This is a genomic window from Arenibacter amylolyticus (assembly GCF_002150785.1).
In the GTDB taxonomy this organism is placed as follows: domain Bacteria; phylum Bacteroidota; class Bacteroidia; order Flavobacteriales; family Flavobacteriaceae; genus Arenibacter; species Arenibacter amylolyticus.
Map to the genome: position 1 here is coordinate 1 of NZ_MTAZ01000011.1, position 57,671 is coordinate 57,671.

A 57,671-nucleotide genomic window follows, 5' to 3' on the forward strand; every position below is an offset into this window, starting at 1 on the left:
AACGGTAGTTTTAGAACTTCCTGAAATCGTTTAGGACAGTATTGGTCATGAACAGTATATCAAGGAAGAAATTCTGATACCCCTTGGGCTAAATAACACCTACTTTTCCCTTGAGGAAGTAAATATAGACGATGTGATGAGCGGTTATTACGTGGGCATTGACAAAGATTTTAAGACAAACGAAAACGGAATGTTGGCCACAGCCGAAGACGTGGGCATATTTCTCAGGGCATTGAACGATGGTTCTGTATTTGAAGAAGGCGAACAGGAAATCTATTCCACTATTTATGAGTACGAGCATGGAGGCCTGGTCCCTGGGTATCAAAGTCTCGCAGAATATTATGAAGACATGGATACCGTGGTCGTTCAATTCATAAACACCACGGATTTTGCGGGATATGAATGGAATTTATCGGAAATCGTAATCAATCGTATTGTAAAAATTTTGCGTAAGCAAAATAATGCTTCATAACATAGGATTATTTTTAAATCTATTCCATGAGAATTTTAGTAGTAGGTGCAAGTGGTGCCACAGGAAGACAATTAGTGGAACAACTGCTAATGCAAGGAGAGGAGGTTAAGGTAGTAGTAAGGCCTCTTGAAAAACTGCCCGAATCTTGAAAGGGCAATCAGCGCTTACATATCATTTTAGCAAGCCTATTAGAGTTAAGCGATACTGAAATGACCGAACTTGTTGATGAATGCCATTCAATTGTAAGCTGCCTCGGACATAACATGACCTGGAAGGGTATCTATGGCCAGCCTAGAAAACTGGTGGCGGATGCCACCCATAGATTGTGCGATGCCATCACAGCGAACAGGCCAGAGCAAAAAATAAAGTATGTTCTAATGCAAAGAGCAAGAAATAAAATACCTTGTTGCTCCTTTATGCCGCTGCTGCAAATAAGGGCTGAGACGAAAATTTAGGACCTAGGCTAGTTTCTAGGGTGTTTGCAAATTTGTCCTAGTAATTGAGTTAAACTAATCAGAGGCTCCAGAAATAAAGGAGCCTTTGTTTTTTAACGCTTGCCAACTATGTTTCATCTAGCTTGTTCTTCCCTAATTATTAATATTGACTTCCCATTTTGACAATAAAAAGCGGAATTAAATAGAAGTGAATTTGCTACACCAAAACATTTTCCAAAGTAGAATCTACGCAGAAAATACCGGATACTCTAGACTCGTACACTATGGTAATCATATCGGCAGTGGACATGCCGACATCAACGCTAAATAGGTTTACATCGGCATTGCGGTATTTTTTAACGTTCTCCAGAAGATCCCCCTCCGCAAAATTAATAGTGGTCTTCTTAGGGAACCTAATCATGGATTTAAGGTCTTCTATATCTGTTTCCGAGAATTTTAAATTTGGATTATTATCCACCACAAAGGCATCAATTTCACCCTTCCAATTCTTGCAAATTAGAAGCGCAAGAAGAGTTGATAAATCATTGTTTCCGATGTTGAAAATCTCTTTCCAATTAGAGGGAACCTTGGTTAACCAGAGGTTGATGTTTTTCTCAATGGCTAAGCTAGCTGTGGAATACGGAATGTATATAATCATTCCAAAATTATTCTTTTTAACATCCGATATTAGCTTGTCGTAAAAATCTAGGTCAGCATGTCCGGTATCAACACTAACAAAAATAATATTGGGTTTAAAAAAAGCGGCATTCAAAGATTGCATGCTGATATTAATAGTGGTGTTGAGTTCTCTATTTTCAACAAATGCATAAGAAACAGAAATCCCATTTTCTTTGTATTTCTGTGAAGCATTTTTCAAAAACAACTCAATATTTCGCTGTTCTTCTGGATTCTCATTAAACAACGCCAGTATTTTTATGGAACCATTGGGATGAACAATGGAGTGAATTAGCTTGTACGAGCTTCTTATTTCCTTCGGCATGGTCATTGGAATTAAAAGATCGGGACGCCAAGATCTAACTTCCTTTTGAGGGCTCAGGTTACTCGACTTTTTTGTGGCCCACTCTGCAAGCGCTGTAAAAAGACCACTTCTGGAATCACCTGCTTCGGATTTCAATTTTAAATTTACCAGATAGAAATAAAAGATGAAAATTAATATGAGGGATGTTAAGGCGACAATAACATTAATTACAAACATAATCGCGATAGATCCAAAGGCACCTATTGCAGGTACAAATAGCGGTACTTTTAAGGTGGGCCTATAACTGGGTAAATTCAAGGATTGTTCTACAAGTACAACAATATTTACCATGGCATAGGTAATCATAAAAAACATAGTGAGAATAGGAGCAATCGTATTTAAATCGCGCAATGAAATTCCTATAAATACGATAACGGCAGTTATTAGCATAGAATTGATTGGCTCCCCTTTTTTGGACGTTTTTGCCAGTTCCCTGCTTTTAGGTAATATACCCTTTTCTGCCAATGCAAGTAAAATTCGCGGAGCACCTATAAATGACCCTAAAGCTGATGAAAGTGTAGCGCCCAATAAACCTGCTAGTACTATGGGGCTAAAAAGGGCTTTGTCTATAAACAAATTATAGTTGGAGGTTAATTCTTCGGGAGTTGCTAGGAGTGCTGCCACGAATATTAAACTTATATAAACAAATGTGGTTAAGATTACCGCCGAAATAGTGCCCTTAGGAATGCTTTTCCGTGGACTGGTGAGATCCCCAGACATATTAGCGCCAGCCATTACCCCTGTCACAGCAGGGAAAAACACCGCAAAAACAACCCAAAAGGAGGTTCCTTCAAAATTATTCTCTATAGATCCTGGATAGTTGCCAAACAACTCAAAATCGTAGTTTAAATCGCTCACAAAAAGGGCCCCATAGATGGAAATTAAAGACAGGACAATAATCCCAAGGATTACATACTGAATTTTAAAAGCAAAACTGGTACTTATAAATGCTATTGTCATTACCAGTGAAAAAATAACCACATCTAGTACCAATGGATTTAAATTAGGCAAAATGGAAACCAATCCTTCTCTAAACCCAAAAATATACATGGCCACAGCCAAAGCTTGGGCTATGTAAAATGGAATGCCTATAGCGCCCCCAATTTCTAATCCCAATGATTTTGAAATGATGCTAAAAGCACCACCAGCACCAATACGTACATTGGTAGTAATTGAAGATAAACTTAATGCTGTAGTTAATGTTATGGCCACAGAAATTAAAAGAATTGCTAACGCACCAACAATACCAGCATTTCCCACCACCCATGGTTGGCGGATGTACATTATTACCCCAAGTATGGTTAAGGTTGTGGGTGTAAAAACTCCGGCTAGCGTTCCAAATGTTTTCTTACTCATGTTTCTAACATTTTTTACAATTATGGAATTTTCGTTGGCTGTTTAAACAAATGCATACCGGTCCTATTTGTTTATTTAAAAAGGGATATATGCTATTCCTGCAATAAATGGGGTTAGATGAGTGCTGTCACAATCAATGTATTGGTTTGTTTCCTGTGTTTATACCATTAATATACGTCTAAAAATAGCGAGTCGCTAATCATCTGGGTAAATATTGTATGGTTTCCTTGCCATGGGCAAGTTTCAGGTATATCAATGGAATAGTCTAAAGTTGTGGGTATATTTGGCCAAAACCCTATATCCATGACAAGAATTATTTTTAATTGGTACTTTTTAGTACTTTTTTTATTTGTTAGTGTTTATCATTATTCCCTTTCCGCACAAGAATCCCTGCCTCCCAATTTTGAGGCGTGGGTAGCCGCTGCACAAAAAGAATGGAACATTCCAGGAATGGCCGTGGGGATTGTAAAGGATGGCGAAGTGGTCTTTGCAAAGGGCTTTGGTGAAAAACAACTAGGCAGCGGGGAAGCGGTAGATGCCAATACCATTTTTAGCATTGCCTCGGTAAGTAAAAATATGACCGCTGCGGCATTGGGAATTTTGGTAGATGAAGGAAAAATTGATTGGGATGATAAAATCACCAAACACATTCCGTGGTTTCAGCTCCAAGACCCATGGGTGACCCAAGAGCTCACCATTCGCGATGCGCTCACCCATAGGGTAGGATTGGGAAGAAAGTTGGGGAATAGGCTTCAATTTATGACGAACAGCCCCCGGGATAGCGTGCTGTATAGAATGCGGTATATGGACATGGAAAAACCGTTCCGATCCCAGTTTGTATACAATAACGTCCTCTATTCCTTGGCTGGACAGATTATTGAATATGTGGATGGGCGAACCTGGGACGAGTTTTTAAAGGACCGCCTTTTTGAACCCCTCGGTATGACTTCCAGTACTACAAGTATTACTCAATTGAGACCCAGCGATAATCAGGCCTACCCGCATCAGGAAATAGAAGGTAAGGTAGTCCCCATTAATAGACGAAATTGGGACAATGCAGGTCCTGCCGGTGGGGTGAATGCTTCCGTAAACGACTTAAATAAGTGGATGTTGATGCAATTGGGAGTGGCCGGGACCTATGAGGGGAAGGAGATAATTAGCCCAAAACAAATGAATGAAATTCACAAACCGCAAATGCTCCGTCCGCAGGCAAATGCCTTGGCGGCACAAGGTTCTTATGGCTTTGGATGGACCATCACAGACTATAAAGGAAAACGGGTTATTACCCATGGTGGAGCAACGGATGGGTTTAACAGTGCCATGTACCTGATGCCCGAGTTGAATCTGGGGATTATAGTTGTAGGAAATACTTTTAACCGCCTAGGGAATGCGGTTGCCTATCAGGTGATGGATGCCTACTTGGGAACCAATGCGTTAGACTGGAACCAGTATTATCTGCAAGGGTATCAGAAAACCTTTGAGCGGGCTTTGGAAGCGCGAAAAGAAATTGACCAAGCCAGAATAAAGAAAACGAAGCCTAGCCTAGGGCTAGATGCGTTTACGGGCGTATACAAATCCAAGGGATACGGAAAGGTGGAGGTTAAAAAAGATGGGAAGGATCTGGTAATACGCTTTTGGGATACAGACGATTTAGAGGCAAGGCTAGAACATTGGCATTATGATACCTTTAGGGCAATTTGGAAGAATCCTGCCCAACGGGAGGAGTTTATGCAATTCCACCTAAACAAATCAGGGAAGGTGGAGGCTTTGGATTTTGAATTTGCCCTTAGGCCTCAATTATTGCAGGTTGGAGCTTATCCTTCCAACTATACCCATACAGAGCGGTTTGTAAAACAATGATAATAGTTAGTGTTTGTACTCAGGGGAGTCGTATTTATACCCGTTAGTGGTTGTTTTTCCAATGGTTATAAGACGCTCCGGTCAACGATTGGAGGTATACGTGTCGCGGGGGATAAACTTTTTATTATCGCTTTTACTGCAGGTTTAAAAAGCGATTTTCCTCGCGACCATAACCAATAACTTTTATGTGCTCGTGGTAGAATTCCAAAACGGCGTACGCATTTGTTTCGGTATCTACCATGCCATGCATGTTTAGATAGTGAATCCCGTTTTTAACTCCATAGTTGCCTTTGTGATTATGTCCGTTTAGGTAGGCTTTTACATTTGGATAGTTTTCTAGTATCGTTATCACTTCTTCGGCATTCCAGAGATTATGGATATCCTCTGGGTATACGGGGAAATGGCAGAATACCATCACATTTTCTTGATCCTTTTCCGCTTGGTCTAGCACGGTCCTTAACCATTGTAACTGGGTGGGGCCAATGGCACCGTTCCAGTAGGGGGCATCAATTTGGTTTCTAATATAGTAATCCGCGGTAATTTGATAGCCTTCACTAATTTCGGGAAACGCATGGAAGCTGAGGTCGTTTCCATCCAATACTATAAACCGCCAGTTGGCAACCTTAAAGTCATAGTAGGGAAAAGGCATTTCCAGCTTTCTGAATACCGCAGCTTTCTCATCATCCTCTACCCAGAAATCATGGTTTCCCAATACTTGGTACGTCGGCATTTTTAAGGAATTGAAGATGGGCTGTACCACATCAAAATTTTTCCAGTCCCGATCTATAAGATCCCCTAGGTGAATGGTGAAAGCTAAATTCATGCTATTGAAATGTTCCACACATTTCTGTAATTTCTCCTTGGATTGAATATATTTTCTGGCTCCTGCATCTTCTAGGTCCGCATATTGGCAATCTGCCATTACCCCAATGGAAAACGGGGTCTTTTTGGTTGCTGACATGTAAGTTTGTTCTAGTTGTTTTTATTGGACATGGACCTCTAGGTAAGCATATAATGGATGCTCCTAAGAAGGTGCTTGCAAATATATAGGAATCAAGTTCCTTTAAAAGTTCTTGAAACCTATTTTCATGATCCCCTTAATAGGAGGGTGGCAGAAATATAATCATTCTTTTTTATAAAGGGATTGGGGAGGTCATTAGTATCCAGGGTGTAGTGGGGGTAAACATTTGAAAGTATCCAATTTCTGTTGCCAATTGCTTACTTCTGGTTCAATGCCAATCCACCTATTAGTTGTGGCACTCTATGGCACTGCTCACAGTTTCCGTAATAGGTGCAGGAGAAAGATAGGGGATTCCCAGTCCCAAGCCTCTTAGGATAAAAAGGAGGCCAATTAATACCACAAAAACTGGGATTAAGCGCTGAACCGTTTGCTTTGCCTTGCCTTTTAGCATGCTTCCAAAATATACTGCAGTGGTCATTAATGGGATGGTTCCCAATCCGAAGAACACCATAAAAAGGGCACCCCACCAAGGGTTGGCAGTGGCAATACTGGTAAATACGGCCATATATACCAAGCCACAGGGAAGAAAACCGTTTAGGAAGCCTATGGTGAGAAAGGTGTCCGGACTTTTCTTTTTCAGTTCCTTGCCCATTTGATTTTTTACCTTGGACAAAAGGCCGTAAATGGGTTTGGAAAAATTGTATTTACTAAAGGTTTGATAGGGGATTAGGACAATCACAATCATTACGACCCCTATGATTATAGAGAGCCTTTGCTGTAATCCAAATACATAGAGTCCCTTCCCCAAAAATCCAAATACCAATCCTATGATGCCATATGCAGTTAGTCTGCCAAAATGGTAAAGGGCTACCTGTAGTAGTTTTTTACCCGGTCTATGATGATCTACGGGCAACATAAAGGCGATGGGTCCGCACATGCCAATGCAGTGAAAGCTCCCCATTAATCCCAATAAAATGGCAGTGACCAACATGTCTGGTAAATTTTGTAGTGGATTCTGTATTGTTCTTTAATAAGTTATCTGGTCTCTGAACAAATAGGATTCGTCTTTGTTTTGCCAGGAGACTTTTACATTCCATCTGCCTTCTACTAATCGCTTCTCGGGTATAATAAAATAATGGTTCCTCAACCGAATGGGCAAATCAAAGTCCAATTGCTTGTTAGAGGGCCTATAAAAGGAGACGGTTCCTGTAATGCTGTTGGGATCCATTTCCTGTGGAAATTCTAACTTTAATCCTTCCGGACCGTGTACTAGTTTTAGGGCTGCATTTTTGTCTTGCGCGTTAATCTCCGCATCCAATTCCTCCTGAAATCCCATCTCTGCCTGGTAGTAATCCTCACGAACTAGGTCGTGATTGGTCCTGTCATCCATCAGCATACTTACTACAAAGAATAAGATAAAACTAATGAACCCTATAAATGCCAGTACAATGCCTGTTCCCCAATTAATTTTCATGTTGTTTATATTTTTTGCACCCATTTTATTAGGGTCGTTTTTATTTCAATTTTTAAAAGTCAGGGAGCTATAATGGTTTATTTATAACTACGTGGGGCCATAAACCTTGCAGAGGTCGTTTCAATTTTTTTATCTCCGCTATAGACACCAATTTTCACCGTATTCTTGTCGCCTTCCAAGGCAGCATTGTCAATTTCTATAAACAGTGTCCCTTCCGTCAATTCTTGGGCTGGAACTGTAAATTCTGTATTCCCCACAAGGGATATAGATCCCTTGTGCGATAGTAGCTTAAAGCTAACATCAGGAATGTCTCTTGTGGTTTTATTTACCAGTTTAAAGGTGTATACATTGCTAATAATATTACCTTCCTTGTGTTCGTACAATTGCCCTGGAAGTCGTAAAATATTTGCTTCCAGATCATTTCTTAGAAAGAGCATGCCTATCAAAATCCCTGTTAGAATAACAAGGACGGCACTGTATCCTTTGAGTCGGGGTGTAAATTTAAACTTGGCTTTTTTCTCAATATTATCCTCGCTGGCGTATCGTATAAGGCCTTTAGGGAGGTCTACCTTCTCCATAATAGCATCACAGGCATCTATACAGGCCGTACAATTAATACACTCTAGTTGGGTGCCGTTTCTAATATCGATACCGGTAGGGCATACATTAACGCATTGGAAACAGTCTATGCAGTCCCCGTGCCCCATGGCTTGGCGGTCTTCCCCTTTTCTAAACTTTTTTCTTCCTTTTTCGTTCTCACCACGCTTATGGTCATATGCTACTACTATGGATTTGTTATCTAGCAATACCCCTTGCATACGGCCATAGGGGCATGCAATAATGCAGACTTGTTCTCTAAACCAGGCGAAAACAAAATAAAATACCGCTGTAAAGATCAGTAGGGAGACCATGGTGCTTATATGTTGCATGGGGCCATCCGCTATATATTGGATAAGGCGATCGCTACCTATTAAATAAGCGAGGAAAACGTTGGCAATTATAAAGGAAATCACAAAAAATATCGTCCATTTAAGCCCTCGTTTTCTGATTTTCTCTGCATTCCAGGCTTGTTTGTCTAGCCGAATCTGGGCGCCACGGTCCCCATCTATCCAGTATTCTATCCTTCTAAACACCATTTCCATAAAAATGGTCTGCGGACAAAGCCAACCGCAAAAAATACGGCCAAAGGCAACGGTAAATAGGGCGATGAATACCACCCCTATGATCATGGAGATTACAAAAAGGTAGAAGTCTTGCGGCCAGAAAGGGAAACCAAAAATATTGAACCTGCGTTCCAGAATGTTGAACATCAAAAATTGGTTCCCATTTATTTTTACAAATGGCGCTAATAATAAGAATGCTAGGAGTACATAACTTACATATTTACGGTATTCATAGTATTGGCCCTGGGGTTTTTTGGGAAATACCCAAGCCCGTTTGCCCTCTTTATTAATAGTGCCTATGGAGTCCCTAAAATTATTTTGTTCCTGTGCCATTCTTAGCCTTATGGGTCAATTTAATTTGGTGATTTAAGTGCTAATCCTCTGTCCAAAGTTCCCCTTCTGCATCCTTTGGATTTGCAGGGGTGGTTCCCGTTAACTCCGTAAGGATATAACTGGAGACCTGGGCTATCTCGGCTGGTTTAAGTACTTGCTTCCAAGCTACCATTCCCTTTCCTGCACGTCCTCCTTCAGAAACCGTTTGGAAAACTTCTTTAATACCACCGCCAAGAATCCAATAGTCATCCGTTAAATTGGGGCCTATACCCCCGCCGCCATCTGCCATATGACAAGCAACGCAATTGGCAAGATATACCGCCTCCCCAGCTTTTAGGTCGGAGGCATCGGTCAATAGCTCCACGGTACTGGCATCTACTAAACCTTTTGCAGTTTTTTTGTACTCTTCTATTTCTACCTGGGCCTGTGCTACGGCTCTTTCATACTCCATATCTTGGTTGTCCCCGCCAAATATATGGTAGCGGGCCATGTAGACTATAGCGAAGAGGATGGAGGCATAAAATAGGTACACCCACCATGGTGGAAGATTGTTGTCCAGTTCTTGAATGCCGTCGTAGTTGTGATCCAATATAATCTCGTGCTCCTCTTCAATGGTTTTCTCTCCCACCATTTTTTGTCGGAGGCGCTCTATCCAATTCCAAGCACTTTTTTTAGTCTTGGTTTCCAAATAGCGCTCTTTGGCCTCTGGAGATAAGCTGTTGAATAGGACGTTTTCTATCGATTTAACGATTAGCTCTATGCCGATCAATAGAAATAAAACTACTCCCAAGAACAATAAGGCAAGAGGGTGTTCCAAAAAGGCTGGTTTACTGCCCGATTCTACAAAGTATTCCATCAATCCGAAGATTAGAAAGAAGAAGAGCGGAATTCTTATCCACCATGGTGTGGTATTTCTCATCGTATTTGTTTTAAGTGGTTTCCTTAGGTTGAATTTGTTTTATATACGTGTTAGAGTCCAATTACCTACCCGACAGGCAAGTAGGTAATTCAACCTTTTCGCTACTCATCCTCCTCCAAGGGGATTTCGCTAATTTCCTTGATATGTTCCTTGGATGCCGTAAATACCCACCAAAATAGGATGGTAAAAAAGGCAAAGAATATCAGGAGGGATATGATGGGGTAGGTGGCAATCCCATCGATGGTTTCCATATAACCTTTTACAAATTTTAACATAGACTTTTAGTTTTGGGAGATTTCCTCCTTAGTGTTCTTTATTTTGATATCGGTTCCGAGTCGTTGTAGGTAGGCGATCATTGCTACAATCTCCCGATCCTTCATTTCTATAAATTCCTCTCCGTTTTCCGCAGCATACTGTTTATCTGCTTCATAATTCGCCGCAAAGTCTGGATCGGTATATAGATTCTTTTCTATTTGGGAGGCCTGTTGATCCATATGCTCAAAGGCGTTGGCAACCTCCTCCTCAGTATACGGGACCCCCAAAGCGATCATTGCCTCCATTTTCTTTTGGATTTTACTTCTGTCGTGCTTGTCTCTTACCAACCATTGATATGCCGGCATAATAGATCCTGAAGAGGTACTTTGTGGATCGTACATATGGTTTAGGTGCCAACTGTCAGAATACTTTCCACCTATCCGTAGCAAGTCGGGCCCGGTACGTTTACTACCCCATAGGAAGGGATGGTCGTAGACAAATTCCCCTGCTTTGGAATATTCTCCATACCGCTCTACCTCACTACGGAACGGTCTTACCATTTGGGAGTGACAACCAACGCAGCCTTCTCTAATGTAAAGGTCTCGTCCTTCCAATTCTAATGGGGTGTAAGGTTTTACACTGGTAATCGTGGGAATGTTGGATTTTACCAATATGGTGGGTACTATTTGGATGATACCTCCTATAAGGATGGCCACTGTGGCCAAAATAGTCAACTGTATAGGCTTTCGCTCTAACCAGGTATGGAAGGTTTCTCCTGCAGTTCTTTTCTTGGAAACCCTGGTTAAGGCTGCGGCCTCTGCCAACTCGTCTTCTACCTTGCTGCCAGATTTAATGGTTTTAGCTAGGTTGTAGATCATTACTAGGGCACCTACGATAAACATACTGCCTCCTATAGCACGCATCCAATACATAGGGATAATCTGAGTAACGGTTTCTAGGAAGTTTCCGTAAACCAAGGTTCCGTCGGGATTAAATTCTTTCCACATTAAAGCTTGGGTAAAACCAGCAACATACATAGGTAGTGCATATAGAATAATACCTAAGGTGCCTATCCAAAAGTGGAAGTTGGCCAAGGGAACAGAATGTAACTTGGTTTTGAACATTCTCGGAATTAACCAATAGATCATTCCAAAGGTGAGGAATCCGTTCCAAGCCAAGGCGCCTACGTGGACGTGGGCTATAATCCAATCGCTAAAGTGTGCAATGGCATTTACATTTTTTAAAGATAGCATGGGGCCTTCAAAAGTGGCCATCCCGTATCCGGTTATAGCGACCACCATAAACTTTAAAACAGGATCTGTCCTTACCTTATCCCAAGCACCCCTAAGTGTTAGTAGACCGTTGATCATACCACCCCAAGAGGGGGCTAGCAGCATTATGGAAAAGGCCACCCCTAAATTTTGGGCCCAATCTGGTAACGAAGAATACAAAAGGTGGTGTGGCCCCGCCCAGATATAGATGAAAATTAAAGACCAAAAGTGAACAATAGAAAGTCTATAGGAATAAACAGGCCTATTGGCCGCCTTGGGAACAAAATAATACATTAGTCCCAAGAAGGGGGTGGTGAGAAAGAAGGCTACCGCATTGTGTCCGTACCACCACTGTACCAACGCATCCTGTACCCCGGCATAAACGGAGTAGCTCTTAAAAAGCCCTACTGGGATGGCCAGACTATTGAAAATATGAAGTACGGCAACGGTTACGAAAGTAGCCAGATAGAACCAGATAGCGACATATAAGTGACGCTGTCTCCTCCTTAACATGGTGCCGATGAGGTTCCAGCCAAAAGCTACCCAAACAATGGTTATGGCAATATCTATTGGCCACTCCAGTTCTGCATATTCCTTGGTAGAGGTGTATCCCAGCGGTAAGGTGATGGCGGCTGCCACAATAATGGCTTGCCAGCCCCAGAAATTTAAGTTACTTAGTTTGTCACTGTACATTCTGGCCTTTAGCAGTCGCTGTGTGGAATAATAGACCCCTGCAAAAATGGCGTTTCCTACAAAGGCAAAAATCACCGCATTGGTATGTAGGGGACGCAGGCGGCCAAAACTTAACCAGGGTATGCCATCGGTGATGTTGGGGAAGAGAAACATAAAGGCGAGCAATAGCCCCACGGACATGCCCACAATTCCCCAAAACATGGTAGCATAAATGAATTTTTTTACGATTTTATTATCGTAATAGAACTGCTGTACTTCCATAATTACAATTTTTGACTTTCACTTAATTGGTTAGATTTTTCTTTTGGATTTGTCTCGGAAGTGCCTTTTACCAGATCATCTTCAAAAAGCATGCGCACAGCAGGAGTATAAGAGTCGTCGTACTGACCCCTCCTAACAGATACTATGAATGCAATGAAAAAAACAAGGGCCACCAAAATACTCAGGGCCAATAATAAATAGATGACACTCATTCCAGATATAATTTCGGTGTAAAACTAAAAAGGGGGTAATTGGTATAACATGACATTAATCAGCTTTTGAAAAAAAACTTTTGGGAAATAACTTTTAAGAAAGAAAAGAGCTCAATTGTCATTCTAAACAAACTGGTTGACAAGGAGTTGGTTGGTAGGGTAAAGGGAAGAGGGCCTATACGTACTAAGACGGCTTCTCTTTAATGGATTATTCGTAACGATTTATGGACAATACGTTAGGAAATGAAGTATTATGTATGAATAGTTTCTTAAAATGAAACAATTTATGGGAAAGATTTTTAGTTTTGCGACTTTCAGATTAAAAACCAGCGATTTTTGTCGGGAATGTATATTAATTAAATGTTGATTTAATAGGTTAATAGCGTAAACTATGTTTAAGAAAATTGGATTTGTTTTATTATTGGGGCTGTTTGTGGTCAGCTGTGGGGAAGACAAGACTCCTTGTGACCCAAGTAGCGAGGTTATAGATTATTCCGAGGCCGATTCTTTGGCACAGGTCTATAATTGGCCCAAAGATTTAAAAATTACAAGATTTGCCGGACCCGATCTAACCCCTAGCCCAGCGTGTATGGCTGTGGCAGCTACAGGAGAAGTTTTTGTAGGGGTAGATATGATGGGTTCCCTAGGGAAGGATATGGGGAAAGGGTTTATCAAAAAATTGGTAGACTGTAATCATGATGGGGTGCTGGATTCCTATACTAAATTTGCGGAGGTAGATAACCCAAGGGGAATTTTACCTGTTGGAAATCAACTTTTTGTTTTACATACTACCTTTACCGAGGAAACGGGAAAGGCAGATAATATGGACCTAATCGTTTTTGAGGATTTAGATAATGATGGTGTGGCCGATGGTCCAGCCAAAGTATTGATCAAAAACCTGAGTAACTCCAAATACCTTCAGGAAAGAGGTACAGACCATGCTACCAACGGGATCCAAATGGGAATAGACGGGTGGATCTATATCGCAGTGGGCGATTTCGGATTCCATAACGCTACCGGTACTGATGGTACACAGTTGACCATGTTGGGCGGTGGAGTACTTCGTGTGCGCCCCGATGGTACCGAAATGGAAGAATATACTCATGGATTGCGTAACATCTATGATGTAGCTATTGATCCCTTCATGAATATCTTTACTAGAGGAAATACCAATGATGGTGGAGGATGGAATATTCGTTTTTCTCATCAGATGCAAACTGGGGAATATGGTTATCCCATGCTTTTTAAACATTTTACAGAAGAAATTATCCCGGCCTTGGTAGATGCAGGTGGTGGATCTGGTACAGGAGCGTTGTTTATGAATGACGACCGCTGGCCAGCGCATTACAACAATGTGCCCATGATGGCAGATTGGGGTAGAAGTTTCCTATACATGCATAGGGTTACAGAAGACAAGGCTAGTTTTACTCAAGAAGAAGAGGAGTTTATTAAACTACCACAGATAACGGATCTAGATGTAGATGCCTCTGGGGTAATGTACTTATCTGCTTGGGACGGAGCAGGATATTCTGGTAGTCCGGACAGAGGGTATATTGTAAGAGTAGTTCCAGAGAACTTGGAGCACGAGCCTTTTTCACCGGTAGAAGATATCTATTGGACTAAGAGTTTGGTGAACTTACTAAAAGCAGGGAATGCCAAAACAAGATTAAGTGCGCAGTACGAATTGATTAGGAGAGGAAAAGGAGCGAACTCCGTTTTAAAACTGGCGAAGGATAAGAACCTTTCACTGGAATCAAGAGTTGCAAGTATCTTCACCTATGCACAAATGACGGGTGAGGAAGGAATAGATAACCTAGTATCCCTTACGGAAGACCCAGCGGTGCAGGAGTTCGCTTTAAGAGCCCTGGCAGACCGATTGGGAATTGTAGCGAACGTTCCATCGGAGCCATTTGTGGAGGCATTAAAATCTGACTCGGACAGGGTAAAGGCCGCCGCTATTGTAGGCTTGGGCAGATTGGGTAGAGCAGAATTGGCAGAGCACCTATTGGAGGTGCCGGTTCCTAACTCCTTCCAAGCTCCATTATTGGGAAGTGAAGGTCCGCATGCCACACCTAATTCGGATATACTTTTGCCTCACTTGGCCGTAAAAGCCTTGGTAGCATTAAATGCCGAAGACGCAGTTGTAAACGCTTTACGTACTAAAAATCAGGATTTGGCACTATGGGCTATGCGTTACATGCATTCACCTAAGGTGGTAGAAGGATTGATTAAGGCCTATGATGAAACTGAAAACGCCGAATTTAAGGAGAAAGTAAGCAATACTTTGGCCCGACTCTATCATCAGGAAGCTCCGTACGACACCTCTTGGTGGTGGAGTACTAGACCAGATACCCATGGTCCTTATTATAAAACGGTAGAATGGGAGATGACCCCCATTATTGGTGAGTTCCTTACCCAAGAATGGAAGAAAACCCCAGAGGAGCGTAAAGATTTATATGCCGAACTTAACAGTAAATACCGATTAGGGATAGAGGAGTTTGGTATCTTGGAGAAAAGAGAGCCTAAAGAGGATATGCCTTTGGTAGACCTAGACAAAATCAAGAACAAGAAAGGTCAGGTAGGTGAAGCTTCCATCGAAGACGTAATGATCGCCATTAAGCAGATTAAAGGAGATCCGGTAAAAGGAAAGGAAATCTATGGGAATCAAGGTTGCTTTGCATGCCATAGTATTAGCACTAGTGAGGTAATGAAAGGACCCTTTATGGGGCAGATCGGTTCCATTATGAACAGGGAGCAGATTGCAGAATCTATTCTAAAACCTAACGCCTCCATTTCTCAAGGGTTCTCTACGGTAAAGATTGAGACCAATGATGGAAGTATTCATGTAGGGTTTGTAACCGCAGAATCGGCTACTGACCTTACCATACGGAATATTGCCGGGATTGCAACGGAGCTTAAAATAGCTGATATTGCAGAAAGAGAAGAATTGCCAACCTCTATGATGCCTGCAGGATTGGTGAATTCGCTCAGCTATGAGGAGTTTGCCTCCTTACTTGCATTCTTGGAAGAGCAGAAATAAGAGGGGTAGTCCCACTTTTTGAAAGTCGGGCCACTTAAATCTTAATATGATAAAGGGAAGCAGTCTCCAGGGATTGCTTCCTTTTTTTTTTTTTTGGAATGCTTATCGGAAAATCCAAGTGGCATATCAGTTGGGCGCTCCCCTATCGGGTCGCTCTTTCCACTGTACCTGCCTGCTGGCCGGCAGGTCTTTTTTGTATAATTCCCCGCAGGATTACTTTATGTATATGCGGACATTATACACAATGCCGACAAGGTTTTCAAAACTTTGCAGAATCAGGAGCGAAAAGAACAAAAAGCCAAAAAAGGATGCCGCTGCACTAGCTAAGGCGAAGATTAGAATTGATTACAAAGTATTGAGACCCTCCGCGGTCGGGCCCGAGAACAAGAACCTTATCTAATTTCAGGGCTTAATACGGGGACAGAGCGGAGCCTGCCTACCGACAGGTATGGCCGAAGTCACGAAATTAAACAGGTATAAATTTGTATGTTGTTATCCAAAATCGGGGATAATGCCATCATGAAAACAGCATCATTATTTCCTAAACAAGGCATTGGGTGGACCTTAGAGGATAGTCTCTGGGTATGGGGCCCTACAGCCCATAATTGAATACCTCGAGGAGAGTTAGTGGGGAGATTTGGATCAACTGAACCTTCTATTTCTTTCTTTATTGTTGAATGGACTTTGGCAGTCACTTCCACATAAGGTGCATTTTCAGCACCGATTGAGAGGTCGCACAAGTAGCTTTTAATATCATGGTAAATTTTCATTTATAGGGAATAGTCGCTCTCCATAGGCATAAAACAAATCTAAAATGGGATAATTCAGATGTGCTAGATTAGCGTAAAGTATACGTCCCCTAGTAGAGGTTGGCCAAAAATAAATGCAAAACTATTCTACAGTCCATACCCTGCTCAAAAGGGGGATGAAAATTGCCTACCGATCCAATTTTCTTCCCAATAAGTTAGTGGCAATAGTGGTAAATGCCACAATACTGATGGAGCTCAAAGGCATCAAGATAGCTGCAATAACAGGTTTTAACTGACCGGTAACCGCAAAATAAAGTCCTACTACATTATATAATAAGGAGAGCAGGAAGCTCAGTTTAATTATTTTAATAGCTTTCCTAGAGGCTAGGACGTATTGGTAGAGATGCTTAAAATGTTGGGCGTCCAGTATGCCGTCGCATGCAGGGGAAAATACGTTGATATTCTCAGAAATGGCAATTCCCACATCGCTTTGTGCCAAGGCTCCAGCATCATTTAGGCCATCGCCCACCATTAATACCTTTTTGTTTTGATGCTGTAATTGATTGATGAACGCTAGTTTATTGTCCGGTTTTTGATTAAAGTGCATGGTAGTCCCCCTTGGTAAAAGTTTGCCAAGAATGGCTCTTTCCCCATCGTTATCGCCAGATAGAATAGCCAATTCCATATCTGAAGACATCTCCTGGAACAGTTCACTTAGCCCCTCCCTATAGTGGTTTTCAAAAATATAACGGCCTTTATACTCATCGTTAGAACTGATGTGTACTGTGGTTTGGTCCGTGGAAACTGGTTGGGAGTGACCTACAAAGGATGCAGAACCCACTTTAATCTTGTTCTGCTGGGAAACCCCTACAATTCCATGGCCTAGCTGCTCCTCATATTCCGCTAAGGTAATTATGTCGTGATCTGCCAATAGTTTATATAGCTTTCTGCTTAAAGGGTGGTTAGAGGAACGCAAGGTGTTTTTTAACAGGGATTCCTCTTCCAAGCTTAAGTCCATTCCTTCGTAGTGTACTTCACTGTTGGCTGCGGTAGTGATGGTGCCTGTTTTATCGAATATGCCGGTATCTATCTGTGCTAGCTTCTCTATGGTTTTACTGTCTTTTAGGTAAAATTTATGTCGGCCAAATAAGCGCAGCATATTCCCTAAGGTAAAAGGCGCTGCCAAGGCAATGGCACAGGGGCAGGCAATAATAAGGACGGCAGTAAATACGTTTACCACCTTCCCTGGGTCTAAAAATAACCAGATGCCCGATGCTACAAATGCAATGGTCAGTACCGCAATGGTAAATCGCTTACCTATTCCATCTGTCATCGTTTTAAAACTACTGGAGGGGTCGTCCTTAAAAACAGCATTGCTCCAGAGTTGGGTGAGGTAGCTTTGCGATACAGATTTAACAGCTTCTACCTCAATGGCACTTGCCAATTGTTTTCCTCCGGCAAATACCTTGTCTCCAGATTTTTTCGGAACGGGCTGGGACTCGCCGGTAACAAAACTGTAATCAATTTTAGCCGCTTCACTCATCAGTATAGCATCAACAGGTATAATCTCCCCGTTGCGAATAAGGAGTCGGTCTCCCTTTTCCAGATCATAGATCTGTACGCTTTCTTCTTTGTTTTCCTTGTTGATTCTTGTAATTGCAATGGGGAAATAGGATTTATAGTCGCGCTCAAACGATAAATAAGAATAGGTTTTTTGCTGAAAGAACTTACCCAAGAGCAAGAAAAACACCAATCCCGTAAGGCTATCGAAAAATCCGGCACCCCAATCAAAAATAATCTCGGCGGTACTCCTAACAAACAATACTACAATACCTAAGGCTATGGGGACATCTAGATTTAGAAAGCGGGATCGTAACCCTTTGTAGGCCGCAATAAAGAAATCTTGAGCCGAGTAAAAAACTACGGGCAGGGAAAAAGCGAACATCAGCCATCTAAACACTATTTTAAACTGTTCTAACCAAAACTCCTCCACATCAAAATACTCTGGGAAGGATAGGAACATCACATTGCCAAAGGCAAAACCAGCAATACCCAATTTATAGATTAAGCTTCTGTCTTTGGTCTTTTTATTATTGTCAAAGTCTTTTAGGGATATATAGGGCTCATAGCCGATCCGTGCTAAAAGGATGGCAATTTCTTTGAGGGAGGTCTTTTCGGAATTGTAGTTGATCCGAACGGTTTTCTCGGGGAAATCTACCTGTGAACTAGTGATTCCTGGCGATAATTTATTTAAATTCTCTAAAATCCAAATACAGGAACTACAATGGATATGTGGTATCTGCAGGCTTACAATCTGAAGGCCGTTGTCACTGAACTCGATAAGTTTCTCCTGGATTTTCTCGGTTTCCAGAAAATCGAACTTGCCTTCAATCTCTGGAGGTGTACTACCCGCAGCAGCTTGCAGGTCGTAATAATAGGTAAGCTCGTTGCTGGAAAATATCTCATAGACCGTTTTACAGCCCGAGCAGCAGAAGCTTTTATCCTCAAAATTTACGGTTGTCTTCTCACAAAGATCGCCACAATGGAAACAAGTGGATTTGTCCATATCTAGTTAACTTTAAACACATCTGCAAAGTTGGTTGCCAAGTCTGGGTATAAACATGACAATTGTCAGTTTACCGAATTTTTATAGTGTTTAATTTTGCCCTGTCCAGTAAAACCAAGTGTATATGAGCAGATGTGAAAATTGTATAATTCGTCAATTTAATTCCTTACGAGCAATGACTAAGGAAGAGTTAAAAAAGGTCTCGGATACCAAAACCACCAAGATACTTAGGAAAGGGGAGATTATCTTTGATGAGGGAGAAAAGCTGAATGGCGTTTATTGTGTTCGTGGCGGGGTTTCCAAACTCTCCAAATTAAGTCCCAACGGAAAGGACCAAATTGTAAAGTTGGCTACTAAAGGGTCGGTATTGGGACAGCGCTCCGTGATTGCAGAGGAATCATCTAACCTTAAAGCTACGGCCGTAAATGATATGGAAGTCTGTTTTATTCCCAAAGATGCTATTGTAGATACCCTAAACCGAAATCCCAATTTTGCAGTGGAGGTACTGCGTCATATGGCGCACGATTTAAAGGAGGCCGATGATGTTATTGTAAATATGTCCCAGAAAACAGTTAAACAAAGGGTTGCCGAAGCCTTTATCTACCTAGAGGATAATTTTGGGGTGGATGATCAAGGGTATTTGCTTCTTACCCTTACTAGGGAAGATATTGCCAATGTAGTAGGAACGGCCACCGAATCTGCTATCAGGATCATATCCGAATTTAAGAAGTTGGGGCTCATTAAAGCTTCCGGTAAAAAAATTGCGATTGCCAACGCCAAAGGACTTGCCGATATGGCCGTGGGCATGTAAACAGTTCTCCTATTGCTAAGGATACAGTTATTCATTGGAAATATGGCCATAACCTTTTGTGTGATCATTTATTCTTGAAACGCAAAATTGGCAAGGCAGGTTAAAGGTATACAGCCCTGATTGTATCTCCATACTCCCTAGGAATATGACATAAATCATAGATTCAGCCAAGTGCTACCCTTAATTTTACCACCGAGTAAATGGCCCGATCAATGAACATTTAAAAATATAAAAGCTTGAAAAAGATATTGTTGCCAACAGATTTTTCGGAGAATTCCTGGAATGCTGCCAAGTATGCCATCTCGCTATATAAGGACGAAGCATGTATATTTTATGTGCTTAACACCTATACCCCAACCATTGCGCATAGCAGATTTATGGCTGCCTCGGTTACGGGGAAGGCCTGTGAGGATATGGAAAAATGTAACTCGGAGAAGGGACTAGCACACTTTTTGGAGCGAATGAAAAAAGAGAGCTCCAATCCCAAGCATAGGTTGGTGCCCATTTCCTCTTTTGGTTTATTGGTAAACGAGGTAAAGAATATTATCGCAGCCAAAGAAATAGATTTGGTAGTTACGGGCACTAAAGGAGCTTCAGGTTTAGAGGAGGTTTTTATGGGAAGCAATACCGTGCGAATGATTAAAGCCATAAAAAACTGTCCTGTTCTGGCAATCCCTCAGCATTTTAGTTTTAAAACTCCTTCCGAAATTGCCTTCGCTACGGATTTTAACAGATTCTATACCAGTTCGGAGCTACAGCCCCTAATAGAAATGGCACACTCCTTTAAAGCGGCCATTAGAATTGTTCACGTTCAATACCAAATAAAATCCTTGTCGGAAGTGCAGCAATTTAACCTCAATATGTTACGGAAATATTTTAGGGGAGTGGAGTATTACGTGCATACGGTTTCGGAATTGAATTCTGTATCCAAGACCTTGGAGGTTTTTACCAGTGAATTGGGCATCCATTTATTGGCCATGCTAAATTACCCCCATAGCCATATGGATGAGGTGACCCGTGAGCCGGTAGTAAAAAGAATGGTTTTTCATACCCAAATTCCGCTTTTGGTTATCCCAGAATTGGGCATGGGAGCCCCATCGCATAGATCAGCGGAAAATCAACAATCTCTTCCTAAATCCCCTATGAATCCATAGGGTGATCTTCATAAAAGTCGTCAAACGTTTTTTGGGTGCTATAGGGGTCTGTTAATACCCTGTAGACCATATATACTACCATAATCTGCCCCACTACCGTACCGTAAAAGACCCAGTTAAAGGGGAGGTTTAGGCCAGACATGATGGCCAAGCTGACCAACACCAAAGTGGTTGCCCAAACCCAAAATAGTGCCGTGGTTTTCATTTTTATTATTAATTTACGGAAAACATAACTACCTCCCTGTTAAGAGAGTAATAAAATAAAATTGTAAATTGCTGTAAGTTAATATTGTAATTAATTGATTTATTTGGCTTACTTGTAGCTTATAGATAGGTTGTTTTTGTAAGAGAAGGAGCCAATTAGTTAGCAATTACAGCATTTGACTGGCTTATCGCCAAAGAGATCCTTCCTTAAGGTAACACCTAGGGGGTATTGGTCTACCATGCCTACGAACGGTGTTTTAGGGTTGCCTATAATTATTAATAAATACCAACTTACCTATGAAAAATAGCTATTCTGTAGCCCCCAGCATTTTGGTTGCAACGGATTGTATTGTCTTTGGTTTTGACAAAGGGGTGCTAAAGCTTCTGGTTTTTAAAAGAAGAGTAGAGCCATTTAAGGATCAATGGTCGTTAATTGGGAGTTTTGTGAAGGAAGATGAGAGTGTAACTGAAGCAGGAAGGCGGGTATTGTACCAGTTTACCGGTTTGGAAGATGTTTTTCAGGAAAAACTTAGGGTGTACAGTGATGTAAATCGCGATCCGGGAGCCAGATGCATTTCTATAGCTCAGTATGCCTTAATCCGGATAAATGATTATGATAAGGGGCAGGTAGAAAAACACGGAGCCAAATGGTTTGCGATGGATCAATTACCGGATATGGTGCTAGATCACCAGGAAATGATTGCCGACGCCCTGGAAGGGCTAAGGCGTAAAGCGGCCCAAAAGCCCATTGGTTTTGAGTTGCTGCCTAAAAAGTTTACCCTCCCTAGACTTCAGGCTTTATACGAATCCATATACCAAAGAAAAATGGATGATCGGAATTTTAGGAAAAAAGTAATGTCCTTAGATCTGTTAATTAAGTTGGATGAGAAAGACAAGTCTACCTCCAGGAAAGGTGCCTTTCTTTACAAGTTTGATTATGATAAGTATAAGAAGTTGGAGAAATCGGGCTTTAATTTTGTGTTATAGTCCAAGAAGGGCATAGGAGCTTTGTGATAAAGAAATAACGGTAACAAAGAGTGTTTATAATAAAACCTTTGCTATATTTGCCTTGTTGTGTTGTGTCCCAGTGAAAATTGGGACGTAGGTTGAAATTGTTGAACGATGCCGGGTGTAGTTCCGGTACAACAATAACCGATGAAAGGCTTTCCATTTTGGAGGGCTTTTTTTATTTATAAACTGTTTTTACTCCTCTTGATTTAAACGGATTATATTTTTCGAAAGCTGTAAATTATTGTATTTTTAATACGGAATGCCTTAAATAGGTATTTATAAATATAAACCTACAGCGATGCCTTTATACCATAAGCTTGGGAAGATACCCCAGAAAAGACACACCATATTTAAGAAACCCGATGGTAGCCTACACTACGAGCAACTTTTTGGGACCATTGGTTTTGATGGGATGTCGTCCCTAATGTATCATTTACACCGTCCTACCATGGTAAAGGAAGTGGGAAAAACCTTGGATATTTCACCGGTTGCCGCGGTAGACCACAATATTAAATCGCGATTGTTAAAAGGTTTTGAACTGAGGTCCGTGGCCGATTTTCTAGATAGTAGAAAGGTGGTATTGTTCAATTCGGATGTGCATATAGCATTGGCTGCACCCAAAAAATCCATGACGGATTATTTTTATAAAAATGCGGATGCGGATGAATTGTTGTTTGTTCACAAGGGGAAGGGTACCTTAAAAACGATGCTGGGGGAGATTAATTTTGAATATGGGGATTACTTGTTAATTCCACGAGGGATGATTTATCAACTACATTTCGAGTCTGAGGATAATAGGCTATTCATCACAGAATCTTACCATCCAATTTATACTCCCAAACGATACCGGAACTGGTTTGGCCAGCATTTGGAGCATTCGCCTTTTTGTGAGCGCGACTTTAAGTTGCCTGATAATTTGCAGACGCACGATGAACAAGGGGATTTCCTGATAAAGGTGAAAAAGCAAGGCCAATTGCATCATTTGGTATATGCATCACACCCCTTTGATGTAGTAGGCTGGGATGGGTACAACTATCCCTACGGTTTTTCCATCCATAATTTTGAACCCATTACAGGGCGGGTACATCAACCGCCACCGGTACATCAAACATTTGAGACTTCGGCTTTTGTGGTCTGTTCATTTGTGCCTAGGTTGTACGATTATCACCCGCAATCCATTCCAGCACCCTACAATCATTCTAACATAGATTCTGATGAGGTTTTGTATTATGTGGATGGTGACTTTATGAGTAGAAAAAGTATAGATAAAGGATATATTTCCTTGCATCCAGCGGGTATTCCCCATGGGCCGCATCCAGGAACCTATGAGGCTAGTATAGGAAAATCCAAGACCGAAGAGTTGGCGGTTATGGTAGATACGTTTAAACCTTTGCAGCTTACTCAGGCTGCGTTGGATTTGGATGATGGGGTCTATTACCAATCTTGGTTGGAATAGGGAAGTAGCTGGCTGTTTATTGGTGTATTACAAAATGTATTAGGGAGGCAGCTAGCTTTGCCGTTTGATGGTCTATATCGTAGGTGGGGTTCATTTCTGCAATGTCCATACTTATTAATTTGTCAGAATCCTTAATGATTTCCAAACATTCCAACACTATTTCCGGGGAAAATCCCATGGGAGAGGCGGCACTGACCCCAGGGGCATAGGCAGAGGAAAAGCCGTCTAAATCTATGGTTAGGTATAGGTAATCTACCTCCTTTATAAAACGTTCTAACTTTATTTTAAGGTTGGCGAGATGGTGGAGGTTGAATTTTTTATTTTGTAGGACGGTAACGTTGAGGTTTTTGGCGGTGTTGAATAGGGTTTCGTTATTGGCATCCTCTCGGATACCTAGGCACATATACTTAAATTTTTTATTCTCCGTTTTTTGATCCTGTGCAATCTGATAAAAAGGTGTTCCAGAATTGTTCCCATGGCTATTGGAGCGTAAATCGAAATGCGCATCAAAATTGATGATACCAATGGTTCTGCTTTTGTCATGGGTAGCAAGGTGTCTCTTTATTCCCTGGAAATGTCCATAGGCAATATCGTGTCCGCCGCCAATTAGAATAGGAAAGGTGTTTAATTCTAGTAATCGTGAAACACCTGATGCCAGTGATTTCTGTGCTTCTTCCATATTGGAATTGATACATGGGATGGTTCCCGCATCCAAAAGGGAGGTATCCCCACCTAAATGGTTTGGCATTTTTGCCAGTTGTTTTCTAATGGCTTCTGGACCGTCTACGGCCCCTGGTCTCCCTAGATTTCTTTTTACCCCCTCATCACAAGCATATCCTAATAGCGCAAAGGCCATATCGGTATAGGGAGCAAGATTGGTTTCTTCCAAATTAATAGGGCGTATCTTTTCATGAAGATATTCCTGGTTTGCCGAGCTCCTTCCGGTCCAGTGATCGGGGTTTGAGGGGAGGTAGTTTTTCATTGAAATGTTAGGTGTTGCTGTTGGGGTAATTTAGGATTGATGAGATAATAACAGGAGTTCAATATAATCAATATTTTCTTGTAGCTATAATCACAATGTCCATATTTAAGGGGGTATGAATTACCTTCTTTAATCAAACAAGAGGTTATGATTATTTATCTATGTCTAAGGGTTTGGCTAAAGCCAAAACGCCCAATTTCCTTCTATCCACTAGCTGAAGCTAGTGGCAATTCATATTTTACCCTCGGAACCATTCTTCAAAATTTATAAATCAAAACAATCCTTCCAGCAAATCATCTGCTACCATATTAGGCAAGGTTACTTGTAGTTGCGGACTGCGTTGCATTTCCCTTTTTATGGCAAAAAGCGCCTCTTTGTTTCTTGCCCAACTCCTTCTAGATATGCCATTGTTAACATCATAAAACAACATGTTCTGCAGCCTTTTGGAAGCAACTTCCGAGCCATCCAGCACCATTCCAAATCCGCCATTGATAACCTCGCCCCAACCTACTCCGCCACCATTGTGGATAGAGACCCAGGTAGCGCCCCTAAAACTATCGCCAATAACATTATGGATGGCCATATCGGCGGTGAATTTGCTGCCGTCATAAATATTACTGGTCTCCCTAAATGGGGAATCGGTACCACTTACATCGTGATGATCTCTCCCTAGAACAACAGGGGCGGTGATTTCTTTGTTAGCAATGGCTTTGTTAAAGGCCTCGGCTATTTTGGCCCTTCCTTCGGCATCGGCATATAATATTCTTGCTTGGGAACCTACCACTAGCTTATTGCTTTCGGCTTCTTTGATCCACTTAATATTGTCTTGCATTTGCTGCCGTATCTCGGGCGGGGCAGTGGCTTCAATTTCCTGCATCACCCTAAGGGCTATCGCATCTGTTTTTTGCAGGTCTGTCTTCTTTCCCGAGGTACATACCCACCTAAACGGGCCAAATCCATAATCGAAACACATTGGTCCAAGAATATCTTGAACATAGGAGGGGTATTTAAAATCAATTTTATTATCGGCCATTATTGCTGCTCCGGCGCGAGAGGCCTCCAGTAAAAAGGCATTGCCATAATCAAAGAAATAGGTGCCTTTGGCGGTATGTTTGTTGATGGCGGCTACCTGTCTGCGTAAAGAGGCCTGTACCTTTTTCTTAAATGCTTCGGGTTCTGTGCTCATCATAGTATTTGCTTCCTCAAAAGTGAGTCCGGCCGGGTAGTACCCCCCAGACCAAGGGTTGTGTAGGGAAGTCTGGTCAGAACCTAGATGGACCATAATATTTTCATCGTAAAATTTCTCCCAAACTTCCACTATATTCCCTAGATAGGCTAAGGACACTACTTCTTTTTGGGCAATGGCTTGCTTTGCTCTTGTGGTTAATAGGTCTATATCCTTTATAAGTTCGTCTACCCATCCCTGTTGGTGTCTTTTTTCTGCTGCTGCTTTATTTACTTCGGCGCAAATGGTGATGCAGCCAGCAATATTGCCTGCTTTGGGTTGTGCCCCGCTCATACCGCCTAGTCCGGCAGTCAGGAATATTTTGCCTGCGGGCGTTTCTCCTTCCTTCAATACCTTTCTAAAAGCATTCATTACGGTAATGGCCGTTCCGTGAACAATTCCCTGCGGACCAATATACATATAGGAGCCTGCCGTCATCTGCCCGTATTGGGTAACGCCCAGGGCATTGTATTTCTCCCAGTCGTCCGGTTTGGAATAATTGGGAATCATCATCCCATTGGTGACCACTACCCTTGGAGCCTCCTTGGAGGAAGGGAATAATCCCAAGGGGTGTCCAGAATATATATGCAGGGTCTGTTCTTCGGTCATAGTACTTAAATACTGCATGCTTAGCAGGTATTGTGCCCAATTTTGAAAAACGGCCCCATTGCCTCCGTAGGTAATCAGTTCCTCGGGATGCTGTGCTACAGCAGGGTCTAAATTGTTTTGTATCATCAACATAATGCTGGCAGCCTGTGGAGTTTTAGCAGGATATTCACTTATAGGCCTAGCGTACATGGGGTAATTTGGTTTAAAGCGATGCATATAGATTCTGCCAAGGCGTTGCAGTTCTTCCGCAAATTCTATAGCGAGCTCCGGGTGCCAGGCTTCAGGAAAATAACGCAAGGCATTTCTGATGGCCAGTTTTTTCTCTTCCGAAGAAAGGATGTCCTTGCGTACAGGTGCCCGATTGGCATGGATAGGATATGGTCTTTTGGGAGGTAATTCCGCCGGAATCCCTTGTTGTATTAGAGTTTTAAAATTGTCTTCCATTGCGCGTGTTGGGTTTTTTAATTACTGAGCCAAAATCTGTTTTCCATTTTTCCAAACCATGCTAGGTTGTAGCATCCCTTGATGGTAGAGGACCTCCTTATAATCTTGGGTAGGAAAGGCTACCATATCTGCCAAAAATCCAGATTCAATTTTCCCTCGGTCTTTTAGGCCTAAGGCTGCCGCCGCTCTAAAGGTGATCCCAGAAAGCACCTCGGCATTGGTAAGTTTTTCAAAAGTCCCCAATACGGCGGCTTGTAAAAGCAAATTGCCCATGGGGGCAGAACCAGGATTCCAATCACTGGCAATGGCAACGCTGGCTCCGGCATCCAGAAATTTTCGGGCAGGGGTATAATTGCAGCCTAGTCCCATGGAAGCGCCAGGTAGGGCAGTAGCAATTACATTACTATTGGCCAATAGTTTAATCTCGGCATCCGTACTAGCTTCCAAATGATCGGCACTAACAGCTCCAAATTCTACAGCTACTGCACTTCCTCCTGTAGAAAATTGATCTGCATGGACCGTAATATCGAACCCCATCTCCTGCGCCTTTTTAAAATAGGGGGCAATAGTGGAGGGGGAATACGCTCCTTCCTCAATAAAGGCATCCATCCTATGGGCAAGATTTTCTTTTTTTAATATAGGAAAAAGGGTAGTGCTTATTTCCGTCAGGTATTCCTCTGGCGACCCCACGTAATCCTTGGGAACCATATGGGCTGCTAAACAGGTAGGGATTAGATCGGCTGCTAGTGCCTTGTTGGCAGTAGAAATGGCGATAAGCATCTTTAGTTCCTCTTCTACGGATAAACCGTAGCCGCTTTTCACCTCTATGGTGGTCACCCCTTGTTGTAAATGCCTATTGGCACGTTCTTTTATTCCTCTAACCAGTTGGGCGGAATTGGATTTCCTGGTCTGGGTAACGGTATCCCAGATTCCTCCCCCGGTTTGGGCAATTTCTAAATAAGTTTTCCCAGCATTCCTAAGCGCATAGTCGTTGGCTCTACTACCGCCAAAACAAATATGTGTGTGGGCATCTATAAATCCAGGGAAACAGACCATGTCCTCCTCTATTGGGAGGATCCTGGCGTTTAAATCTCTGGCTTCGATTTGTAGGTCCGAAAACGGTCCCACCGCGTAGATTTTCCCATCTTCGGTGAGTACCCCCGCATCTTGGATGAGTGGTAGTTGATGATCTTGTAAGGCACCCTTTAACGGTAATCCGGACATGGTTAATAGCTGCTTAAAGGGACCGATGAGTGAATAGTTGTTCATGTTGATGATTTAGTTTCTTATTCCAGCCATTTTTAATATTGTTCAAACTCCGCTTCAAATGGACTGTTTGGGGTAAGTTGTTGTTGTTTCATCACTTTTCTTACCGTGTGAATAAGGGTTTGATTTTGAATTAATTGAATTCCTTTCTCAATATCGTCTGAAAAGACCCGGTCCTTATCGGCGAAAGCGACCTTTTTACGGACTTCTTGGTGGACTTCATCCAGGATGATGCCCGATTTCATGGGCTTTCTAAATGTAAATGCCTGGGCTGCGGTAAGGAGTTCTATAGCTAATATTTTCTCTACATTTTCCAAAACCTGCAGGGCCTTTCTTCCACTGATAGATCCCATACTTACGTGGTCTTCCTGACCAAGGGAGGTGGGAATGCTATCTGCACTCGATGGAAAGCAAAGTCCCTTGTTCTCACTTGCCAAAGCGGCAGTAGTATACTGTAGAATCATATAGCCAGAATTGATCCCGGTATCCTTCATCAGTAATTTGGGGACTCCGGGGCTATTGCCTTCCAAAGCCAGGTATATTCTACGATCCGATATGTTACCCAGCTCCGAGGCGGCCAAACAAGCATAATCCAGTGCTAAGGCAAGGGGCTGACCGTGAAAGTTACCACCGCTGATAGTTAAGTCTTCATCAATGATAATGGGGTTATCCGTAACCGAATTGAGTTCAACTTCCAATAGCTCCTTTAAATGCAACCACGCATTCCTAGAGGCGCCGTGCACCTGTGGGATGCAGCGGAGGGAGTAGGGGTCCTGGACTTTCTCGCAATTGGCATGGGATTTCATAATTTCCGATCCCTTTAATAAAAACCGGATATTGGCAGCCACATGAATATTACCTTTAAAGGGGCGGATCGTGTGCAGCTCTTTATAAAATGGTTTAACACTCCCCTTTAAGCCTTCTATCATCATGGCGCCAATAATATCTGCCTGGGTAAGGCAAGATTGCATTTTTTGGACCACCATTACCGCATGGGCAGCAATAAATTGGGTGCCATTGATTAGGGCTAGTCCCTCTTTGGGACCCAACTCCAAGGGCTGGAGTCCCGCTTTCTTAAGTAGCGATTCCATTGGTAGTACTTCTCCCTGGTAGTGAACCTTTCCCAGTCCGATTAATGGGAGGAAGAGATGGGAAAGGGGAGCCAAATCTCCCGATGCGCCAACGGATCCTTGGGAAGGGACTATGGGGATTGCATTGTTGTCTATATGCCATATAATTCTGTCTAGGGTGGTTTCTGCAATACCAGAATATCCTGTTGCTAGTGAATGGACCTTTAGGACCATCATTAACTTGGCAATTTCCGAGGCTATGGGCGTACCCACCCCTACACTATGACTTTTTAAAATATTGCTTTGTAATATCTTGGTTTCCTCCTTAGATATCTTGGTGGTGCACAAGGGACCAAAACCGGTATTTATTCCATATACGGGCTCCCCCTTCTCCACAATATTGGCAACAACATTGCAGCTAGCCCGAATCTTTTCCCTGATGGTACTGGAGATAACACCCTTGGTTTTTCCTTTTGCAATGGATAGTGCTATTCCGGCAGTAAGATGATCCTCACCAAATTGGAATGATTTTGTTGAACTGGACATAGATGATTTTTTATGATTATAAATTTATTGATTAAGTTTGATAGTTGCCAATACCAATAAGTTGTGCAATTAATAACTATGAGTTATCAAATAGAAATTCGGCATTTTAAATATTTCCTAGCAGTTGCGGAGGAGTTGCATTATAGGAAAGCAGCAGAGAAATTGAATATATCCCAGCCAGGCCTAAGTAGACAGATAAAGCAGATGGAGGAGATTTTGGAGGTGGAGTTGTTTGTTAGAAGCAAAAAGAACGTGGCACTCACTGCTGCGGGTGAATATTTAAGAGGGGAGGTTGAGTTTATTTTAAATCACCTCGAGGTCGCTAAAAAACAATTAAAGTATGTAGATCAAGGAAAGTCTGGCGAGGTGCGGATTGGATTTTTGGGTTCGGCAATGCAGGAGGTTATTCCAAAATTGTTGCTTAAACTTAAGCATAGTTTTCCAGGGATACGTACTAGTTTGGAGGAGCTTTCCAACAATGCACAACTTAACGCTTTGCTCAAGGATAGGTTGGATATGGGTTTTGTACGCCTTTCCAGAGTCCCCGATGGATTTAATCTTAGACCTATCTATGAGGATACCTTTTCTGTGGTGCTTCCTGCAGCACACCCACTGTCGGTGCAAGATTTTAAGGGCATGGGGCAGTTATCCGAGGAGAATTTTATTCTTTTCTCCCAAGATTATAGCCCCTTGTACTACGATACCATTATGAGTATTTGTGAAGATGCGGGCTTCACCCCCAAAGTTTCGCATAAATCGGTACATGCCCAAACCATCTTTAAATTGGTGGAGAACAATTTAGGGGTGGCCATAGTTCCTACCTCCCTTCAATTTGGATTTAAGATGAAGGTTAAGTTTGTTGAGTTAGCAAGGATACCACAGAAAGCCGTATTATCGGTAGTTTGGAAAGAGGACAATAGGAATCCTGCTTTAAGGCATTGTGTTAATTTATTGTTGGAGGGGGAATGGAATGCCATTTGATCATGTAATTTTATTGTTTATTTTAATAGATAGGATACTTTTTAATAATTTGAAATATGATATTTGATGTAATTAAGGAAAGACGATCTGTTTTCCCAGCACAGTACACCGGTACTCCAATTGCCAAGGAAGACATTGAAAAAGTATTGGAAGCTGCCAATTGTGCGCCCACCCATAGAAAAACGGAACCATGGCGGTTTAAAGTATTGCAAGGAGAGGCCAAGGAAAAGTTGGGAATGTTCCTGTCTTTAAAATATATGGAAACAGACCCCAGTCCAAAGCAGTTTAAGGCGGGTAAATTGATTGAGAACCCTAAAAAAGCGGGCGCTATTATTGCTATTTGTATGCAGCGCGATCCCAATGAAAGTGTGCCAGAATGGGAGGAAATAGCGGCAACGGCTATGGCGGTACAAAATATGTGGCTGTGTTGTACCCAAATGGGAATCGGTTGCTACTGGAGTTCGCCAGGACTAATTAAATATATGGACGAGTTTTTTGAATTTAATGAAGGTGAAAAATGCCTCGGATTTTTCTATATGGGAAATTATGAGGGAGACCTCCCCGAAGTAGAAAGAGGCACTTGGGAAGAGAAAGTTACTTGGATGTAAATTTTTGTCCCTAGTAAAAAGTAAACAGGGCCGACTTATTTTCCCACGTCTTATAGATAAATAGGCCTAGAAATATTACGGTAACCATGAATTTTATAAAGGTGCCGGTAAGAAAGCCCAAAAAAGACCCGAAAGCAGCCTTCAAGGCTGTTTTTTGGTCTGCTTTATTAATCAATTCCCCTACCAATGCGCCCACAAAAGGCCAAATGATAATTCCGAAAAACCCAAGAATGGGAAAAATCAGTGCTATCAGCAATCCTAGGGTAGTGCCAATCATTCCCCACCTACTGCCTCCAAACTTTTTGGTACCCCATACCGGGATAATATAATCCAAGGTAAATACAATAATAGCAACAGCCAACGTAATACCTAAGAACACCCAATCATCCGGTACGGCCTTGGTGAGGTGGAGCAGAAACAATCCTACCCAACTTATTGGGGTTCCCGGTAAAACAGGAAGAAAGCTACCCAAGATCCCTACAAGCATTAGTATAAACCCAAGAAATAATAATAGGATGTCCATGTACCGCCTTTAAATACGTTAGAAATTGTTTTGTGTTGGACGAAGATAAGGGAGAATTGTTACAATAGCGTAAGGTATGACTGGATGAGTCACTTCAACAGAGTCCCTTTTTTCCAGACTCCCAATGCGTTCGGGAGAGAAGTCGCACACCTTGCTATTTTATGGGAGAGGAACTATATAAGAATTAGCATCCTATCTCTACCTAAAAAACACCTCAATACAAAATTTAACAACTAAAATATTAGTTTAAACTAATAATTTAGTTATATTTGATTTAAAGTTAAACTAAAAGCTTAGTTGTATGAGACAGTTGACCAAGGCAGAAGAAGAGGTAATGCACGTATTATGGCAATTGGAAAAATGTAATGTAGCGGCCATAATAGAGCAATTTCCAGAACCTAAACCAGCGTATAACACCGTGTCCACCATTGTCCGAATTCTAGAGAGCAAAGGCTTTGTAGATCACGAAAAGGAGGGAAGGGGACATTTATATTTTCCACTCGTGAAGAAATCGGACTACGGGAACCAATCCATTAATAAGTTGGTGGATGGTTATTTTCAAGGCTCTTTTAAAAGTATGGTTTCTTTCTTTATGAAGAAAAATGATATGAGTCTTTCGGAGTTAGAATCCATTATGAAGGAAATTAAAAAGGAAAAGGAATGATACAGTATATCCTAGAGTGCATGGCGTTTCAGCTGTTATTTTTAATAGTGTATGACCTGTTTTTGAAAAAGGAAACTTTTTTCCAATGGAACAGGGCATACCTTCTAAGCTCTTTTGTGCTTTCCATTGTACTTCCTTGGATAAAGATCGAAGCCCTAAAGACTACGGTGTCCCAAGAATCCTTTGTATATCCGGAATATCTGTGGGGCATGGACATGTCGGCTGGAGTGGTAGCGACCCCTGAACTTTCAGCCTCAATCCAACTTTCTACCACCGAAATGGTTCTTTATGGGGGAATGCTCTTAGCAGCAGTATTGTTTTGCTTTAAACTGTATCAAATAGTACAACTAAAAAGAAAGGGCGAGATCCGCTACTTTAAAAGTTTTACCAGAATAATGGTGCACAATAGTCAAATGGCCTTTTCATTTTTCAGGTCCATTTTCATAGGGGACAAAGTATTGGAAAAGGATCATGATAGTATCATTCAGCACGAGCTGGTGCATATAGAACAGCGCCATTCTTTGGATTTATTATTCTTTGAGCTCATGCGGATTATTGCTTGGTTTAATCCCCTAGTCTACGTCTATCAAAACCGAATTTCCGAATTGCACGAGTTCATCGCCGATGCAAAAGTGGCCAAAACACACAAAGCAGCTCAATACCAAATGTTGTTATCGCAGGTTTTTCAGACCCAAAATATTTCATTCATCAATCATTTTTATAAAAGTTCATTAATCAAAAAACGAATCGTCATGTTACAAAAAACAAAATCGAAACAAATCTGGAGGTTAAAGTATTTATTGATGTTGCCTTTGGTTATAGGAATGTTGGCGTATACCTCCATGGAGGGCAAGCCTTCCTCAACTTTTCATCCCGATATAGACCTTGAGAGTATTGGGGTGGACTATCAAGATCCAATGGACATGCCCTTTTCCGTGGTAGAAAAGGTCCCTGTTTTTCCAGGTTGTGAGGATGCGGATGATAAAAGGGCTTGTTTTAATGAGATGATGCAGAATCATATTATAGATAATTTTAGATATCCCGAAGAGGCGCAAGATAAAGCTATTCAAGGTCGTGTAATCACCATGTTTATTATTCAAGAGGATGGAAGCATAGGCGGTGTTAGAACGCGTGGTCCAGATAAAATTTTGGAGGAAGAGGCAGCACGTATAATTTCTCTATTACCTAGCATGACCCCAGGGGAGCATAACGGGGAGAAAGTACGGGTTCCTTTTTCCACTCCAATTAGCTTTATAATGGAGGGAAATAAGAAGGATGAAACTAAAGACATGGAAGTCGAAGACAGTGATGATATACCTGTTTTTCCTGGCTGTGAAGATGCAGAGGACAAAAGGGCATGTTTTGAGGAAATGATGAGAAAGCACATTTCCAACAACTTTGAGTTTAATAAAGAGCAGGCGAAGCAGTTTTTTGAAGAAAGAATGGTAGAATATATTAGCAAAAACGCAACAGCTTCAAAATACAACGAATTGGTAATGGAACGGGAGCAATTATTAAAGAATACTGATGAAAAGAATCCCATAATAATCAATTTAGACCAACAATTGAAGGCCCTTCGGAATAAAATAGATGCTAATGAAATAGATATTCCCTTTTCCGTTGTAGATGAGGTACCTGTTTTCCCTGGCTGTGAGAATGCGGAGGATAAAAGAGCGTGCTTTAATAAAATGATGCAGAATCATATCGCAGAAAATTTTAGATACCCCGAAGAGGCTCAAAAGAAAGGAATTGAAGGCCGTGTAAATACTATGCTTGTCATTCAAGAGGATGGGAGTATAGGGGGTGTAAGAACGCGGGGTCCAGATACCCTTTTGGAAGAGGAGGCGGCACGCATTATCTCCCTATTGCCGAGCATGACACCCGGGGAGCATAGGGGTAAAGCCGCTCGTGTGCCCTATTCCATTCCTATTACGTTTAAGCTTCATGGTCCTTCAAAGAATGAGGGATTACAATCGCCTGAGTTGAAGACATCTTCAAATATGATGTCTGTTGTAGCACTGGTAATAACTAAAAACGGTAAAAAATATCTTACGGGAACTCTGTCTGATGGGGCAAGGGGATTGCCAGGCGCAAATATTTCCATTCAAAATGGGAATAAAGCGGTCGTTTCCGACTTTGATGGTGTTTTTAGCATTGAGGTTGAAAAAGGGAATGTTATTGAATTTCAGTTTACCGGACTACCAACTGCACGGCTTACTATTACAGATGAAGCCGAATACAGAATAAAGAAAATAAAATAAATCGGGCTATAGCATCGTATAGATGGTAAAACTTATCGACCTAAATAATTGAAAACACAATGCTTAATTTTTTTATTGATTGGGTTGGTTGGCAATGGAAACTCCCAGATCAGCTCTACCGCGACTGCCGATAGTCTCTATGCCACTGGAAACTATTCTTTGGCCATTAATGAATATGCCAAACACGGGGCATCTTCCAAAGCGCAATTGCAAATTGCACGGGCCTATAATACCATAGGGAACTATGATAAAGCTGTAACTCAATACACAAGCTTGGTGCAAAACAACCAATCCTTGGTGCTAGCAAAATATGAGCTGGGCAGATTGTATCTGAAGCTCAAGAATTATGCCCTTGCACATACGGTGTTTTCTCAATTGACCGAGAAAAATCATCAGAACCCGGAATATTTCTACTATCTGGGGGAGTCCTTAAATGGGTTAGATCGCTCAGCGGAAAGTATATCCGCCTATAAGCAATCGGTGAAAATTGACAGTACCCACTTGCGAAGTCTGTTTCAATTGGGAAAGTATTATGTTTTTAAAAGGGAACGCGATTCCGTATTGAAATATGTGGATAAAGGACTTCAATTCTACAGGAACGATGTAGGTTTAATCCATCTAAAGGCACTGGCCTATTATAATGACCGCTATTTTAGTCGAGCTATTCCTTTATTTGAAAAATTAGTGGAATTAGGGGAGGATAAGGAATATATTCATGAAAGGATGGGGCAGGCATACCTAAGTATGCGGGAGTATGCCAAAGCAAAAGACGCCTATCTTAAATGGTTAGCGTTTAATATTGAAAATCCAAAAGCCCTATATTGGGTGGAAACTTCCCTTTGGAAATTGCAGGAATTGGACAGCGCAAAAATATATTTTCTAAAATCCATCGATGTGCAACAGGTTGCGCTGGATAAGGAATACAATGCTTTAGCCCGATTAGCAATGGAGCAGAATGATTTAAAATTGGCCATTGATCATTATAAAAAGGCATACTTGGAGAATCCCGAAGGCTACCTTTACAAGTATGAGATATGTTTATTATCCGAACAATACTTTAGAAACCCACAACAGGCTTTAAAATGTTATAGGGAATACCAACGGAAATTTGGACATCAAAACGACTATTTCTCAGAATTTGCTTCAAAACGAATATCCAAGATAAAGGAGGAAATTCATAGGAATGCCTACTAAATTGACCAAATTATCGTAATTTTCCCCCTAGAATATGGCATTCATGAGGAAAGTTGTGGTTTTGGCTTGTATTTGTCTTTTTACCTCTTGTGATTGGTTTACTTCCAAAGAAGAGAAAACCCAGGAATTGGTGCAGGAGGAAATGCAGAATATAAATTTTAACGAGGTAGACCGGTATCCGCTGTTCGCAGGTTGTGACGAAATGGTTTCTAAACCAGCGCAGAAATTATGCTTTGAGAAGACCCTGCTAATGCATTTTTCCAAGACCTTGCAAGATTTCGATTTCGTCATTGAAACCGAGGTCAATGATACCATTTATGTGGACTTTCTGATGGACAAAAACGGGGCGATCTCTGTTTTGGGGATAGAAAAGAACATGAGTATTGATGATGAAATGCCCGAGTTTAATGGGATTATTACCCAGAGCCTAAAGAGCATGCCCAAAATAGAACCCGCACTAAAAAGGGGGATTCCCGTAAATGCCAAATTCCGCATTCCTATAGTACTCAACAGTAATTAATACATAGTTTTTGAAACACGAAAAGATAATATTGGGAATAGATCCCGGAACCACCATCATGGGATTCGGTCTAATAAAGGTGGTGGACAAGAAAATGGAGTTCCTCCAAATGAACGAACTGCTTTTGCAAAAATATAGCGATCCCTATACCAAACTGAAACTTATTTTTGAACGCACCATAGAGCTGATAGATACCTATCACCCTGATGAGATTGCCATTGAGGCTCCCTTTTTTGGGAAGAACGTACAATCCATGCTAAAACTAGGTAGAGCCCAAGGGGTGGCCATGGCCGCAGGATTATCACGAGAAATTCCCATAACGGAATACCTACCTAAAAAAATAAAAATGTCCATAACCGGTAACGGAAATGCCAGTAAGGAGCAGGTGGCCAAAATGCTTCAGAGTGTCCTTAAACTAAAATCACTTCCCAAAAACCTGGACAGCACGGACGGACTCGCCGCAGCGGTATGCCATTTCTATAACGAAGGCCGTATAGAAGTCGGCAAAAACTACAGCGGATGGGAAGCCTTTGTAAAGCAAAATGAGAAACGGGTGAAGAAGTGATTAATTCAATAAGCAATAATTAATTAGCAGTTAACAATGCTTTAAAACGGTAATTATGGATAGTAAGAATAATCCTTTATCTATTAAGTCTTTTAATTTTGCACTGAAGGTAGTGACCCTTTACAAAGATGTAATAAAACTAGAAAAAGAGTATGTGCTATCTAAGCAATTCTTGAAGTCTGGCACCTCTATCGGGGCAAATATTGCAGAAGCTAACGGTGCCATTTCAAAATCTGATTTTTCCTCTAAAATTTCCATAGCGTATAAGGAAAGTCTTGAAACAAAATATTGGCTTAAATTATTAAGGGATTCAGACTATATCTCTAAATCAAAAGCTGAGGAATTAATTTCAGATGCTGATGAATTGTCAAAAATTATGTTCGCCATCCTTAAAACCACCAGAATTAATAATAGAATTTAATTGTTTATTGCTAACTGATAATTGTTAATTGTTCAAATGAGCTGGATCTAAATACATATAAACCATGTCTCTAAAATAACAGCAGGGGAATTAATTACGGATGCAGATGAATTGTCGAAAATTATGTTCACCATCCTAAAAACTACCAAGACTAAAATTGAATAATTGTTTATTGCTAATTGCTAACTGTTAATTGTAAAAATGAGCGGCATCTACATCCATATCCCTTTTTGCAAGCAGGCTTGCCACTATTGTAATTTCCACTTCTCCACCAATATGAAGAAAAAGGAGGAGATGATTGGTGCGCTGATCCGGGAATTGGAGTTGAGAAAAGGGGAATTCGCTGAGGATGAATTGTATACCATTTATTTTGGGGGAGGTACGCCCTCGGTCTTGAATGCATCGGAAATAGAACAGCTCCTGGACGCAGTATATCAAAACTATAGGGTGGCAGCAAATCCAGAAATCACGCTGGAAGCAAATCCCGATGACCTTTCTGAATATACGATCAAAGAACTGTCCAGTACCGCCATCAATAGGTTGAGCATAGGAGTGCAATCATTTTTTGAGGAAGACCTAAAGCTGATGAATAGGGCCCACAATGCCAAAGAGGCGGAAGACTGCATTAAACTGGCCTGTACCTATTTCAACAATATTTCCATCGATCTAATTTATGGCACACCAGGGATGAGCAATGAACGCTGGGCGGCCAATATTGAAAAAGCGCTATCGTTCCAGATTCCCCATATCTCTAGCTATGCGCTTACCGTTGAGCCCAAAACGGCCCTGAAAGCCTTTATAGAAAAGGGGGTTATAGCCCCGGTAGAAGATGAGTTGGCCGAAGGGCATTTTCAGATCCTAATTGAAAAACTCTCAGCTGCGGGCTTTATCCAATATGAGTTTTCAAATTTTGGGAAGCAGGATTATTTTTCCCAGAATAATACCGCCTACTGGAAAGGGAAAAAGTATTTGGGAATTGGACCTTCCGCTCATTCCTTTGACGGAATCCGAAGGGGTTGGAATGTAGAGAATAATACGAAATACATAAAAAGCATTGCCCAAGGCATCCTCCCAATGGAAACAGAGGTGCTTTCTACAACAGATCGCTTTAACGAATATATGATGACGGGAATGCGCACCATATGGGGGGTTTCCTTGCAGCGTATAAGGACCGAATTTGGAGAGGATTACTATTCACACCTGCTAAAAGAAGCTGCGGTTAAATTAGATAAAGGACTGTTGGTCGTAGATAATGAACACCTTTTGGTAACCCCAAAAGGAAAGTTTTTGTGCGATGGCATAGCTTCGGACCTTTTTATGGTCGGTTAATACTGCACCCTAATTTCTCTCGATTTTATGTCTTTTACCCAAAGTTTAGTCCGAAAAGTACTATTTGTGGGTGGTTTGTCCCAGCACAAGACCTCCCTTTTAAGGGGTGATCCAGTGCATATTGAAGGTTTTAGAAGTAATTTATTTAGGTTAAGCAACCATCTACGGGCCTTAATACATTTATTTTATGTAAATTTTAAAGCCTTCAAATAGCCTAGTGGCTCTAGAAGAGGAATCTCGATTATTATCCGATTACTAGAAGAACTAATACAAGAATTTTATACATGAAGACAATTATTAAACACAACACCATTAACTATACTATAGACCTTTCCGATCCCTTGGATATTTCCATCCCTATAAAAGGGGGAGATTCCAATGTGAATTCGTGGTACCTTCCCCCGCCAAAAATAGAGCCTCATAGTGAGGGCGAATTTGTAGGGAAGGTTACCGAAGGGGGGTCCACCAATTTTAATGATATCTACTTTAATCCTCATTCCCACGGGACGCATACAGAGTGTGTGGGGCATATTACGGAGGAATTTAGATCGGTTAACCAGAGTCTTTCCAAGTTTTTCTTTATGACTGAGGTGATAACGATAGCCCCTGAAAAAATGGGAGACGATTTTGTGATTTCCAAGAAGCAATTGCAATATGCCTTGGGAAATAAAAATAGGGAGGCGGTGGTTATTAGAACGCTTCCTAATTTATCGGAAAAAAAATCCAGACAATACTCCAATACCAATCCGCCCTATTTATTGGAGGATGCCGCCAAACTATTATTGGAGAAAGGGATATCGCATTTATTAATAGATCTGCCTAGCGTGGACAAGGAGAAAGATGGCGGACTCCTCTTGGCCCATAAAGCATTTTGGGATTACGATGGCAAAATTAGGCATGACGCCACCATAACCGAGCTGATCTTTGTGGCCAATAGTATTGAAGATGGAAAATACTTCCTAAACCTACAGTTGGCCCCTTTTGAAAACGATGCAAGTCCCAGCAGACCGGTACTATATAAAATTGAAGACTAAAAAATGCGTGGATGGCTACACTTTTAAAACTGGAAGAGTTGTTTATGTTCCTTCTGGGAATATACCTCTTTAGTCTTCTAGACTATAGTTGGTGGTGGTTTCTAGGACTAATTCTTACCCCAGACATTGGTATGTTGGGCTATTTGTGGGGAAAGAAGGTCGGAGCCATAGGGTACAACCTTTTTCATCACAAGGGATGGGCTATTGCAATTTATTTAATGGGTAGCTATCTTTCCTTACCTTTGTGTCAGCTGATTGGAATAATTGTATTCTCCCACGCCTCTTTGGATAGGATTTTTGGTTATGGCTTAAAGTTTGACAAGGGATTTAAATATACCCATTTAGGCGAAATAGGCAACGCAAATGAATGAAATAGTAGAACTTTTTTTAGGGCTTATTCTTGGAGCCATCGCCATGTATTGGGTATTTTCCCTATTCCGAAAAAAACGGAACAAGGAACTTACAGATCATCAGTCCACCATTTTGCTGGATAAGATCAAGAGCGTCTGTAAACTGATTACGGTAGAGGGCGATTTTGCCGAAATATATCGTTATGAGAATACCAGGGAGTCCTTTCTAAGTTTGGTTAGTAGTAAGAAAAAGGCCCTCATTGTCATAAATGCCAAAGTGCATATTGGGTTCGATCTAAAAAAGTTGCGGATGCATGCGGATAAGGAGCATAAAAAGATTGTTCTGACCAATTTCCCAGAACCCGAAATTTTGTCCATTTCACCAGATTTGCAATTTTACGATATTAAAAATGGGCTGTTCAATGTCTTCACCCCGTCGGATCTCACCTCCCTTAACCTAGAGGCCAAAAAACATATAGAGGATAAGATACCCGCCAGCGGATTAATGGATACGGCAAATAGGGAAGCCTTGGAAGCTGTGCTCCTAATAGAGAGTATTGTGGAGACCATTGGTTGGAAACTGGATTACTCTGCCTTGGAATTGGCCGATAAAAAGAAGCAATTATTAGATTAATTAATATTAAAATCCCCTTACGCATAGGAAGTTATGAGAACTATATTTTTTGGATTATTATTTTTAACAACCGTCATTGTCAACGCCCAAACCGAAGAAACCATGCAAGATTTTGATTCCAACTTTGTACATACCGTCTATTTTTGGTTAAAAAACCCTACCGATAAGGACGATAGAAAGGCATTTGAAACCTCGCTCAAAAAGTTTTTGGCAAACTCCCAATATGCCAAGACCAACTTTATTGGCGTGCCTCCCAAGGCATCCCGGGAGGTGGTAGACGGTTCGTTCACCTATTCCCTGGTGGTTACCTTTGATTCTGCCGAAGCCCAGGAAAAGTATCAGAACGAGGAGCCTCACTTATTGTTCGTTAAGGAGTCTAGCGATTTGTGGACCAAGGTAATTGTTTATGATTCCACCGGAATTTAGAGTCTCAGCATGATTACCTATAGACCGGCACAGTTGGAAGATTATAGAAGTATTGCCCACTTGCATACCCGTAGTTGGCAAGAGAACTATAGAGGGAACTTTAGTGATCGTTTTTTAGATGAGGAAGCGCTGGCAGACCGGATGAAGGTGTGGGAGGAAAGGTTAACACGGCCCGCTCCCAATCAGTTTCTATGGGTAGCTACACAAAATGGAGAAATATGCGGTTTTGCCTGTGCCTTTAAGGAGGAGGATAGTCAGTATGGAACCCTTTTAGATAATTTACATGTATCTAAAGCGTCCATAGGGCAGGGGATAGGGAAGCGCTTGATTAGCCTATTGGCGAATGAAATTAAGCAAACGCTGCCCAATGCCAAAATGTATCTGTGGGTGTTAGAAAACAATGTAAGTGCTATCAGGTTCTATGAACGCTTAGGAGGCGTTAATTATGAAACGGTAGTAGGTAACGACATCGGTGATAGGGAAATACGGAAATGCCGGATGGTTTGGAATTCCTTGGAGTCCTTGGAGATGAAGGATCACCCCCTAATTTAGGAAAGTTATGAATATTGAGGAATTTAGATGGTATTGCCTCGGTAAAAAGGGGGTTACGGAAGAGCTTCCTTTTGGTCCGGATACCTTGGTCTTTAAAGTAATGGGGAAAATGTTTGCCTTGGTAGCCTTGGAAAGGCACCCTTTTCAAGCAAACCTTAAATGCGATCCGGAAAAGGCGCTGGAGTTAAGAGAAGTCCACGAGGGAGTAATTATTCCCGGATACCATATGAGTAAGGTGCATTGGAATACCCTATATTTGGAGCGCTTGCCTCCCAACTTGGTACAGCAATTAATAGACCATTCCTATGCACTGGTGGTGGCTAAACTAAGCAAGAAATTACAAGCACAATTACAAGACAGCTAAGGTTGTGAACCCTAAGCTAATTTATCTTCCCCTATGGATCAATTAATATCATTTTATACGAAACGGATAGCTGCCCAAACAAAGTTGCTACATGCGGTAAAAAGACAATTGCTAATTTCTAGCATCCTGCGCTTAATAGTTTTTTTACTGGGGAGCTTTGGGGTGTATTTCTTTTTTGGGAATGCAAAAATGGTATTGGCCATAATTATTGTCGCCATAGCGCTGTTCCTGTTTTTGGTGAGCAAGCACACAGACCTACAATACAAAAGGGATAAAATACTGGCTTTAATCCGTATAAACGAAACTGAGATACAGGTCCTGAATCGCAATTACCACCACCTTCCGGATGGTAAAGAGTATAAGGACGATAGTCACTACTTTGCTCAGGATATAGACCTCTTTGGGAAGGGATCCTTTTATCAGTATAGCAATCGTACCGCTTTACCGGATGGGAGCGATTATCTGGCAGAACTATTTTTGTCTAACTCCGTTCAAGGTATTTTAGACAGACAGGAAGCCGTGAAAGAACTCTCTCAATTGACCGATTGGCGACAAGATTTTTCTGCGGTGGCTACCTTGGTAAAGGCCGAGGCGAGTACTAAGACCATTGTTTCTTGGTTGAAGGGATATACGGCGTACGTTCCAAAATTGATGCGATGGTTGCCTAATTTATTTGCCTTTTGCTCTCTATTGCTTCTTGGCGGGTATTTTGTTGGCTTTCTTCCAGGCTTCCCTATCCTTATCGCCTTTTTGGTGGGCATGATGCTCAGTAGCTTCTACATGAAGAAAACCGGTAAATTGGCCTCCGATGCCAATAAGGTGCAAAGTACTTTTCAACAGTACCAAAGATTGGTCTTAAAGTTAGAACAACAAGAATTTAGTGCCAGTTTACTAAAGGCTCAAAGAAATAACATCCTCACTCAGAACCATCCAGCCTCTCAATTATTAAAGGAGTTTTCTTCCAAGTTAAATGCCCTGGATCAACGTAATAATTTTATTTTCGGCTTTTTTGGGAATGGTTTTCTCCTTTGGGACCTGCGTCAGGGATATAAATTGGAGCGGTGGATTGCCCAGCATGGGGCTGAGGTGGAGCAATGGTTTGCTGCCATCGCTTTTTTTGATGCCTATAATAGCATGGGGAATTTCGCCTATAATCATCCTAGTTATGCTTTTCCAAAATTGGTGGAGGATAAATCCGTCTTAAAAGCCAAGGGCGCCTCCCATCCTCTATTAGATCCTAAAAAAGCCGTTCCTAACGATATTGATATTCGCCAGGAAGAGTTCTTTATTATCACTGGGGCTAATATGGCAGGGAAAAGTACATTTTTACGCACCGTCTCCTTGCAGCTGGTGATGGCCAATATGGGGCTTCCCGTATGTGCGGAAGAGATGAAATATCATCCTATAAAATTGATCACCAGTATGCGGACCACCGATTCCCTAACGGATGATGAGTCTTATTTTTTCTCCGAATTAAAGCGGCTTAAATTTATTGTAAACGAAATAAAAAAGGATCGTTATTTTATCGTTCTGGACGAAATCTTAAAAGGGACCAACAGCCTGGATAAGGCTATTGGATCTAGGAAATTTGTAGAGAAATTGGTGGGGTCCAAATCTACGGGTATCATTGCAACCCATGATTTAAGCTTATGCGAAGCCTCTGCAGATCTGCCGCAGATTAGGAACCATTATTTTGATGCGGAAATTATTGATAACGAACTTTATTTTGATTATACTTTTAAAGAAGGGGTGTGCCAAAATATGAATGCCTCCTTCTTATTAAAGAAAATGGAAATTGTAGAGTAACCACAACCATATGGGAGGTCATTGGACTGTAGGTTAGGTAGCTAAAGGATATACATGGATTCACTTACACAGATAGTATTGGGTGCCGCCGTAGGAGAAGCGGTTTTGGGGAAGAAGGTTGGTAATAAGGCGATGCTTTATGGGGCGATCGCAGGGACTATCCCAGATTTGGATATATTGGCCAATCATTTTACAGATACGGTAAGCGCCATTGAATGGCACCGTGGAATTAGTCATTCTGTCTTCTTTTCATTGTTGTTTGCCCCAGTTTTTGGATGGCTGATTTATAAGCTGGAGAGAAAACAAGCTGCTTCTTGGAAAGATTGGTCCCGATTAATGTTTTGGGGCTTGTTTACCCATCCATTGCTCGATGCATTTACTACCTGGGGTACCCAGTTGTTTTGGCCGTTTAATTACAAAGTGGCGTTTCAGAGCATCTTTGTGATAGACCCTTTATACACCCTACCGTTTTTGGTTTTTCTTATTATGGCTATGGTGCAGAAAAAGGATTCACCCAAGCGAGCGAGATATAATAGGTTGGGGCTAATGGTGAGTACGACTTACTTAGGAATTACGCTGCTTTTAAAAGGAATGGCGTATATGAAGATTACCCAGAACTTAGAAGACCAGGGGATCGCGTATGAGCAAATGACCGTTAGGCCTGCCCCGTTCAACACAATACTATGGGCAGCCAATATTGATGTGGGTGATGCCTACCTAATCGGAAATTATTCCTTCTTTGACCAACAACCAATACAATTCAGTAGATACCCAAAAAACCACGAACTACTTGGGGACCTGGCATCGCAGGATAAGATTGGCCGACTCCAAAACATCACCGAGGGTTGGTTTACCATTGTAGACAACAACGGGGAGCTTTTCTTTAACGATCTCCGCTTTGGATTAATGAGTTTGGAAGCAGAGGAAGAGCGTTTTGCGTTTAGCTATAAGTTAACACCTTTGGAAGACGATGTGTTGGTAGAGGAGACACCTAAGCTGAAACGAGATGCCAAATTGCTATTATCTGCCCTCTGGGCACGTATGTGGGGAGTTTAATGCTTGTTCTAAGGATTAGTAAAGAACTATCCCAACTCAATAAAGAAATAGTACCTGCCTTCCAATGGTTTCTACGTACGTATGGTTAAAAATAAGATTCACGTACAATAATTAGGGGGTGCTATACACAGATATTCTGCAATTCCTGATCTATATCATATGTGCTATGCCTTTTGTTAACGACCTTTAGGTAATTAACAGCATAAAAAAGAAACGAGATGAATAAAGGGGAATTGGTATCAAAAATAATGTCGACAGATGTAATTACCATCAATTTTACCAATAGCTTATTGGATGCAGAGCGACTTTTCAAAAAGAATAAAATTCGCCACATACCGGTGGTAAATAACAATAAGATTGTGGGGATGTTGAGTTTAACGGATTTGTTGCGAATCAGTTTTGTTGACTCCTTTGGGGAAGAAGATTCCATAGAAGATACGCCTATCTATAATATGTTAAGTATAGAACAGGTAATGGTGAAAGACCCCGTACATGTGTCAGCAGACAAAACGATTAAGGAGGTGACCGAAATTTTATCCAAGCAAGAATTTCATGCCTTGCCGGTGGTAGATAAAGGGAAATTGGTAGGGATTGTAACCACAACGGATTTGCTCAACTATTTATTGGAGCAATACTAAACGATAGCTTATAAATTATAAAAATCCATAAATGAAGACCTCATCTATGGATTTTGCTAGTTCTGGTATTTCTCTAAGGATCCACTTTAAACGTATATCCTTCTTAAATTTATTGTATGTTATGGCTCTTGCCGTAAAGGATATCTATTTTCTAAATTTCCATTATTCATGATCCTTGGGGGTGGCCTTTGTCGGACTCATTAGACCTTCTTTTTTTGCCAATTCCACAAAGCTATCATGCAATACCAATGTTTCTTCGTACAGGGTTTGTAGGTTTAAGATGGTTCCCTCTCCTTTCCTATTATAAGCACCTATTGCTTGCACGTAAATATCGGCCTTATTGTTGAATTTCTTATAAGCTGTTAATAGTGCGTCGGAATAATTTCCTTGATTGGGGTTTCTAAGAGGTGGTGGTGGGGGCGGAATATTGCCTTTCTCCCCTTTTTTTACCATCGGTGCTGGGGCAGGTGGGGGTGGAGGCGGCACCTTAGTTCCTTTTTCTGCCTTGGATGATTTTGGAGCGCTTGGGGTTGGTGGAGGAGGAAAGTTTGGAAAAGGTTGAGCGCTTTTCCTTTGGGTGTCGCTCATACGGTTATAGAGGTATTTCATTCGTTGTACCTCTTTATACTTTACAACCACCTCGTTAATGGGCTGGGCATTGTAGTTTTTAGCAAGTTCGTTGTATTCCTTGATCTCCTTTTTAGTAGCACCTTCTTGGATTTCGGGTATTATGTGTTCTTTGATGTCAATGGTCGCTACCCCATACTCCATTAAAATGCTTTCAGCTTTCCTAATGATACTTTTGGGAGTTTCCTTATCCACCCTTATTACAGCTCTTAGGAGCTTGCTTCTTTGTTCTTTGCTAAGGTTTTGATTGTAATTAAGTAGGTGCGATTTTAAGTTTTCCAACTTTACCAAATCGTCCTTTACCATAAGCTGTCCAAATTTGTTTATGGATAGTATTATCTCTTGATCTGTGATTCTTTGGGTTCTGGTATCGTTAAGCAGGTCATCAGATGAAGGCTGTTCATTTTGATAATCTGGAAGGATAGTTTTATCCATTACCGTAGGTATGGGAAGAATCTCCTTAGTGCTAAAACTATACAGTAGAAGGGCCATTAGAGGCAATAATAGTAAACTTTTTAGCCAAATGGCTTTTTGGGATGTTTGTGTTTTCATGATGACGATTCGTTTTTTGATTGATGAATAATGAATGGCATTTGCCAAAGGTGTTTCAGGATTTGAGGAGAATGCCAGTACTAGCTTTTGATAATCAGGGACTACTGCACCTTTCTTCAATACGGCTTGGTCCGCAAGAAATTCGTGGTTAAGTTTTACTAAGTTTTTAGCCCAATAGATAAGTGGGTTAAACCATAATACTATTTGAAGCAATTCTAATAATAGCACATCCAAACTGTGTTTTTGCGCGGCATGGGCTTCTTCATGCCAAAAAACTTCCTGTGGTATTTTATTGGATTTATAATTTTTTAGGTTGAAAAAAAGGTAGCTGAAAAAGGTGTGTGGGGCAACTTTTTCTTGGAGAAGTACGTGAAGGAACTTGCCAGATCGCAACGTAGGATTGTGATGGATATTATTAATTAGGGACCTTAGATTTCTCAGGAATTTTATTGTGAAAACTACTACTCCCAAGGTGTAGATGCCCCATAATAAAAAGGGAATAAAATTGATGTTATTCGTAGTAGCTAGCTGTGGATGTACATTGGATGCAATTAGAGATGACTGAGAGAATGACGCTGCGCTTAGGGGAACGTATTGGGTGAAGGTGATTAAGGGAATGCCTAGGGCGATGACAAATGCCGCCAAGAGATAGTACCTTTTAAAATGGTGAATGTGTAGCTTCTCTAACACCAGTTTATAGAACAGGAGTAGAATAAGAAGAGAGGTACTAAATTTTAAAAGATACATCCACATAGCTATTTGTTTTTGAGTTTGGTATCTATTAGGGCCCTTAAGTCCTCCAACTCTTCCTTGCTCAGGTTGGTTTCTTGAGTAAAGAAGGAGGCAAATTGAGAAGCGCTATTGTCAAAGAATTTTTTAATGAGTCCGTTTAAATGTTTGGAGAAATAATCCTTCTTTTCTACAAGTGGAAAATATTCCCTTGCATTTCCTAGAAGTTTGTAACCTATAAAACCTTTGTCCGTCATTCGTTTTAATAAGGTGGCAACGGTGGTGGTGGCGGGTTTGGGTTCTGGGTAGGCTTGCAAAAGATCTTTCATGAACCCTTTTTTCAGTTGCCACAGATGGTTCATTAATTCCTCTTCGGATTTAGACAGTTTCATATGCAGTGCATTTTGATGTTCTACAAACATAGAACATTAATTTTAACTCTACAAATGTAGAGGTGTTTTTTTAAGATGAGTAGCAAATTAAAAATGTAGTAATGAAGGTATTTTGGGAGAGGTAAAGGGTTGACTGTAGTCAGTTTTGGTCGTTCACCAATACGTGCGGTACTGTTCACTTCTTATTGACTAAGGTGCAATTCTTTAAGTGTTTATTGCTAGTTGTAGAACAGAACCCTGCGTTAGCTATTGAAGCGGCATCCTTTTTTAAGGGGCAGGAGCGCCTAAAAAAGATATAGCGGAAAGAGCGACCCGATAGGGGAACGCCCAAAAAAAAAATCCGCTCTAAAAAGAACGGATTTTTAAAATGTATTACTTGGTTAACTCTGTAAAGTATTTATAGAAGTACGGGATAGTTTCAATCCCCTTTAGGTAATTCCAAACGCCAAAGTGTTCGTTGGGCGAGTGTATAGCATCGCTATCCAAGCCAAAGCCCATTAGGATGGTCTTGCTGTTAAGCTCTTTCTCAAACAGGGATACAATAGGAATACTTCCTCCACTGCGTTGTGGTATGGGAGTTTTGCCAAAGGTGGTTTCGTAGGCCTTGGAAGCCGCTTTATAGCCATCATTGTCAATAGGCGTAACATAGCCTTGACCGCCGTGATGGGGACTCACCTTAACGGTTACCCCTGCAGGCGCAATACTTTCAAAATGGGTTTTAAAGAGTGCTGTAATTTCCTCCCACTCCTGGTGAGGTACCAATCGCATGGAAATTTTTGCATAGGCCTTACTGGCGATGACCGTTTTAGCACCTGCTCCAATATAACCGCCCCAGATTCCGTTCACATCCAAAGTGGGTCTAATGGAGTTACGCTCATTGGTGGTGTATCCTTTTTCACCGTAGACGTCGTTGATGTCTAGTGCATCCTTATAATCTTCCAAATTAAAGGGCGCTTTTGCCATTTGGCTTCGTTCCTCTTGGGAGAGCTCTTCCACCTTGTCGTAAAACCCAGGGATGGTGATCCGGTTATTTTCATCGTGTAGGGAAGCAATCATTTTAGTGAGCACATTAATAGGATTGGCTACGGCACCACCATAGAGTCCGGAATGCAGATCTCGATTAGGACCTGTAACCTCTACCTCTACATAGCTAAGGCCGCGTAACCCTGTGGTGATAGAGGGAACGTCTTTGGCAATCATTCCCGTATCGGAGATAAGGATAATGTCATTGGTAAGCTTTTCCTTGTTATTGGCCACAAACTCACCTAGGTTCTCACTGCCCACTTCTTCTTCCCCTTCTATCATAAACTTCACGTTACAGGGCAATTGATTGGTTTTCACCATAAATTCCAATGCCTTTACGTGCATGTACATTTGACCTTTGTCGTCACAGGCTCCTCTGGCGAAAATAGCGCCTTCTGGATGGAGGTCCGTTTTTTTGATGACAGGCTCAAAAGGAGGGGAGTCCCACAAGTCAATGGGGTCTGCCGGTTGTACATCATAATGACCATAGACCAATACGGTAGGTAAGGTTGGATCAATTATTTTTTCACCGTAGACAATGGGATACCCTTTGGTTTCACAAATTTCCACGGTATCGCAGCCAGCCTCCAAAAGAGCGGTTTTTACCGCATCGGCGGTATTTAACACATCCTGTGAAAAAGCGGGGTCTGCACTTACGGAAGGAATTTTTAGGAGCTCTATTAGTTCGTTGATAAAGCGGTCCTGGTTCTTGTTGAGGTACTCTGTTATTTGTTGCATTGTAAAATTTGAATAAACGATAAAAATACAAAAAAGAAATTTTTTTTGCATAAGTATTTCAGAATTGAAAAATTGCTTTATATTTGCATCCCGATAATCAACGGAAAGGTTAAGTTCTTTATAATTAAATATTTATTTGCAGGCGTGGTGGAATTGGTAGACCCGCCCGAACGTACCTTTTCGGTACGGGCTGGCACGCTAGAAGTCTAGCGCAATGTCAGTAAAGAGTAGTGTTTAAGTTCTTTTTTATATATTTTTATTGCAGGCGTGGTGGAATTGGTAGACACGCTAGACTTAGGATCTAGTGCCGCGAGGTGTGAGAGTTCGAGTCTCTCCGCCTGCACAAAGGGAAAGCCGACTTTTAAGAGTCGGCTTTTTTCGTATTGGTAAAACAATGTTAAAACATTTTTGGGATTTGGGACTCTTGGCCACGCGATCCATTTTCCAGACAATTAAAGCATCTCTCTCTTAATCTTGGTAGTAATTCATCAAGACCTTTTTGCTCGGCCTTTACTCCTGAAGATATATCTGAAAAAATATCCTTACGGAGAACCTATGCTTTTAATAGAGCATCAACTTGCAAATCCAATTTTTGTGTTTTGGAACTTACCCTAACATATCCAAAATCCATCTTGGGCATTTAAAGGTTAAAAGTGTAAACTAATTAAGGATACGGGAAAAATAAACTATGTTCATTCTGAGCATCAAAAAAGTACTTGACTTTTATTGTTGTAGATTATATGGTCGTTTAAATATACTTTCCTAATTACGTAAAAGGGGAATTAATAGAAACTACTAAAAAGAATAACAAATGGAACAGGGAACAGAATTTCTCATATGACATCTGAACAGTACTCCAAAACGGACTTTTAGGGGACTAAGATATTCCTCCCTTTGCAATACAGTTGCACTCATTAATCCGTAATTTTGTAAAACTTTATGAAAACACTGGTTTCAATATCAATGTCTATTTTATTCCTTTTTCAAGGAATTAGCCTAGATATGGACTTTTGTGGGCCAATTAAAGAAATTTCAAGCATTATTAACCATTATCAAGACCATAAAGTTTATGGCGACTCTTTCCTTGAATATGTTGTTGAAGATTACATTGACCACGATGCAAAAAATGAAGGGCATCATAATAATCCGAATAGGGAGAATACACCAGTCCATTCCCATAATCAATGTTGTCACCCTTTAGTATTAATTATTGCTAACAACAATTCGGCTTTAACCAATCAATTAAAGTTTGAAGAGAAAAAACAGTTTAACTTACATAAAGTAAACTTCACTTCCAGATATCTGGAATCGCTTTTCCAACCCCCTAAAGTATAATTCAGTTTTTTAAGGATAGCTATATCCTAACGTGATGCTTTTCAATATAGGCATCGCTTTATAAATATGATGCATCTGTTCGCATCGTAAGTTTTCAATTGAATTAATACTTATTTATGATTAACAAGATCATTTCTTTTTCCATTAATAATAAATTTATTATTGGGCTCTTTATAGTAGTGCTTGTCGGTACGGGCATTTGGTCTATGGCCACTATAAACTTGGGTTCTGTACCCGATATTACCAACAACCAAGTACAGGTTATTACCGTTGCACCAAATTTAGGTACTGAGGACATTGAGCAATTTGTAACCTTTCCCGTAGAATTGGCAATGGCAAACCTTCCTGATGTTATCGAGCTGCGTTCGATCTCTCGGTTTGGTCTGTCCGTAGTAACCATTGTCTTTAAAGATCAAGCGGGTACCTACCTTCCCCGGCAATTGGTACAAGAAAAATTAGCCGAAGTGAAGGGAGAAATTCCTGAAGGTTTTGGTACGCCATTTATGGCACCCATAACCACAGGTCTGGGCGAAATCTACCAATACACCCTAAAAGTAAAAGAAGGCTATGAAGATAAATACGATGCAACAGAGCTTCGTACCATCCAGGATTGGATCGTTAAACGTCAAATGGCATTAGTCCCAGGAGTTGTGGAAGTAAACGCTTTTGGTGGATATGTAAAACAATATGAGGTTGCTCTAAACCCCGATAAACTTAAAAGCTTTGGCCTTACTATGAGCCAGGTCTTTGAAGCATTAAGCGAAAATAACGCAAACACGGGAGGGGCGTATATTGAAAAAAACCATCAGGCCAATTTTATACGTGGCGAAGGCTTGGCGCGTAGCATTTCAGATTTGGAAAATACAGTGGTCACTACACAAAATGGTAACCCTATTCTAATCCGTGATGTGGCCGAAAAGGTTGGCTATGGGAGCCAGGTGCGTTATGGTGCTTTTACACAGGATGGCCACGAAACTGTAGGGGGACAAATATTGATGTTAAAAGGACAAAGCCCGAGCACCGTTATAGACAATGTTGAAAAGCGTATAACCGAAATTCAAAAATCCTTGCCGGAAGGGGTTTATATAGATACATTTTTAAGCCAAAGCGAGCTTATTGAAAGAACCACAAGTACCGTAAAAACAAATCTAATTGAAGGGGCGCTTATAGTCATTTTTGTTTTGGTACTTCTTTTGGGAAGTTTTCGTGGCGGTTTGATAGCTGCTTCGATCATTCCCTTATGCTTATTATTTGCATTTATTTTAATGAAACAATTTGGCATTTGGGCAAACCTAATGTCTTTGGGGGCAATTGATTTTGGGATTATTGTTGACGGTGCGGTAATTATAGTGGAGGGTACGGTTTTCCACATACATCGACGAATAAAGAAATCCAATGCCATAATAGGACAATCCGAGATGGATGAAATAGCCTACGATTCTTCAAGTAAAATGATGAATTCTGCCTTTTTTGGTCAGCTAATTGTTCTTATTGTTTTTACACCGATTCTGTTTTTGACAGGTATAGAAGGAAAAATGTTCCGACCAATGGCATTTACTTTTGGATTTGCCGTTTTAGGAGCAATTATTCTTTGCCTTACATACGTGCCAATGATGTCGTCCTTATTTTTAAAACCTGCTAAAAATCAAAATAGTTGGTTTGCCAAATTTGAAAACAAGATTGATAGGATCAGTGATAAAATTATGGGTGCTTTGAATCGTGCCTATCTTCCCCTGTTGAATTTTTCACTTCGTTTTAAAGCAGGAGTCATTATTGGAGCGGTTGCGCTATTCTTGATTGCCGGATTTGTTTTCAGTAATATGGGAGCAGAATTTGTCCCTAAATTTGATGAAGGCGATATTGCCTTTCAGGCCTTGATAAAACCAGGGAGCAGTCTAACAGAATCCATTGAGGCTTCAGAAAAACTTCAGAATCTGATTAATGAATTTCCAGAAGTAAAAACGGTAGTTTCAAGGATTGGCGTGGCCGAAATCCCAACAGACCCAATGCCTATGGATATTGCCGATAGTTACATTATTCTTGAAAAAGATAAGGGTAAATGGACTTCCGCAGATAGTAAAGAAGAACTCATAGAGAAAATTCAAGAAAAAATTTCAGTTGTCCCCGGCGTAAACTTTGTGTTTACCCAGCCTGTAGAACTGCGTTTTAATGAATTGCTTACCGGCGTCCGTGAGGACGTGGCAATCAAATTATATGGAGAAGATTTGGACGTGTTGGCAGACAAGGTTCAGGAAATTGCTGCGGTAATACGGAAAGTTCCGGGTGCAGCAGACCTTAACGTAGAGGCTACAAGCGGTCTGCCACAAATGACGGTGGTGTATAACCGTGCAAAAATGGCACAATATGGTGTTACTGTCAATAAATTGAATGATTATGTAAGTGCTGCCTTTGCTGGAGAAAAAGCAGGGGTCATATTTGAAGGCGAAAGGCGGTTTGATGTGGTCATTCGTTTGGCGGAAGATTTTAGGCAAGATATCAATAGCTTAAAAAATCTTTATATAGATCTGCCAAACGGTGCACAAGTTCCTCTAAAGGAAGTGGCTGATATCAGCTATAAACCCGGGCCGATGCAAATTTCAAGAGATAACACTATGCGTCGTATTTCAGTAGGAGTAAACGTTCGTGGTCGCGATGTAAAATCGATGGTCGAGGAGATTCAGCAAAAACTGGAAACGGAAGTGAAACTGCCACCGGGATATTATGTTACTTACGGAGGATCATTTGAAAACCTTCAACGTGCATCAGACCGATTGATGATTGTAGTCCCGATCGTTCTATTAACAATATTTGTTCTGCTTTACTTTGCTTTGAATTCATTTTCACAGGCCTTGATGATCTATATGGCGGTGCCTTTAGCAGCCATTGGTGGGGTTTTCGTTTTGTTGATCCGTGGAATGCCTTTCAGTATTTCGGCGGGAGTTGGGTTTATCGTGCTGTTTGGCGTTGCCGTATTAAACGGACTAATACTCATAAACAAATTCAATGAACTAAAAGATAGTGGAATGACCAATTTAAAAAAACGTATATACGAAGCTACGCACGAACGATTACGTCCAATTTTATTAACAGCCATTACAACAATTATGGGCTTTATCCCAATGGCGGTTTCCACCTCTGGAGGTGCCGAAGTACAACGACCATTGGCAACAGTAGTGATTGGAGGAATGCTTACTGCAACCTTTCTGACCTTGGTGGTTATTCCTATTCTTTATTACTGGCTTGAATCGAGAAAGGAACGAAACAATAACAATGGGAGTGTAAGCTATGTCAACAAATCAACGAACATTGTAACCGTATTGTTGATGGTTGGTGGTTTGATGGCTTCTGGTAATGCGTTTGCACAAGATAGCAATCAAGTTGGTTCAATTTCAAAGACCTTGACGGTAAATGAAGCCATTGCAATTGCAAAAAAGAATTATCCATCGCTTAAGGAAAGTAGGGCGTTTATAGAACGAGAACAAGCCATGAAAGGAACGAGCTTTGACCTTGGCAGCACCCAAGTTTTCACAGGAAAGGAAGAATATGGCAATAATATTCCCGGAGTACAGACAACTATTGGTGTGCAACAGGGCAACATTGATTTGCTTTCCGGATTTTCAAGATCCAAGTTTTACAAAGAGCGTATTGCCTTGGGAGAAAAATTTTATGTGGCCAATGAACAACAGTTGGTGCGCAATGTGATGCAAGCCTATGACCAAATTAATTATTACAAGGCACAGTTGCGTTTTGCAGACCAATTGGACAGTGTTTATGCCAATTTTCAGGCCACCGCCCAACTTCGTTATGACACGGGGGAAACAGGCAAGTTGGAGTTTATTGCGGCCTCTTCCGAATTTCAACAGATACAAGTGTTAAGGCAACAAGCCTATGATGATATTGAAATTGCCAAACGTGCCCTAAAGCAATATTTGAGAACGGATGAAAACATCGAAACGGTTGACGGTTTTTACGAGCCTTTGGATTTTATGGCAACTTTGGATTCAACCTCGGTGGCAAACAACCCAATGCTGCAATATGCGTTACAAAATGCCGAAGTAAGTAAAGCAAATGTGGGTGTGGAGAAATCCCAGTTCCTGCCGAAATTCAGTTTGTCGTACGGCAGACAGGATGTGGAGGATGTCCCTGGATTTAATACCTATCAGGCAGGTATTAGTATCCCGTTATGGTTTTTTCCGCAGAAGTCGAGGATCAAGGCAGCCAAGGCCGATGCAATGGTAGCAGAGAACCAATATCTGGAGCAAAAGGCAACAACTGAAAGCAGGGTGTCGCAATTGCTAAAATCACTTGAGAAAACTCGAAAGGTATTGCAATATTATCAAGAAGGCGCATTGCTTTTGGCAGAGGAACAAATAGCCACCGCACAATTGGCATCAAAAGAAGGTGAAATAGACTATATCACTTACATAACGATTCTCAACAGCGCCATCCGTATTAAACAAAATCATTTACAATATATCAATCAGTATAACCAGCAGACCATCGATATGCAATATCAATTGGGCAACCTATAATTCAAAATGAAACAAATAATGAAATATATATCTATAATTAGTTTAGTGTTTGTAACCTCTTTATTGATAGGTTGTAATAATAAAGTAGGTTCAGGGTCCGATAATAAGGAGAAAGGCACCGCTACGGAACTGGCAAAGGCCGAAGAAGGACAGGATAAGAAAGAAAGCGTTGTCGAACTTACGACGCAACAGGCCGAAACCATCGGATTGGAAATGAATCCTTTAGAGGAACGGAATTTAGGGAACAACATTAAAGTAACAGGAACGCTGGAGCTTTTTCCACAGGACAAGGCGAACATCAGTCCGTTTGTTGGCGGGAATGTGAGTTCCATAAAAGTAATACCCGGGGATAACGTAAATAAAGGTCAGGTATTGGCATTTATCGAACACCCGGATATCATTGCAATGCAACAGGAGTATCAGGAGAAAATAGACGAACTGGTCTTTTTGAAACAGGATTTTGAGCGCAAGCAGACCCTTTATGATAAAGGCGTGTCTTCAGGGAAGGAATTTCAGATGGCGCAGTCAAAATATCGTTCCACATCATCCAGTGTCAATGGTTTGCGGTCCCAGTTAAAACTGTTGGGCATTAATCCCAACAAAGTGGCTGAAGGCCAAATATATTCCGCGGCTCCCATTACCACACCTATAAGTGGCTACGTGGATGAAGTACTGATTAGCCTTGGCGATTATGTGGCACCACAATCCAGAATGTTCTCAATAAGCGATAACTCGAAGATTTATGTCAATCTGAAGGTATATGAGAAGGACATAAGGCAAATCGAAAAAGGGCAACAGATACATTTTTCAACCGCTTCCCGTCCAGATGAATTGTTTAAGGCATCCGTTCGCTCTATTGGACAGACCTTTAACACCGAGCCAAAAGCTTTAGAAGTTCTGGCAGATATCCAAAACAAGGATAAAAATCTATTGCCGGGTATGTACGTGCAAGGGCGCATAGTCCAGGGCGAGAAAAAAGGTTTTGCCATACCCGAAGCTGCCATTATAAAAGAAGGCGAGCATTCCTTTATTTTTATTCTCGATGAAGATGAAAAAATGGAAGCAAACAAAATGAGATTCAAAATGATACCCGTAACGGTTGGTATTACTGATTTAGGCTTTGTTGGAGTGAATCTTCCTACCGAAGTTCCAAAAGAAGCTAAAGTCGTGATAAAGGGAGCCTATAACCTATCCTCGGAAATGGTCAAGGACGAACTGGATCACGACCATTAATCCAATAACAAACAACGATTTTGGTTCCGGGTTTGTGGATTGTCTTAATTTGTTAGTTAAAAATCAGAAAGCAGGCTCGGTTCAAAATCGATTATCATTTTAAAGATTCATACTATGAAAGAAATAAAAGCATTTGTAAAACCAAACAGGATACAAAGAATTATAGAAGCACTGACAGACAATGGGTTTAAAAGTATGACCTTATCGCAGGCCGAGGGCACAGGAGCCTTTAAGGCTAAAGGTGCAAGGCCGTCATTGGATTTTCATATTACCGATAGTCCAGTGGTAAAGCTGGAATTGGTCTGCCAGAACGAGGAAGCCCAGTCGGCAATTGCAATAATTGTAAAAAACGGAAGAACGGAAGAACCTGGAGATGGGATTATCTATATAGCGGATATAGTGGATGCCTTTCAGATAAAAACAGGAGATTCTTTAAAACGGTTTGATTTATAACAAAATGTCTGATTTAGAGCAAATACTGGAGAATAATAACGTAAGACCCACTGCAATGCGTTTGTTGGTCCTACAATATCTCCTAAGCAAAAAAGTAACGGTCAGTTTGATCGATATTGAAGCGCACTTTCATAATTCGGATAGGACAACATTGTACCGCACCCTAAAAACCTTTGTTGAAAATGGTGTCGCCCATCAAATAGATGATGGTACCGGTAGTACCAAATATGCTATTTGTGAAGAGAATTGTAACTGTGAAGTGGATACTGATCTACACCTGCATTTTCATTGTGCA

The 57,671-nt window shown here is 41.2% G+C and carries 50 protein-coding genes, 1 tRNA gene and 1 pseudogene (1 of these 52 running past the window's edge); 32 read left to right on the forward strand and 20 right to left on the reverse strand.

The window, feature by feature from the left end; translation table 11 throughout:
- Positions 1-49 precede the first annotated feature (49 nt).
- Together BV214_RS05845 and BV214_RS16875 are read left to right on the forward strand one after the other, a co-directional pair.
- A pseudogene (locus BV214_RS05845) lies at positions 50-472 on the forward strand (serine hydrolase); the annotation flags it as partial.
- Between the two features lie 26 nt (positions 473-498).
- Complete coding sequence (locus BV214_RS16875) at positions 499-621, forward strand: NAD(P)H-binding protein (RefSeq protein WP_217868655.1); 123 nt, start codon at positions 499-501, stop codon at positions 619-621.
- Positions 622-1,123: 502 nt separating this feature from the next.
- Here the strand turns inward: BV214_RS16875 and BV214_RS05855 are convergent.
- Positions 1,124-3,301: an amino acid permease gene (locus BV214_RS05855; protein WP_086476566.1), complete on the reverse strand. Its 2,178-nt coding sequence runs from the start codon at positions 3,299-3,301 to the stop codon at positions 1,124-1,126.
- A 303-nt stretch (positions 3,302-3,604) separates the two neighbouring features.
- Here BV214_RS05855 and BV214_RS05860 point away from each other — a divergent pair, with 303 nt between their 5' ends.
- Positions 3,605-5,161, forward strand: coding sequence for a serine hydrolase (locus BV214_RS05860; protein ID WP_086476567.1), 1,557 nt, complete (start codon positions 3,605-3,607; stop codon positions 5,159-5,161).
- A gap of 133 nt (positions 5,162-5,294) precedes the next feature.
- Here the strand turns inward: BV214_RS05860 and BV214_RS05865 are convergent, their stop codons facing one another.
- The 8 genes from BV214_RS05865 to ccoS all read right to left on the reverse strand — a co-directional run bounded on the left by BV214_RS05865 (position 5,295) and on the right by ccoS (position 12,703).
- A complete protein-coding gene (locus BV214_RS05865) occupies positions 5,295-6,122 on the reverse strand; it encodes a metallophosphoesterase (RefSeq protein ID WP_086476568.1) in 828 nt (275 codons plus the stop codon).
- 286 nt (positions 6,123-6,408) lie between these two features.
- Entirely contained in the window at positions 6,409-7,113 is a 705-nt protein-coding gene (locus BV214_RS05870; RefSeq protein WP_086476569.1) for a sulfite exporter TauE/SafE family protein, read from the reverse strand.
- Positions 7,114-7,149: 36 nt separating this feature from the next.
- Entirely contained in the window at positions 7,150-7,596 is a 447-nt protein-coding gene (locus tag BV214_RS05875; RefSeq protein WP_086476636.1) for a FixH family protein, read from the reverse strand.
- A 77-nt stretch (positions 7,597-7,673) separates the two neighbouring features.
- Entirely contained in the window at positions 7,674-9,092 is a 1,419-nt protein-coding gene (ccoG, locus tag BV214_RS05880) for a cytochrome c oxidase accessory protein CcoG (protein WP_086476570.1), read from the reverse strand.
- 40 nt (positions 9,093-9,132) lie between these two features.
- Complete coding sequence (locus BV214_RS05885; protein WP_086476571.1) at positions 9,133-10,011, reverse strand: cbb3-type cytochrome c oxidase N-terminal domain-containing protein; 879 nt, start codon at positions 10,009-10,011, stop codon at positions 9,133-9,135.
- 101 nt (positions 10,012-10,112) lie between these two features.
- Positions 10,113-10,286, reverse strand: coding sequence for a CcoQ/FixQ family Cbb3-type cytochrome c oxidase assembly chaperone (locus BV214_RS05890; protein ID WP_086476572.1), 174 nt, complete (start codon positions 10,284-10,286; stop codon positions 10,113-10,115).
- Positions 10,287-10,292: 6 nt separating this feature from the next.
- Positions 10,293-12,491, reverse strand: coding sequence for a cytochrome-c oxidase, cbb3-type subunit I (ccoN, locus tag BV214_RS05895; RefSeq protein WP_086476573.1), 2,199 nt, complete (start codon positions 12,489-12,491; stop codon positions 10,293-10,295).
- A gap of 2 nt (positions 12,492-12,493) precedes the next feature.
- Positions 12,494-12,703: a cbb3-type cytochrome oxidase assembly protein CcoS gene (ccoS, locus tag BV214_RS05900; protein ID WP_086476574.1), complete on the reverse strand. Its 210-nt coding sequence runs from the start codon at positions 12,701-12,703 to the stop codon at positions 12,494-12,496.
- A gap of 391 nt (positions 12,704-13,094) precedes the next feature.
- On the opposite strand from ccoS, the gene BV214_RS05905 reads away from it, so the two are divergent.
- On the forward strand, positions 13,095-15,743 hold the full coding sequence (locus BV214_RS05905; protein WP_086476575.1) for a DUF7133 domain-containing protein: 2,649 nt from the start codon (positions 13,095-13,097) through the stop codon (positions 15,741-15,743).
- A 458-nt stretch (positions 15,744-16,201) separates the two neighbouring features.
- On the opposite strand, the gene BV214_RS16880 is transcribed toward BV214_RS05905, so the two are convergent.
- Positions 16,202-16,513 carry a hypothetical protein gene (locus BV214_RS16880; RefSeq protein ID WP_086476577.1) on the reverse strand — a complete coding sequence of 104 codons (312 nt, stop codon included), beginning with the start codon at positions 16,511-16,513 and terminating at the stop codon, positions 16,202-16,204.
- Between the two features lie 166 nt (positions 16,514-16,679).
- Positions 16,680-19,058, reverse strand: a complete 2,379-nt coding sequence (locus BV214_RS05920; protein ID WP_086476578.1) for a heavy metal translocating P-type ATPase — start codon at positions 19,056-19,058, stop codon at positions 16,680-16,682.
- A 124-nt stretch (positions 19,059-19,182) separates the two neighbouring features.
- On the opposite strand from BV214_RS05920, the gene BV214_RS05925 reads away from it, so the two are divergent.
- Both BV214_RS05925 and BV214_RS05930 read left to right on the forward strand, forming a co-directional pair.
- Positions 19,183-19,869: a Crp/Fnr family transcriptional regulator gene (locus BV214_RS05925; protein ID WP_245806753.1), complete on the forward strand. Its 687-nt coding sequence runs from the start codon at positions 19,183-19,185 to the stop codon at positions 19,867-19,869.
- Positions 19,870-20,105: 236 nt separating this feature from the next.
- A complete protein-coding gene (locus tag BV214_RS05930) occupies positions 20,106-21,023 on the forward strand; it encodes a universal stress protein (protein WP_086476580.1) in 918 nt (305 codons plus the stop codon).
- Here the strand turns inward: BV214_RS05930 and BV214_RS05935 are convergent.
- The gene (locus BV214_RS05935) at positions 21,010-21,228 is read right to left on the reverse strand and encodes a hypothetical protein (protein ID WP_086476581.1); all 219 of its coding nucleotides are present in this window, start codon (positions 21,226-21,228) and stop codon (positions 21,010-21,012) included. The genes BV214_RS05930 and BV214_RS05935 overlap by 14 nt on opposite strands.
- Before the next feature lie 296 nt (positions 21,229-21,524).
- Between BV214_RS05935 and BV214_RS05940 the strand changes: the two genes are divergently transcribed.
- Together BV214_RS05940 and BV214_RS05945 are read left to right on the forward strand one after the other, a co-directional pair.
- On the forward strand, positions 21,525-22,214 hold the full coding sequence (locus BV214_RS05940; RefSeq protein WP_086476582.1) for an NUDIX hydrolase: 690 nt from the start codon (positions 21,525-21,527) through the stop codon (positions 22,212-22,214).
- Between the two features lie 322 nt (positions 22,215-22,536).
- On the forward strand, positions 22,537-23,694 hold the full coding sequence (locus tag BV214_RS05945) for a homogentisate 1,2-dioxygenase (protein WP_086476583.1): 1,158 nt from the start codon (positions 22,537-22,539) through the stop codon (positions 23,692-23,694).
- 16 nt (positions 23,695-23,710) lie between these two features.
- Here BV214_RS05945 and hutG read toward each other — a convergent pair whose 3' ends face one another.
- From hutG to hutH, 4 genes are all read right to left on the reverse strand, one after another.
- Positions 23,711-24,676: a formimidoylglutamase gene (gene hutG / locus BV214_RS05950; protein WP_086476584.1), complete on the reverse strand. Its 966-nt coding sequence runs from the start codon at positions 24,674-24,676 to the stop codon at positions 23,711-23,713.
- Positions 24,677-24,947: 271 nt separating this feature from the next.
- On the reverse strand, positions 24,948-26,954 hold the full coding sequence (locus BV214_RS05955; protein ID WP_086476585.1) for a urocanate hydratase: 2,007 nt from the start codon (positions 26,952-26,954) through the stop codon (positions 24,948-24,950).
- Between the two features lie 21 nt (positions 26,955-26,975).
- Positions 26,976-28,223: an imidazolonepropionase gene (gene hutI / locus BV214_RS05960; RefSeq protein ID WP_086476586.1), complete on the reverse strand. Its 1,248-nt coding sequence runs from the start codon at positions 28,221-28,223 to the stop codon at positions 26,976-26,978.
- A 32-nt stretch (positions 28,224-28,255) separates the two neighbouring features.
- The gene (gene hutH / locus BV214_RS05965; RefSeq protein WP_086476587.1) at positions 28,256-29,836 is read right to left on the reverse strand and encodes a histidine ammonia-lyase; all 1,581 of its coding nucleotides are present in this window, start codon (positions 29,834-29,836) and stop codon (positions 28,256-28,258) included.
- Positions 29,837-29,914: 78 nt separating this feature from the next.
- On the opposite strand from hutH, the gene BV214_RS05970 reads away from it, so the two are divergent.
- Both BV214_RS05970 and BV214_RS05975 read left to right on the forward strand, forming a co-directional pair.
- The gene (locus BV214_RS05970) at positions 29,915-30,817 is read left to right on the forward strand and encodes a LysR family transcriptional regulator (protein WP_086476588.1); all 903 of its coding nucleotides are present in this window, start codon (positions 29,915-29,917) and stop codon (positions 30,815-30,817) included.
- Between the two features lie 56 nt (positions 30,818-30,873).
- Positions 30,874-31,425: a nitroreductase family protein gene (locus tag BV214_RS05975; RefSeq protein ID WP_086476589.1), complete on the forward strand. Its 552-nt coding sequence runs from the start codon at positions 30,874-30,876 to the stop codon at positions 31,423-31,425.
- Between the two features lie 10 nt (positions 31,426-31,435).
- Here the strand turns inward: BV214_RS05975 and BV214_RS05980 are convergent, their stop codons facing one another.
- Positions 31,436-31,948 carry a DUF456 domain-containing protein gene (locus BV214_RS05980; protein WP_086476590.1) on the reverse strand — a complete coding sequence of 171 codons (513 nt, stop codon included), beginning with the start codon at positions 31,946-31,948 and terminating at the stop codon, positions 31,436-31,438.
- Between the two features lie 301 nt (positions 31,949-32,249).
- Between BV214_RS05980 and BV214_RS05985 the strand changes: the two genes are divergently transcribed.
- The 16 genes from BV214_RS05985 to BV214_RS06065 all read left to right on the forward strand — a co-directional run bounded on the left by BV214_RS05985 (position 32,250) and on the right by BV214_RS06065 (position 45,762).
- Complete coding sequence (locus BV214_RS05985; RefSeq protein WP_086476591.1) at positions 32,250-32,612, forward strand: BlaI/MecI/CopY family transcriptional regulator; 363 nt, start codon at positions 32,250-32,252, stop codon at positions 32,610-32,612.
- Positions 32,609-34,873, forward strand: a complete 2,265-nt coding sequence (locus tag BV214_RS16945) for a M56 family metallopeptidase (RefSeq protein WP_245806754.1) — start codon at positions 32,609-32,611, stop codon at positions 34,871-34,873. Before BV214_RS05985 ends, BV214_RS16945 begins: the two co-directional genes overlap by 4 nt.
- Positions 34,874-34,948: 75 nt before the next feature.
- On the forward strand, positions 34,949-36,067 hold the full coding sequence (locus BV214_RS05995; RefSeq protein WP_176328463.1) for a tetratricopeptide repeat protein: 1,119 nt from the start codon (positions 34,949-34,951) through the stop codon (positions 36,065-36,067).
- 43 nt (positions 36,068-36,110) lie between these two features.
- Positions 36,111-36,587 carry a hypothetical protein gene (locus tag BV214_RS06000; protein ID WP_086476593.1) on the forward strand — a complete coding sequence of 159 codons (477 nt, stop codon included), beginning with the start codon at positions 36,111-36,113 and terminating at the stop codon, positions 36,585-36,587.
- A gap of 10 nt (positions 36,588-36,597) precedes the next feature.
- Positions 36,598-37,152 (forward strand): crossover junction endodeoxyribonuclease RuvC, encoded by a 555-nt coding sequence (ruvC, locus tag BV214_RS06005; protein WP_086476594.1) that lies wholly within the window; start codon positions 36,598-36,600, stop codon positions 37,150-37,152.
- Between the two features lie 55 nt (positions 37,153-37,207).
- Complete coding sequence (locus BV214_RS06010; protein ID WP_086476595.1) at positions 37,208-37,573, forward strand: four helix bundle protein; 366 nt, start codon at positions 37,208-37,210, stop codon at positions 37,571-37,573.
- A gap of 201 nt (positions 37,574-37,774) precedes the next feature.
- On the forward strand, positions 37,775-38,902 hold the full coding sequence (gene hemW, locus BV214_RS06015) for a radical SAM family heme chaperone HemW (RefSeq protein ID WP_086476596.1): 1,128 nt from the start codon (positions 37,775-37,777) through the stop codon (positions 38,900-38,902).
- Positions 38,903-39,186: 284 nt separating this feature from the next.
- On the forward strand, positions 39,187-39,936 hold the full coding sequence (locus BV214_RS06025; protein WP_086476598.1) for a cyclase family protein: 750 nt from the start codon (positions 39,187-39,189) through the stop codon (positions 39,934-39,936).
- A gap of 11 nt (positions 39,937-39,947) precedes the next feature.
- Positions 39,948-40,307, forward strand: coding sequence for a DUF4260 domain-containing protein (locus BV214_RS06030; protein WP_086476599.1), 360 nt, complete (start codon positions 39,948-39,950; stop codon positions 40,305-40,307).
- Positions 40,300-40,920, forward strand: a complete 621-nt coding sequence (locus tag BV214_RS06035) for a DUF4230 domain-containing protein (protein WP_086476600.1) — start codon at positions 40,300-40,302, stop codon at positions 40,918-40,920. The genes BV214_RS06030 and BV214_RS06035 overlap by 8 nt, the downstream gene beginning before the upstream one ends.
- Before the next feature lie 33 nt (positions 40,921-40,953).
- Complete coding sequence (locus BV214_RS06040; RefSeq protein ID WP_086476601.1) at positions 40,954-41,346, forward strand: Dabb family protein; 393 nt, start codon at positions 40,954-40,956, stop codon at positions 41,344-41,346.
- Between the two features lie 9 nt (positions 41,347-41,355).
- Complete coding sequence (locus BV214_RS06045) at positions 41,356-41,898, forward strand: GNAT family N-acetyltransferase (RefSeq protein WP_086476602.1); 543 nt, start codon at positions 41,356-41,358, stop codon at positions 41,896-41,898.
- A gap of 7 nt (positions 41,899-41,905) precedes the next feature.
- Positions 41,906-42,262, forward strand: a complete 357-nt coding sequence (locus tag BV214_RS06050) for an MmcQ/YjbR family DNA-binding protein (RefSeq protein WP_086476603.1) — start codon at positions 41,906-41,908, stop codon at positions 42,260-42,262.
- Positions 42,263-42,295: 33 nt separating this feature from the next.
- A complete protein-coding gene (locus tag BV214_RS06055; RefSeq protein ID WP_086476604.1) occupies positions 42,296-44,068 on the forward strand; it encodes a MutS-related protein in 1,773 nt (590 codons plus the stop codon).
- 54 nt (positions 44,069-44,122) lie between these two features.
- Positions 44,123-45,124: a metal-dependent hydrolase gene (locus BV214_RS06060; protein ID WP_086476605.1), complete on the forward strand. Its 1,002-nt coding sequence runs from the start codon at positions 44,123-44,125 to the stop codon at positions 45,122-45,124.
- 218 nt (positions 45,125-45,342) lie between these two features.
- Entirely contained in the window at positions 45,343-45,762 is a 420-nt protein-coding gene (locus tag BV214_RS06065) for a CBS domain-containing protein (RefSeq protein ID WP_086476606.1), read from the forward strand.
- 162 nt (positions 45,763-45,924) lie between these two features.
- Here BV214_RS06065 and BV214_RS06070 read toward each other — a convergent pair whose 3' ends face one another.
- The 3 genes from BV214_RS06070 to BV214_RS06080 form a co-directional block, all read right to left on the reverse strand.
- On the reverse strand, positions 45,925-47,688 hold the full coding sequence (locus tag BV214_RS06070) for a M56 family metallopeptidase (RefSeq protein ID WP_176328464.1): 1,764 nt from the start codon (positions 47,686-47,688) through the stop codon (positions 45,925-45,927).
- Positions 47,689-47,696: 8 nt separating this feature from the next.
- Positions 47,697-48,062 carry a BlaI/MecI/CopY family transcriptional regulator gene (locus BV214_RS06075; protein ID WP_086476637.1) on the reverse strand — a complete coding sequence of 122 codons (366 nt, stop codon included), beginning with the start codon at positions 48,060-48,062 and terminating at the stop codon, positions 47,697-47,699.
- Between the two features lie 372 nt (positions 48,063-48,434).
- Positions 48,435-49,823: a dipeptidase gene (locus tag BV214_RS06080; RefSeq protein WP_086476638.1), complete on the reverse strand. Its 1,389-nt coding sequence runs from the start codon at positions 49,821-49,823 to the stop codon at positions 48,435-48,437.
- Between the two features lie 261 nt (positions 49,824-50,084).
- On the opposite strand from BV214_RS06080, the gene BV214_RS06085 reads away from it, so the two are divergent.
- The 6 genes from BV214_RS06085 to BV214_RS06110 form a co-directional block, all read left to right on the forward strand.
- Positions 50,085-50,166, forward strand: a tRNA-Leu gene (locus BV214_RS06085).
- A gap of 596 nt (positions 50,167-50,762) precedes the next feature.
- Positions 50,763-51,158, forward strand: coding sequence for a hypothetical protein (locus tag BV214_RS06090; protein ID WP_245806755.1), 396 nt, complete (start codon positions 50,763-50,765; stop codon positions 51,156-51,158).
- A 116-nt stretch (positions 51,159-51,274) separates the two neighbouring features.
- Positions 51,275-55,690, forward strand: coding sequence for a CusA/CzcA family heavy metal efflux RND transporter (locus BV214_RS06095; protein ID WP_086476609.1), 4,416 nt, complete (start codon positions 51,275-51,277; stop codon positions 55,688-55,690).
- An 18-nt stretch (positions 55,691-55,708) separates the two neighbouring features.
- Positions 55,709-56,923 (forward strand): efflux RND transporter periplasmic adaptor subunit, encoded by a 1,215-nt coding sequence (locus BV214_RS06100; RefSeq protein ID WP_086476639.1) that lies wholly within the window; start codon positions 55,709-55,711, stop codon positions 56,921-56,923.
- A 114-nt stretch (positions 56,924-57,037) separates the two neighbouring features.
- The gene (locus BV214_RS06105) at positions 57,038-57,376 is read left to right on the forward strand and encodes a P-II family nitrogen regulator (RefSeq protein ID WP_086476610.1); all 339 of its coding nucleotides are present in this window, start codon (positions 57,038-57,040) and stop codon (positions 57,374-57,376) included.
- Positions 57,377-57,380: 4 nt separating this feature from the next.
- Positions 57,381-57,671: the 5' portion of a Fur family transcriptional regulator gene (locus BV214_RS06110; protein ID WP_086476611.1), read on the forward strand. 126 nt of this gene lie beyond the right edge of the window; the window shows 291 of its 417 coding nt (coding positions 1-291); the start codon lies at positions 57,381-57,383; its stop codon lies off the right edge, out of view.

Bases quoted from the DNA above. Each gene is read 5' to 3' on its own strand.
- BV214_RS06045 (WP_086476602.1), top strand. From the start codon at position 41,356: ATGATTACCTATAGACCGGCACAGTTGGAAGATTATAGAAGTATTGCC.
- BV214_RS06025 (WP_086476598.1), top strand. From the start codon at position 39,187: ATGAAGACAATTATTAAACACAACACCATTAACTATACTATAGACCTT.
- hutI (WP_086476586.1), bottom strand. From the start codon at position 28,223: ATGAACAACTATTCACTCATCGGTCCCTTTAAGCAGCTATTAACCATG.
- BV214_RS05890 (WP_086476572.1), bottom strand. From the start codon at position 10,286: ATGTTAAAATTTGTAAAAGGTTATATGGAAACCATCGATGGGATTGCC.
- BV214_RS05945 (WP_086476583.1), top strand. From the start codon at position 22,537: ATGCCTTTATACCATAAGCTTGGGAAGATACCCCAGAAAAGACACACC.
- BV214_RS06090 (WP_245806755.1), top strand. From the start codon at position 50,763: ATGAAAACACTGGTTTCAATATCAATGTCTATTTTATTCCTTTTTCAA.
- ccoG (WP_086476570.1), bottom strand. From the start codon at position 9,092: ATGGCACAGGAACAAAATAATTTTAGGGACTCCATAGGCACTATTAAT.
- ccoS (WP_086476574.1), bottom strand. From the start codon at position 12,703: ATGAGTGTCATCTATTTATTATTGGCCCTGAGTATTTTGGTGGCCCTT.
- BV214_RS06000 (WP_086476593.1), top strand. From the start codon at position 36,111: ATGAGGAAAGTTGTGGTTTTGGCTTGTATTTGTCTTTTTACCTCTTGT.
- BV214_RS06050 (WP_086476603.1), top strand. From the start codon at position 41,906: ATGAATATTGAGGAATTTAGATGGTATTGCCTCGGTAAAAAGGGGGTT.
- hutG (WP_086476584.1), bottom strand. From the start codon at position 24,676: ATGAAAAACTACCTCCCCTCAAACCCCGATCACTGGACCGGAAGGAGC.
- hemW (WP_086476596.1), top strand. From the start codon at position 37,775: ATGAGCGGCATCTACATCCATATCCCTTTTTGCAAGCAGGCTTGCCAC.
- BV214_RS05940 (WP_086476582.1), top strand. From the start codon at position 21,525: ATGAAAAATAGCTATTCTGTAGCCCCCAGCATTTTGGTTGCAACGGAT.
- BV214_RS06070 (WP_176328464.1), bottom strand. From the start codon at position 47,688: ATGTATCTTTTAAAATTTAGTACCTCTCTTCTTATTCTACTCCTGTTC.
- hutH (WP_086476587.1), bottom strand. From the start codon at position 29,836: ATGTCCAGTTCAACAAAATCATTCCAATTTGGTGAGGATCATCTTACT.
- BV214_RS05855 (WP_086476566.1), bottom strand. From the start codon at position 3,301: ATGAGTAAGAAAACATTTGGAACGCTAGCCGGAGTTTTTACACCCACA.
- BV214_RS06055 (WP_086476604.1), top strand. From the start codon at position 42,296: ATGGATCAATTAATATCATTTTATACGAAACGGATAGCTGCCCAAACA.
- BV214_RS05935 (WP_086476581.1), bottom strand. From the start codon at position 21,228: ATGAAAACCACGGCACTATTTTGGGTTTGGGCAACCACTTTGGTGTTG.
- ccoN (WP_086476573.1), bottom strand. From the start codon at position 12,491: ATGGAAGTACAGCAGTTCTATTACGATAATAAAATCGTAAAAAAATTC.
- BV214_RS05905 (WP_086476575.1), top strand. From the start codon at position 13,095: ATGTTTAAGAAAATTGGATTTGTTTTATTATTGGGGCTGTTTGTGGTC.
- BV214_RS06105 (WP_086476610.1), top strand. From the start codon at position 57,038: ATGAAAGAAATAAAAGCATTTGTAAAACCAAACAGGATACAAAGAATT.
- BV214_RS05985 (WP_086476591.1), top strand. From the start codon at position 32,250: ATGAGACAGTTGACCAAGGCAGAAGAAGAGGTAATGCACGTATTATGG.
- BV214_RS16945 (WP_245806754.1), top strand. From the start codon at position 32,609: ATGATACAGTATATCCTAGAGTGCATGGCGTTTCAGCTGTTATTTTTA.
- BV214_RS05875 (WP_086476636.1), bottom strand. From the start codon at position 7,596: ATGAAAATTAATTGGGGAACAGGCATTGTACTGGCATTTATAGGGTTC.
- BV214_RS05955 (WP_086476585.1), bottom strand. From the start codon at position 26,954: ATGGAAGACAATTTTAAAACTCTAATACAACAAGGGATTCCGGCGGAA.
- BV214_RS06060 (WP_086476605.1), top strand. From the start codon at position 44,123: ATGGATTCACTTACACAGATAGTATTGGGTGCCGCCGTAGGAGAAGCG.
- BV214_RS06100 (WP_086476639.1), top strand. From the start codon at position 55,709: ATGAAATATATATCTATAATTAGTTTAGTGTTTGTAACCTCTTTATTG.
- BV214_RS05870 (WP_086476569.1), bottom strand. From the start codon at position 7,113: ATGTTGGTCACTGCCATTTTATTGGGATTAATGGGGAGCTTTCACTGC.
- BV214_RS06010 (WP_086476595.1), top strand. From the start codon at position 37,208: ATGGATAGTAAGAATAATCCTTTATCTATTAAGTCTTTTAATTTTGCA.
- BV214_RS06030 (WP_086476599.1), top strand. From the start codon at position 39,948: ATGGCTACACTTTTAAAACTGGAAGAGTTGTTTATGTTCCTTCTGGGA.
- BV214_RS16875 (WP_217868655.1), top strand. From the start codon at position 499: ATGAGAATTTTAGTAGTAGGTGCAAGTGGTGCCACAGGAAGACAATTA.
- BV214_RS16880 (WP_086476577.1), bottom strand. From the start codon at position 16,513: ATGAAAATTTACCATGATATTAAAAGCTACTTGTGCGACCTCTCAATC.
- BV214_RS05865 (WP_086476568.1), bottom strand. From the start codon at position 6,122: ATGTCAGCAACCAAAAAGACCCCGTTTTCCATTGGGGTAATGGCAGAT.
- BV214_RS05975 (WP_086476589.1), top strand. From the start codon at position 30,874: ATGATATTTGATGTAATTAAGGAAAGACGATCTGTTTTCCCAGCACAG.
- BV214_RS06065 (WP_086476606.1), top strand. From the start codon at position 45,343: ATGAATAAAGGGGAATTGGTATCAAAAATAATGTCGACAGATGTAATT.
- BV214_RS05970 (WP_086476588.1), top strand. From the start codon at position 29,915: ATGAGTTATCAAATAGAAATTCGGCATTTTAAATATTTCCTAGCAGTT.
- BV214_RS05925 (WP_245806753.1), top strand. From the start codon at position 19,183: ATGAGCAGATGTGAAAATTGTATAATTCGTCAATTTAATTCCTTACGA.
- BV214_RS06075 (WP_086476637.1), bottom strand. From the start codon at position 48,062: ATGAAACTGTCTAAATCCGAAGAGGAATTAATGAACCATCTGTGGCAA.
- BV214_RS06040 (WP_086476601.1), top strand. From the start codon at position 40,954: ATGAGAACTATATTTTTTGGATTATTATTTTTAACAACCGTCATTGTC.
- BV214_RS05860 (WP_086476567.1), top strand. From the start codon at position 3,605: ATGACAAGAATTATTTTTAATTGGTACTTTTTAGTACTTTTTTTATTT.
- BV214_RS05885 (WP_086476571.1), bottom strand. From the start codon at position 10,011: ATGAGAAATACCACACCATGGTGGATAAGAATTCCGCTCTTCTTCTTT.
- BV214_RS05980 (WP_086476590.1), bottom strand. From the start codon at position 31,948: ATGGACATCCTATTATTATTTCTTGGGTTTATACTAATGCTTGTAGGG.
- BV214_RS06035 (WP_086476600.1), top strand. From the start codon at position 40,300: ATGAATGAAATAGTAGAACTTTTTTTAGGGCTTATTCTTGGAGCCATC.
- BV214_RS05920 (WP_086476578.1), bottom strand. From the start codon at position 19,058: ATGGACAAATCCACTTGTTTCCATTGTGGCGATCTTTGTGAGAAGACA.
- BV214_RS06095 (WP_086476609.1), top strand. From the start codon at position 51,275: ATGATTAACAAGATCATTTCTTTTTCCATTAATAATAAATTTATTATT.
- BV214_RS06080 (WP_086476638.1), bottom strand. From the start codon at position 49,823: ATGCAACAAATAACAGAGTACCTCAACAAGAACCAGGACCGCTTTATC.